Source organism: Pseudoalteromonas sp. APC 3250, from assembly GCF_030407915.1.
GTDB lineage: Bacteria > Pseudomonadota > Gammaproteobacteria > Enterobacterales > Alteromonadaceae > Pseudoalteromonas > Pseudoalteromonas tetraodonis.
Window position 1 is genome coordinate 288,358 of the sequence record NZ_JASDCM010000001.1, and the last position, 57,671, is coordinate 346,028.

Genomic DNA, 57,671 nt, shown 5'->3' on the forward strand with positions numbered 1-57,671 from the left:
TGAGAAGCATAATTCATATATTCATTCCATTGACTATATTATAAATACTTATTTGAGTGTTTATTCAATTTAAACTCATCTAAAGGTATTGCATAATCATTTGGTTGTAAAGGTTTGTTAATGAACAATAATAAATATATTCTTTGATATTCTATAAATAGTACTAACACCTTAAATAAACAACATTTACTCATCATTTATAACTTAAATGAGTGTTTATAATTTAATGGCCTGACACCTAGGACCTGTTGTTCTTTGCAAATTAAAATGTGTTCAAACAAAGGGGCTATAATAGCACCGCAAAATGTGTAATCTAATCGGCTAAGTAAAAATCGACTAACAAAGAGTAAATCATCCCTAACCAACATAAAAAAAAGCAACAAAATCTATTCAATAGCCCTTCCTCTCTTTAAGCACTTACAAAATACATGCTATAATCGCGGCCTTTCCAAGTTAACAGTAATCTGTATAAGCGAAATTATTCATGAGCGAAAATAGCCACATTAAAGTCATCGTTGGTATGTCCGGCGGTGTTGATTCTTCTGTATCTGCATATTTATTAAAACAACAAGGCTACCAAGTAGAAGGCTTGTTTATGAAGAACTGGGAAGAAGATGACAATGATGAATATTGCGCTGCCGCTGAAGATTTAAAAGATGCCCAAGCTGTCTGTGACAAATTAGGTATTGAACTTCATACCGTTAACTTTGCAGCGGAATACTGGGACAACGTATTCGAATACTTTTTAGCAGAGTACAAAGCTGGTCGCACACCTAACCCAGACATCATGTGTAACAAAGAAATTAAATTTAAAGCCTTTTTAGAATTTGCGGCTCAAGCACTTGGTGCTGACTTTATAGCAACGGGCCACTACGTGCGTCGTGAGCTCAGAGATGATAAATATGTTATGTGCCGTGGCCTAGATGATAATAAAGATCAAAGCTACTTTTTGTACACATTGAGTCATGAACATATCGCGCAAACGCTGTTCCCTGTCGGAGATATTGCCAAGCCAGAAGTGCGCCGTATTGCTGAAGAGCAAGATTTAATTACCCATGATAAAAAAGACAGTACTGGTATTTGTTTTATTGGTGAGCGTAAATTTAAAGATTTCTTACAAAAATTCTTACCTGCTCAACCTGGTGTTATTGAAGACACAGATGGTAACAACGTTGGTGAACATGAAGGTTTAATGTACCACACCTTAGGTCAGCGCAAAGGCTTGTTAATTGGTGGTATGAAAGAAGGCTCAGGCGAACCTTGGTATGTTGTAGACAAAGATGTTGAACGCAATGTATTGATTGTGGGCCAAGGTAAAAATCACCCTCGCCTTTACAGTAATGGCCTAAATGCCAACCAATTACACTGGGTAGATCGTGTCGGCCCTCAAGGTACTACTCGTTGCACCGTAAAAACACGCTACCGTCAAGAAGACCTAAGCTGTACCTTGTTAGTTGGTGAAGATGGTATGGCACGCGTATTATTTGATGAGCCACAAAAAGCGGTAACCCCAGGACAATCTGCTGTATTTTACGCTAATGAAGTGTGTTTAGGTGGTGGTATTATTGACTCGGTGATCAAATAATGAATCAACATCAAGTCATGGCGCTTGCTGCCATGTGCCAAGTGGCTAAGCAAGTTCAGAAGGTTGCCCAATATGGCCGCGCTGATGAACAAGATTTATCGATTTTATTATCAAGTATTGTACAAACCTCGCCAGCTTCCCCAGAAGATGTTTATCAAGGTGAGCATAACTTACGTGACGGCTATAAAACATTGATGGCACAACTGAGTGCCGGTGCTCAAAAAGATGTAGAAATAGTCAAATATGTAGGTGGTTTAATGCAGTTAGAGCGTGCCCTTAGTGCTAACAGTAAAAGCCTCAATGAATTAGGTAAACGTATTGATGATATTCATCGTCGTTTAGATCATTTTGCTATTACCGATGACAGTGTTGTTGCCGGTTTAGCAGATATATACTCGTCGGTGCTAAGCCCCCTTGGGCACCGAATTCAGGTTTATGGTAAACCCGAGTTATTAAAACAGCAGCTCACGCAAAATAAAATCCGCGCATTACTTTTAGCCGGAATTCGCAGTGCAGTATTATGGCGACAAATGGGCGGCAAACGTCGTCATTTCTTTTTTGCGAAAAGAAAAATTCTCGCCATAGCTAAAACAAAAATTTAATTATCGTTCAAACTAAAATTTAGGAGTTATTATGGAGCTTTCAGCGTTAACGGCTATCTCTCCGGTTGATGGTCGCTACGGCAGCAAAACCACTGAACTACGCAGTATTTTTAGCGAATTTGGATTAATCAAATACCGCGTAACCGTTGAAGTGCGTTGGTTGCAAGCGTTAGCTGCAGCAAGCGAGATTAAAGAAGTCCCCGCTTTTAGCGACGAAGCAAATGCGCTGTTGAATGCAATTGTAGATAACTTCTGTGAAGCTGATGCTCAGCGGGTTAAAGACATCGAACGCACGACAAACCATGATGTTAAAGCCGTAGAGTATTTACTAAAAGAAAAAGTAGCTGATAATGCTGAGCTACACGCAATTAACGAATTTATTCACTTTGCCTGTACTTCTGAAGATATTAATAACCTATCTCATGGTTTAATGTTAACTGAAGCGCGTAACCACGTCGTTTTACCTTATTGTGATGAGTTATTAAGCGCCATTAAAGAAAAAGCAATTGAGTACAAAGCCATTCCAATGATGACTCGTACACATGGACAGCCTGCAACGCCTTCGACTATGGGTAAAGAGTTTGCAAATGTTTACATGCGTTTAAAGCGTCAACGTGACCAAATTGCACAAGTAGAAATGCTAGGTAAAGTAAACGGTGCTGTGGGTAACTACAATGCACATCTAAGTGCGTACCCTGACTACGATTGGCATACCCACGCCGATAAGTTTGTAACTAGCCTAGGTTTAACACTCAACCCGTTTACCACGCAAATTGAACCGCATGATTACATAGCCGAGCTTTTTGATGCAATTGCACGCTTTAATACCATTTTGCTCGATTTTGATCGCGACATGTGGGGCTACATTGCACTTAATCACTTTAAGCAAAAAACCATTGCCGGTGAAATTGGCTCATCAACTATGCCACACAAAGTGAACCCGATTGATTTTGAAAACTCAGAAGGTAATTTAGGCTTAGCCAATGCTATCTTTGGTCATTTAGCACAAAAACTACCTGTGTCTCGCTGGCAACGTGATTTAACTGACTCAACCGTATTACGTAACTTAGGTGTAGGTATGGGTTATGCGGTAATTGCATACCAATCAACCCTTAAAGGTGTAAGCAAACTTGAAGTAAACGAGCAACGTTTGGCAGATGAGCTTGACCAAAACTGGGAGCTGCTTGCTGAACCAATTCAAACCGTTATGCGTAAATACGGTATTGAAAAACCATATGAAAAGCTAAAAGATTTAACCCGTGGTAAACGTGTAAATCAAGAAATTATGGCTGATTTCATCGATGGTTTAGACCTACCAGAAGCTGCAAAAATTGAAATGAAAAAACTAACGCCGGCTAACTACATTGGTCGCGCTGTTGAGTTTATTGATGATTTAGTTTAATCACTCAAATCTACTAATAAAAAGCGAAAGGTACCTGCCTTTCGCTTTTTTCATTTAGGTCTTAACGTTATAGGCATTCTATGTATCAATTAAAAATAAATGAATTATCAGAGCAAGCGTTTTTAAGTCAATATTGGCAAAAAAAACCACTGTTGATCAAAGCTGGTTTTAAAGATTTTCAAGATCCACTTGATGCGAATGAACTCGCAGGCCTTGCTATGGAAGACAGCATAGAATCGCGCATTATTACTAACCACAATCAACAATGGCAATCGCATCAGGGACCATTTGACGATTTTGAAATACTCACTGAACAGCACTCGACACTACTCGTGCAAGCAGTGGATCATTGGCACCCAGAAGCTGCTCAGTTACTTGAACCTTTTCGCTTTATACCTAATTGGCGAATAGATGATTTGATGATCAGCTACTCAACCCCAGGTGGCGGTGTTGGCCCACACCTAGACCAATACGATGTATTTATTATTCAAGGTGAAGGTAAGCGCCATTGGCGGGTAGGATTACCCGACCCAACACTAAAACAATTTGCTCAAAATAAAACATTACTGCAAGTTGAAGCTTTTAGTGCAGTAATTGATTGTATTTTGGAGCCCGGTGATATTTTATATATACCACCCGGTTGTCCTCATGAAGGCTATGCGGTTGAGAATGCACTTAACTATTCAGTCGGTTTTAGAGCACCTAATCAACAAGATTTACTTTCAAGTTTTGCTGATCATATTATCGACACAGAAAGCGGCCAAAAAAGGTATACCGACCATACCCTCGCCCTGCGTGATTCTAAAGGTGAGCTAACCCAAAGCGAAGTCGATAAAGTAAAAACGTTAATGCAAGCATTGCTAGAAGACGAGAGTTTATTTAAACACTGGTTAGGTAATACCCTTAGCCAACCTAAGCATGATATGGACTTAGCCCCTGAAGAAGATCCATTTAGTGTCGAACAAATACAACAACTGCTTGAAAACCAAGTAACATTTGAGCGTTTAGGGGGCACACGTGCTATTTATCAATGTATGGATACAGAGTTACTTCTAAGTATCAATGGCGAAAACTACGCTTTACCCTTATCTGATTTAGAAGCGGTAAAACAGCTTACTGATTTTATTGAATTTGATAGCAGCGTGCTTAATGCAACCACACCTAGCCTAGATTTTATCGAAACTTTTACTACACTGGTTAATGAGGGTATTTGGTTTAGCTAGGAGGAGGTCATGGTTTATACCGTTGACAAAGTTGATTGGCAAAGTGAAAAAAGTCAACTGCAACATATAAGGGAGCGAGTGTTTGTATATGAGTTACATATTCCTAAACGTATTGAGTTTGATAACTTAGATGCACTCGCTCAACATATTCTGGTCACCGATAATATGCACTCACCTGTTGCCACAGGTCGATTATGTAATGATGGTTTAATTGGTAGAATCGCCGTATTGCCGCAGCATCGCAACCGCAATGTTTATAAGTCACTGCTTAATTTCATTGTTAAATTAGCAGCGGAGCAAGGTATTGAAGCAATCAGTATTAATTGTATTTTAAACGAAGTAGAACGATTCAAAAATAATGGGTTTACTGTGCAAGGCCACGTCTTTATGGAAGCAGGTATCCCAAGGCAACGTATGCAGTGCCCTATTGCATGCTTTGAAACACGACCATTTACTTTAGTGCATTAACGAAAAAACGAGCCACTTGGCTCGTTTTTTTCTTTATTCTTGTCGGTAATCTTTGAAAAAGCGCTGCATTTTCATCATTGCACTCGATAAATCATCTTTATTAGGTAAGAACACCAATCTAAAATGATCAGGCTCTGGCCAGTTAAAGGCGCGCCCATGTACTAACAATATTTTTTCTGCTTTTAACAAATCAAACATCATTTGTTCATCGCTTTTAATATTGAATTTAGCGGTATCCACTTTAGGGAAAGCATAAAGCGCCCCTTTTGGCTTTTTACAACTAATTCCATCAATCGCATTTAAGCCGCGCCAAGCAATATCACGTTGCACATATAAACGCCCACCGGGGTCAATTAAGCTATCAATTGACTGAACGCCACCCAATGCTTGCTGAATTGCATATTGTGCGGGCACATTGGCACAAAGACGCATTGAGGCAAGAATATCTAAGCCTTTTATTAAATCTGTCATTAATGCGGTGCGACCACTTAACACCATCCAGCCCATTCTCAGTCCAGCAGCACGGTATGTTTTAGCTAAGCCATTAAAAGTGATGATAGGGAGATCATCGCATAATGAACCAATAGAAGTATGGGTAACGCCGTCGTATAGAATTTTCTCGTATATTTCATCGCTTAACAGCAAAAGCTTGTGCTCTCGAGCAATATTGATCAATTCTGCAAGTAAAGCATCACTGTACACAGCCCCAGTTGGGTTGTTGGGATTTATCAGCACCAATGCTTTGGTTTTAGAGGTGATTTTACTTTTAATATCATCAATGTCAGGAAACCAATCTTGCTCTTCATCACACAAGTAGTGAACCGGATTACCACCTGCTAATTTTACCGAGGCTGTCCAAAGCGGATAATCTGGAGCAGGAATTAACACTTCATCATCATTATTCAACAGTGCTTGAGTAACCATTTGGATAAGCTCACTCACACCGTTACCAATGTAAATATTATCAACGTCTAAATTGTGTAAGCCACGCTGTTGGTAGTGCTGATAAATAGCAACACGCGCAGAATAAAGACCTTTAGAGTCACAGTACCCTTGAGCTGAATATAAATTACGGATGATATCGCGATGCATATCTTCTGGCATATCAAAGCCAAATGCGGCGGGGTTGCCTATATTAAGCTTTAATACCTTTTGGCCCTCATCCTCCATTTTTTTAGCTTGCACTAAAACGGGACCTCGGATGTCATAACAGACGCCGTCTAATTTATGACTCTTTTTTATTTCTGACATTGTTACCTCTAAAGAGCAAGTTAGCCATTAGACTAACGCAGTAAAGCCGTGAATTACTAGGAAAATTAAGCGCTTAAAACTGAAAAAAATTCACGTTAACACTCTTTTTTATTACTATTGAAACGCGTTTAGCGCCCAGCTAACCATGCATTTAGTTTTGCTTGTGAACCAGTAACTTGCGCCATTAATCCATCGGCTGCATTAACAGCCTGCTCGTCATTCCCGTTATTTAAATTATATTCAATTAAACGAGCAACTTCGGCTAAACTTGCCGCACCAAATTGAGCGGCGTTTGATTTAAGGCTATGAAAGTGGCGAATAGCAGCCTCTTTATCTTGCCCAAGCGCAGCAATTGCTTCGTTACCCAATCGCTCAAATTCCGCACAACAAAACTCCAGCGTATCTGGAAATTGTTCACCTAATAGCGATTCCATACTTTCTAAAGCGGATTCGTCAATATTGATCTCTGTCATATTCATGCCCTTCAATACGGTCCATCGATTTTCTTCTTATCTCTTACTCTATATCTAAGCACAAAAAAAACCAACTTTATTAGTGCAAAAATGTATAATTACGGCAAATGTACCAACGAAATAGTGTATTCAATGGCACGTCCTCTTTGTAAACAGTGTAACTTTTCGCTAAGCACTTGTATTTGCAGCGCAATTACCCGTGTTACTAACCAAACTCAGGTTATTATTTTGCAGCACCCCAATGAAGCAAAAGTTAGCAAAAATACGGCGCAGCTATTAGCTTTAGGTTTAACCCACTGTAAAATTATTAAAGGCGAAAATAATCAAGACTTCGCCTGTTTACAGAACCTGCCTATTGAATCGAGCGTATTACTCTACCCAAGCGAGCACGCCGTAAAATTAGACCGACCGAATAGTAAAGAAAACCTTCCAGAGATTACGCATTTAATTGTGATTGATGGTACATGGAATAAAGCCTTTAAAATTTTGCAATTAACCCCGTTATTACAACAGTTTAAAACGGTAAGCTTTAGCCATATTCCCACCAACCGTTATGCTATTCGTAAAGCCCCTAGAGCAGATAGTTTATCGACACTAGAAGCAGTAGCACATAGTTTATGGCTCATAGAAGCACTAAACCCTGCGCCCTTGTATGGTTTATTAGAGGAATTAATAAAAAAACAAACCCAACACATGCCCGCTCACGTAAAAGCACGTTACTTGTAATGTATGAGCTGAAATAAAATAACCGATGCGTAATACCACATCTCGATTAAAACGCGGATTTTCTCGCCAAGGCCCCGACTATCGTTTTGACGATCAAGTCGATTTTAATGATATAAGAAACACTTTTGGTTTTCGTTCTATGGTGGTTGGTAAATGGGTTACTAAAGAAGAGCGCTTTATTAGTGCCAACTTAATTTATGATGCGCTGGCTGATTTAGCGCAGATTTTGCATTTACCACCCACTGCCATTGGCCTGCGTGGCAAACTTAATTTCGCTTTTGGTCACGGTGGACAAAAAGGCGTGCAAGCACATTATAATGCGTATGACCAAACCTTAGCACTGGCTAAAAATGCAGGCGGTGGCGCTTTAGCCCATGAATGGTTTCATGCTTTTGATCATCATATTAGTAAGCATTTGTTTAAATCAAAAACCCGCTTTGGTTTCGCTTCTAAGTTATGGTTATCAAACTCACCCGACTTAAGCCATCCACTTAATGATGCACTTAATCAATTTTATAAACAGGTGTTTTTAGAGCAAAGCGGTGAACATGCCAATGAATTTGTAAATAAATGCATTGCGTTTGATAAAGCGCATAATCAGCAGTATATGAGTATGCCAGAGGAGCTTGCTGCTCGGTGTTTTGAAGCCTGTATCAACGAGCATCAAACAATCAAAAACAGTTTCTTAGTCGGCGGTTTGAGTAATAATAACTTAATTTATCCTGAGCTAAAGCACACGTTACTCGCCAATGAAGCGCTTAACCATTATTTTCAACTATTAGGTTATGCGCTTCATCAACTAGAAAAATAAGCTATTGTTTAGCTTAGTTATTTATCGTCACTGATACGGCTTGCTACCGCACTATTCTGATCTTTATATTTTGCATCAATGCGGGTGTTATAAGGGCTTTCACACGGACCGGTAAGTGTTTCAAAACTCATTGCGCCAATTTTCATCATAGGTCTGAGCGCAAGCGGTAACTTACCAGAGTTATAAAACTCTAAAACAATATTACCACTCCAACCAGGATCGATTCTGTGTGCTGTAACATGCACCATTAAACCCAAACGTGCCAGCGATGAACGCCCGTCTAACCAACCAACAATGTCTGCAGGTAGGGTTACTTTTTCATAGGTTATTGCCAACGCAAGCTCGCCAGGATGTAGAAAAAACGCTTCGCCTTCAGCTAATACAATTTCGTCGCTCATGATTGATTCTAACGCTTTATTAAGCTGATCTTTTGGACCACTTAAATCAACATAAGCGGCATTATGGGCATGAAATGTTCTAAACTTATTACCTAAGCGAAGATCAGCGGTAACCCCTGAAATCATTTCACTCGTTGGCGCGGGCTCGATAACAATGCGCCCATCGTTTAAGTATTCTTTAATATGTGTATCTGAAAGTCTCATTTTTAATCTTCCGTAATCACAACGTCAATCGCGTTGTGATGTTGTTGATAGTAAAGCGTGCTGGCAATCAATCGTGCGGCCGCGCTGTAAGTTTTGCTAATAACCGCATCTGTATCATCGGCAATCAACTTACCTTGCTCAGAGGATTCTCTGATATCAATCGCAAGCGGAATATGCGAAAGCACAGGCACACCATGCTTAAGGGCTAATTTTTGTGCACCGTCTTTACCAAATACATGGTTGGCCTCGCCGCAATGCTCACAAATGTAATGGCTCATATTTTCAATCAAACCGAGCACTGGCACATTTACTTTATTAAACATAGCAATACCCTTTTGCGCATCAGCAAGCGCTAAGTCTTGTGGCGTCGTGACAATCACGGTGCCACTGGCTGGCACTTTTTGGCTCATGGTTAATTGAATATCACCGGTACCTGGCGGCATATCTACAATTAAATAATCAAGTTCACCCCAATCGGTTTCATTTAAAAGCTGACTAAGCGCGCCTGAGGCCATTGGGCCGCGCCATACGGTGGCATCATCGCTGGGGACTAAAAAACCAATAGATTGCGCTTTAATACCATTGGCATCAAACGGTTGTAATTGTTTATTGTCTTTTGTAACCGGCTCACTGCCAACTAATCCTAACAACATAGGAATTGACGGACCGTAAATGTCGGCATCTAGTATGCCTACTTTTGCGCCTTCATTTTTAAGCGAGCCTGCCAGATTAACAGCCGTAGTAGATTTACCCACCCCACCTTTGCCTGAGGCGACTAAAACAATATGTTTAATGGCTTTAAATTTCGCAGCCTCTTTAAGGTGAACACTAGCCGTTACGTTTACATCAATCTTTAAACGCTCAGTCAAAAATTGAGCCACATGCGGCATTTCAGATTGCGCCGCAAAAGGGAGATTGAGTTTAACCGTAATTGATTTATCGGTGTTTTGAGTGATATCAGCAATGAAATCTTGCTCAATACCCACAGCGAAAGCGGCACTGCGATAGGCCGCTAGAGCAGAAATAATCGGTTGTTTTTGCACCGATTTTGCAGAGAATAGTTTCGACAGTCCAAACATAGCAATAAAATAGCGTTTCTTTGATGAAAAGTGCCACGGAATTATGTAACATTCAGGGCATTAACACCAGTCAATTAGTAAATATCGATAAGCAGTGTGCTCTGTTATCACTTTGCTTATCGATAATGTAATAATTTTCATCTGTTCCTGACTAGGAACGCTTAATTCGGAATGATTATGGCACAGCGAAAGATCCTGATTACTAGCGCATTACCTTATGCCAATGGCCCTACCCATTTAGGGCATTTATTAGAGTATATTCAAACTGATATTTGGTCGCGTTTTCAAAAACTACAAGGCCACGAAGCGTACTATGTGTGCGCCGATGATGCTCATGGCACACCTATTATGCTTAATGCGCAAAAGCAAGGGATCACGCCTGAGGAAATGGTAAAAAACGTTAGCATCGAGCGCCAACGCGACTTTGCTGATTTTAATATCAAATTTGATAATTACCACAGTACCCATAGCCAAGAGAATAAAGAATTTAGTGAGCTTATTTATAATCGCCTTAACGATGCAGGTCATATTAAAAAGCACACTATTTCACAGTTATTCGATCCAGAAAAAGGCATTTTTCTGCCAGATCGCTTTGTTACTGGCACGTGTCCTACATGTAAATCGGAAGATCAGAACGGGGATAGCTGTGATGCCTGTGGCGCAACCTATAGCCCAACCGAGCTAATCAACCCACGCTCTGTTATGTCGGGTGCTGAGCCTATCTTAAAAGATTCTGAGCATTACTTTTTTGACTTACCCGCCTTTGAAGACATGCTTAAAGAGTGGCTACATTCAGGCACAATTCAACAAGAAATGGCCAACAAGTTAGATGAGTGGTTTGCAGATGGTCTCCAGCAATGGGACATCAGCCGTGATGCACCTTATTTTGGTTTTGAAATTCCAAACGCACCAGGTAAATACTTTTACGTATGGCTAGATGCGCCTATTGGTTATATGGCGAGCTTTAAAAACTTATGTGATAAACAGGGCATCGACTTTGATGCATTTTGGCAAGAAGGTTCAGACGCTGAGCTTTATCACTTTATTGGTAAAGACATCATCTATTTCCACAGCCTATTTTGGCCTGCTATGTTAGAAGGCGCTCAATTTAGAAAGCCAACTAACGTATTCGCCCATGGTTTTGTTACGGTCAATGGCGCAAAAATGTCTAAATCAAAAGGCACGTTTATTAAAGCGCGTACTTATTTGGATAACCTAGACCCAGAATTTTTACGTTACTACTACGCAGCTAAACTTAATAGTGGCATTACTGATTTAGATTTAAACCTTGAAGATTTTGCACAACGTGTAAACTCAGACTTAGTGGGTAAAGTAGTGAATATTGCCAGTCGTTGTGCTGGTTTTATTACTAAAAAGTTCGACGGTAAGCTGAGCAATACAGTTATGCAACCTCAATTGCTTGCAGAATTCCAGAACGCATCAGCGACAATCACCGAATATTACGAGAACCGTGAATACAGCCGTGCAATTCGTGAAATAATGGCACTTGCTGATAAAGCAAACCAGTTTATTGATAATGCCGCGCCTTGGGTGCTTATTAAAGATGAGTCAAAGCAAGAAGAAGCGCATCAGGTTTGTTCACTAGGACTTAACCTATTTCGCGTGTTGATCACTTACTTAAAACCAGTGCTACCAGGCATGGCAAGTAATGTTGAAGCCTTTTTAAATGATGAATTATCTTGGCTGGGTGCGCAAACAGCGTTAGTAAACCACCCTATCAATAAATTTAAGCCGTTAATGCAACGTGTAGAAATGGATAAAGTGAATAAAATGGTTGAAGAATCAAAAGAAAGTTTAGTTGCTGAAAAAGACAAAATCGATCCTAATAGCCCACTTGCGAAAGAGCCTATTAGCGAAGAGATTGAGTTTGATGACTTTGCAAAGGTAGACCTGCGTGTTGCTAAAATTGCCAAAGCAGAGCACGTAGAAGGCGCTGACAAGCTGCTTAAATTAACCCTTGATTTAGGCGGTGAAACTCGCCAAGTGTTTGCTGGAATTAAATCGGCTTACGCACCAGAAGACATTGAAGGTAAATTAACGGTAATGGTTGCGAACCTCAAACCACGTAAAATGCGTTTTGGAATGTCTGAAGGCATGGTACTTGCGGCAGGCCCTGGTGGTAAAGAAATTTACATTCTTAACCCAGACGACGGCTCTGAGCCGGGTATGCGCGTAATGTAATTATTATCGCTTAAAGCCGCTAATATTTAGCGGCTTTTTTTTCATCTGTTATTTAGCTATTCTAATAAGAATTTTTAACGCCGCTATTCTCTGGTTTGCTCCCTGAAAAATAATTAAGCATTATTGCGATTTGGTATTACTGCAACAACTTTTGCTAAGTGAATCACCAAGCTTTGCGAGCTAATATACACAAACCAGTTTATATAGCGCACTTGAGGGTAAAAGCCTTGCCCCTGATTACCATAAATCCAAAAAGCACCAATAATGGCATCAGCCAATGCAGCAAGGAAAAGCCCTAAGCTCACCCACACTATTGATTTGGGTGCGTTAATCCCACCATAGGCAACAACTAATACCAGACCCATAAGCCCAACAGCCGTTATCACTAAGCTATAAACCCCAGTCATAGCTAAAATAGTATCTCCTGCCCCCTCAAGATACATAGAAGAGAGCGACGCACTACTTAGCACCAACACAACAACAACAAAAAGTGCACTTTTTATAAGCGAGACCCGGCGTTTTATATTAAAAGCTAACACACAGGCTATAAATAAAAGGCTGTAACCAGGTGCAAAAAATAAGATTGAATCAACTAAGTAATCATGTTTTATCAAGGTACTATAGCGATAATAGTGTTGGGGTAAATTAAAATTAACCACATCACCCGCGATACACAACATAAAAGCGCCACTGCCTAAAAGAGCAATAAAGCGTAATTGTTGGTCTTTAAAACGTTTAAATACCCAAGCTGACATCGTTACACTATTAAACACAAGTAAGCAGAGGGAACTCAGTGACAACAGCATTAAAACACGTTTATTTTCAGGCGCAAGTAGCCCTATTAACATCACAGCTAAAGCGCACAGCCAAGCTATAAAAGTAATAATTTGATGCGGATGTTTTATAGATAACGGATTAATTGCACTATCCAACCTTTAAAATTAATAACGTTAACTTAGCAAGTTTTTATCGTCCAAGGCTATTTTTTGTTTTGCATGTGCTGTATTTCTTTTTGTGTTTTAAGCCGACATTGCGCTAACTGTTTGAGTCGAATTGCTTTAATAGCGGCTAATGGATCTTGTGCATTAAGTCCACCAGCATCATGGTTATTTTGTTGGTTTATTACTTTATTCTCACCGTGCTTATTGTGCATATCTTTTCTCTTGGAACTGTTTATCGATTTTAGGCGCGGTACCTTAAGTAAAAAAGTGCTTTAACGCTAAACGATTTACTTGAAAAACACCTGACACCCTATATATTAGAACCTTCTAATGTTTAGAGGTGTATTATGCGTATTATTTTGCTTTTTTCCAGTTTATTTCTTTCATCCGCTGCTTTTGCTAGCAATACCGACGAGGCACGACAAACAATCAAAGCATTTTCAAGTGATTTAAAACAGGTACTGGTTAGTACTATGAAACAAAGCGGCCCACTAGCGGCAATAAGTGTATGTAATACAGCTGCACCCGCTATCGCTTCACAACATAGCAATAGTCCTTGGCAAATTAGCCGCAGTGCTTTGAAAACTCGTAACTCAGATAATCAACCCGATGCATGGCTCAAAAATGTTTTATTAAACTTTGAACAACGTAAGCTCAATGGCGAGCCGGTAGCAAGCATAGAATATCAAGAGCAAAGACCGGATGGCTGGTATTTTGTAAAAGCGATTCCTACTCAAAAAGCGTGTTTAGCGTGTCATGGCAGTCAGATTGACCCCACAGTTTCTAAAAAAATAGCGACTTTATACCCTAATGATCAGGCAACTGATTTTAAACTGGGTGACATTCGTGGCGCGTTTGTTGTTAAATGGCCAGTGAAAATTACCAATGATAATTCATTGACGATCAGCTATTAAATTTTACCGCATCGGATGCAATACGCTTTTTACGCCTAACATATAAAGTATGTGGCAGCATAAGTAATTGATTTAATAAAATAGCTAATACCAATGCAAACAACACTGCACTCGCGGTTAAAGGGATACCTAACTTAAAGTTATCAAGTGTATTTTGTAATCTGTCAACGCGTTCAGGGGAGAACATATACAGCAGTTTTTGCACTAAATTACCTTGTTCAAAAATAGCCATCCCTTTTTTTAAATCGGCAAATTGCAGTAATGTTTGCTGTTTTTGATTTGCATCGGCTCTAACGCTAGGTTCAGGGTTAGCTAAGTGGCGGTTTATCATCGCTTGCGTGCTAGAAAAGTTATATTGCTTGGCCGTTTTTGCATAGCCATCAACTTGCCACTTGGTCGCATGATACAAGCCCGCTAAATGTTGTTGGTAATGATCACTCAGCTGCGGTAGTTGCAATGAAACAATAAAAGCGCAAGCAAATATTAACTTATCGAACAGGTTAACGATCATAATAATCCCTTGTGCTGCGTTTAATAAAAGTGACTACCGTTAACTATAACAGGTAGTCGCTTTAGTCTAAATACGATGCGCTGCTGCGCTGTTAATCTGCTTGGTGAAATTGACGATGTAGGGCGTGAACCTGCTCAACAAGTGCTGGTACGGGCCCATAAACAGCGACATTAGGAGCAACCGCTTCAATAGGTAACGGGTTAACCGGCGACTTAGTCATTTTGAGCTCGCTAAGCCAGCTAGTTAATTGCGCAGATGAACTGACATACATAATTCGCCCTAAACCTACCCATGCGTGTGCTGCGGCGCACATAGGGCAATGTTCCCCAGAGGTATACACAGTAGCCCCAGCGCGTTGCTCAGGGGTCATATTGTTGGCTGCCCAACGAGCAATTTCAAACTCAGGATGACGTGTATGATCGCCACCGGCAACACGGTTACGATCTTCCATACATACATTTCCTTCAGCATCAACAAGGACAGAGCCAAACGGTTCATCTCCTGTTTCTAACGCCTCTTTAGCTAGCGCTACGGTGCGTTTTAAGTGCGCTAAATCAGTCTCGTTCATAATCTGTAAACTCCTTTACTATCACTTTTGGGGATATTTAGTAACGTGATCTGTTTTTCTACTGCGCTAACCATAACGCTTTGATCCCTGCTTTTGCAACACGTACATCCTCACTGCCATGAGCACCGCCAACTCCCACTGCCCCCACCACAGTATCGTTAATATAAATAGGCACCCCGCCATCCAATATTAAAATGTTTTCATCTAAATAACGAAGGTCTGCTGGAATAGTGCCCTCATTTATGCCTTTTGCTATAACTGCGGTTTCTCGCTTTTGCGAATTGGCGGTATATGCTTTTTTATAACTGGCACGAATAGTATGAACACCGGCACGATGATTGCGAAGTACCGCCAGCGTTTGTCCAGATGCATCCACAACGGTTATTGATACAGCTAAATTGTCCTTGAGTGCCGCTACAGACGCTGCATTGACTATACGCTGTGCCATTTCACCCGTTAATTGTGCCACCATAGCCACATTTTCAAGCTGTTGATTATAAGTATTTATCTGCATTTCAGTTTGTCCAGCAACAGACGCTAATGAAGAAAGTGATGCAATGAGCGCTGTAAAAATAGCCCGTTTTTTCATGGTTTATTTCCTATTGTTAATTAATGACGTTATATCGCTGAACTGGATATAAAAAATTGAAAATAAACAGACCGTGTTTACTCATAAAAGCTTTCACTAGGAGGGTTAATAGCAGGCTTTGCTTTTTATAAAATACTTTTATTGGGATAAGGTAATGTAACCCCCCTTTTTTAAAATGATCGTAAGCTAGCAACCCGGCGTAATATTTAACCGACAACTAATCAATTTAAAGGAAAGTAACATGTTTAAGAAAATAGCGTCTGTTCTGACTTTTGTATTAGCAAGTTTAACCCTATCTTCAGCAGCTCATGCCGATCATCATGGTATGAAAAAAGATATCGTAGATGTAGCTGCTGCCAATGGTTCTTTTTCAACACTCGTTGCAGCTGTCAAAGCGGCAGGCCTCGTTGATACGTTAAAAGGAGATGGCCCTTTTACTGTATTTGCGCCAACTGATGAAGCATTTGCCAAGCTACCAGCAGGTACCGTTGAAAACCTTCTTAAGAGCGAAAATAAAGACAAGTTAACTGCAATTCTTACCTACCATGTGGTATCAGGTAAAGTAATGGCTGCAGACGTTGTAAAATTAGACAGTGCAACGACCGTGCAAGGCCAGTCTGTGAATGTAACCACCAATGATGGCTCTGTTATGATCAACAATGCAAACGTAGTTATGGCAGATGTAAAAGCCAGCAACGGCGTGATTCATGTCATTGATACTGTTTTGTTGCCAAAAGAGTAACAATATAATCTCCACAGCGGAGTAAAATACTAACTCCGCTCACTATTACAAGCACAAAGTATTATTTTCTTTTACTAAATGCCCTCTTTTATACTAGTGATTTTTACACTATATTAAAAGATAATTAAGCGTCTGTTAATATTGAGAAAGTGTTTGTGGAAACAAATAAAAATAATACTACTGTTGAAGATAAACCAACTGAAGATCAAAAGAAGTTTTTCCTCGATTTACTCCCGGGAAAGCTAATTGATATACAATTTAACAATCCCATTCAGGTTCGCTTTAAACTCACTTTAATCGGCTACGACACCGGTAAATATTTAATATTAAAATACCCTGCTCAAGCAGGTAAAAATGATTACAGCGACATTTTAGTTGAAGGTAATGGGGCTATTGTACGTTATATCATTGAAGACGAACGGGGCGAATGTGTTGCTTTTTCAACCAGCATATTAGCGATTTCATTTCGCCCTGAACGATTAATTTATTTAGCTTACCCTAAAAAAATTGAAAGCCGACAATTACGTGAAACTAGCAGGTTGCCTACACACATTCCGGCTAAAATTAGTTTACATAAAGGCGATATTGATGCTGATAATAAAAGCTTATTGCACGGTTTAATTATTGATATTTCTCCGAGTGGCTGTCGCTTTGCTATTCACGTAAGCTCTGGATTTGTTGCACTAAAAAAACGTCAAGTTTTTGTGCATATACTTTCTCCACTAGACAACGAGCCTGTAATTATTACGTCTTACATTAGGAATAACCAAATGAAAGGCAACCGCCTTAGCGTTGGTATAGAGTTTGATGCTTCAGAGCAAGTTAAGCTTAACAAGCTGTTAGAAGCTTACTCGATTGATATTGATTAATGCCTTAAATAATCCTACCTGCAAAAACAGCAATGGCTAACCAATTTTGCTTAGCCATTGTAATAGTTAGTTTTTTATTCTAAACGCTTCAAAAACCGGTCACTTCTTGGCAAGTAGTAATCATCATAATCAAGCGAGACAATCACTCGCTCTGCCCGACCCAGCAACTCATCACGTGGAATTAATCCAATAACCCGTGAGTCCGCACTGTTATCGCGGTTATCACCCATAACCAGATAATGATCTGCTGCTATTGGTGTTGCCGGAAACTCTACTAAGCTTGCTGCCGATTTGGTAAGCCGTATGGTATGAGTATGCCCCTTTAAGTGCTCAGTTTTATCTAGCCACCGAATACTCTCGTTTAAAGTGCTATAACTTACTTTCTCGCCATTAATGGTCAATTCGTTATTTTGCAACGAAACTATATCACCTGGTGTGCCAATAACGCGTTTTATTAAACGGTTATCCGCCACTTTAGAATCAAATACAATAATATCGCCGGTTTGTGGTTCTGCCAATCTTATCAGGGATACATGCGTAAATGGTATACGTAAATCATACGCCATTTTATCGGTAAGGATTCGGTCGCCTTCTTCAATAGTCGGTTTCATTGAACCTGTTGGTACTTCGTACCAATCGGCGACGGCACTACGAAACACACTCTTTAAAATAATAAAAACAATAGGGCCTGTTGACCTTTGCGGATTGGAATTTGTTCAAACAAGGGGCGATTTAATCGCGGCGCGAGGTTTGTAACCTAGTGGGCTAAGTAAAAACCGAGTAACAAAGAGTTAATCGCCCCTTGGAAGAACCCTTTGGGCAATACCTGTTTGGCATTGATGCTACGTTATCGCCTATTTATGGGGAATAACCACACCACATAGGCTCTGCCTTGCTTAAATACCAAACAGACTACTGCAAATTCAACCTTGAAAGGTTAACAGGCCCTTAAGAACGGTTATTTTTCCAAAATTTATAAAGTCGCTTCATGTTTTGTCCCTGCTATAGGTTAAGTATTTATTTGACTGTATAAATGCAGAGCCGTTCAAATGAGTGTGTTACAAAACATGTTTAGGGATAGAGACATGCATAAAACATGTCTCTAAAGATAGTTTACTGCTGGTTTAACTTGTCTTTCGCTTCTTGTACTTTTGCAAAATCTAAACCTAACTCATCCGTTGCTTCTTTAATTAAATGAGGTTGGGTCATTACTACCGCCATCAATTGCTGAAGTTTTTCAGGTGGTATGCCCAGCTCTTGTACTAATGCCATAGCCATCATTGGGTTTTGGGTAAATGCTTCAAATAATGCCGCTACTTTTTCATCGCTGACATTGTGCTCTTTTAATATTGCAATAATTGGATTCATTATTAACCTTAAAATCGAAATAGTTTTTTAAAGTATATGGCCTCATACAGGGATTAACAATATTAATCCCTGTGGCATTACTTGTTTCACTCTACCAACAATACAACTTTACCTGAGTTTTCATTACCCTCTAAAATGGCATGTGCCTCACTAGCTTGTTGCCATGGCATGGTTTTATAAATATTAAAATCATATTTCTGATTGGCAATATCATCATAAAAGCGCGCTACAAATGCATCTCTTAACGCACGCTTAAACGCGATACTGCGATTACGTAATGTGGAGGCATGAAACGAAATACGTTTTTGTAATAAGCGTGCAAAATCGACTTCGGCAAAGCGACTATCTAAAAATGCGAGCATCACAATCTGACAATCCATTGCGGCCACTTTGGCATTTTTATTCAAATAGCGGCCAGAAACCGGATCGACTATGGCGTTTGCACTTAAGTTATGTGCCTTCATATATTCAACAAAATCAGTGGTTTTATAATTAATCACATGGTCAGCACCCAAGCTTTTAGCGTGTTCACATTTTTCATCAGACCCTGCTGTTATTACCACCTGTGCACCGGCACTTTTTGCCATTTGAATAGCCGCTCCGCCTACGCCACTGGCACCGGCATGAATAAGCGCCGTTTGCCCTGATTGTAGTTTTCCTAACTCAAAGAGTGCACCAAAGGCAGTTAAATACACTTCACTAATAGCAGCACCTTGTGCCATAGAAATATTATCTGGCAATTCCATTAATTGCTGCGCATCTACCGCGACATATTCACTGTACGCACCTCCAGCACATAGAGCAAAAATACGCTTATCTTGCCATTTAGGGTCTACCTCACTGCCAAGCTCACACACGGTACCTGCACATTCGAGTCCTAGAATAGGGCTATCCCCTTCAGGAGCAGGATACTTACCTTGGCGCTGCATACAATCGGCACGGTTAACGCCAATCGCTGCTACTTTTACCAATACTTCATTACTGCTAATCTGCGGCTTATCGGTTTGTTCAAACGCTAATTGCTGATCTTGATGTGAAATGTACTGCATAAATCTCCTCGTATTTTATTCTATTTGATTTTCGCCATACTTCGGCTTCAACTAACTCGTTATTTTCTGTGTAATATATTTAAAGTGTGTAGTGGTTAGTAATTTTATTGATGTAACCTCGGGGTTTTAGCACTGGCAAACACAAAGCCTGACAAAAAAAGCGAAGCCAACTAATATAAACCTCATAATACTCCTTTTGGAGTTAACAGCGCCTTAAGCACAAAAATTCAGTGCTGATTTAATCAGTTTATTGGCCTTTGTGGACTAACCTTTGTTCAATTTAGGCCGAACTCGTTGGGCAGTACATGTTCTGCATTTATGCTGCGTTATCAGCAATTGCTGGGGAAGCCTTGCCTAAAAACACAACTTCGAATTTAACTATGAAAGATAAACAAAACTATAAATTATTAAAGCGCCAGCTTTGTTTATAAGGATATACATCAGGAAGCTGACCTTGCTCAATACCTTGCTGAGTCATTTGCCAGTACTTTGCCGTAAATAAGTCACTATGATAATGATTAAAATGGCTAAAGGCACTGCTGCTGGCACTAAAAAACACCTTAAATTCACTCGGGAATATATCATTTTGGTCTATGTCAAAATAAGAATGTGAGCTTATTTCCTCTAACGCGTTGTCAGTATTTGGCACTTCTCTAAAATTACAATCAGTAAGAGGGCAAATTTCATCGTAATCATAAAATACCACTCGCCCCCAACGTGTCACACCAAAGTTTTTCATTAGCATGTCACCGGCAAAAATATTAGCACTGGCAAGCTCTTTAATCGCTTTACCATAATCAACCATCACCTGCTGCAGTGATTTACTGGTACATTGACCGATATATAAATTAAGCGGTGTCATTTTTCGCTCAACATAGACATGTTTGAGTATTAACGCTTTACCCGAAATAATTAAGCTATCACCAATGTGTTTTTTCATTTGTGTAAGCAATTCATCACTAAAACGACTTAAATCAAAAGCTAGGTATCTAAATTCATGAGTATCAACTAATCGCCCTACTCTATCAGCCTGTTTTACAAAGTTATATTTATCTTTTACCTGCTGTTTTGTCGCCGTTTTTGGTGCACTAAATTTATCTTTTATTACTTTGTACACATAGTCTAGGCCATCAATTGTAAAAACAAGCATCACCATACCTGGTGTACCTGGCGCTAAATGATATTTATATTGCTCGGGGCTACTTTTAGTCGTGTCCACCTTATAGCGATAGAATTCTGTTTTCGCATGTTTAATAAAACCTATCGCATTAAACAATTCAAACCGTTGTTTGTGAGGCATTAACACACTTAAGTAATCTACATACCTTGCAGGTTGGTCGGTATCTACCATAAAGTACGTGCGCGCAAAGCCAAATAACAAGCTCAGCTGATCAGCGCCCATCATCACAGCATCAATTGTAAGCCCGTCAGGGGTATTTAAAATGGCTATTGCAAAGGGCATATTATCGCCATTTTTAGCAATACAACGTCCTATTACATAACACGCTTTATTTCGGTAAAAATGTGAATTGGCGTACTCAATATAGCCGTCATTTAAACTTATTAGCTCATACACTTGTCTACATTGTTGCTGCGCCCCTTGGGTTAAAGTTGCTTGTAGTTTAGCTAAGTCATCGTTTAAATTTTTAAATGGCACTCTAAACACTTGTTCATTGACTAAAGTTTTAACTGCGCTATCAAACCCTTCTTTTAAGGAAATACGACTCACTAATCCTTCATAAGAACGTGGTTGCCCACGGTACTTTGCTTTTAAGACAAATAAATGCACCGTACGAATTTTTTTATCATCCCAAATAGCGCCAAAAGTAGAATTAAAAAACGTATGTGCAATTGGCTGGTTTTCATGCTCTTTAACCATTTCGCCATAAATATTTTTTGCACGTTGCCATGTTTGTGGACAGTTTAGTTCATCATAGGCAATCACTTTAACGGCCTCACTCACCTGCTTTACTTGACGCTCATACACTTGCAAGCGCGCTCGCATTGCCGCTTGCACCTCATGATATTGGCGTTGTTCAAAGCGACTTTGTGCCCCTAAGGTAATATTTAAGAACTGTGCAAACATAGCTTCAAAGCCTGCAAATACAGCGCGTGCTAACTTAGTGGCTATGAGTTCTTGTATAGGATTGTGGGTAGACGTTAACGACGTGCTAGGCATAGTATAGGCGCTTCTATTTTTAGCAATTATGCTGATTATTTTTTATTAGAGGTTTACACCTTAGCAAGCACGCTTTAATTTAGATAATTAATACAGCAAATAAATAAAATTGATCATATGAATATAAGAAATGTCGATCTCAACCTACTCGTCTATTTAAATGTATTAATAGATGAAAAAAGTGTGTCTAAAGCGGCCAATAAACTCGCATTAACACAACCGGCTATGAGCAATGCGTTAAAACGCCTAAGAGATTTATTTGACGATCCTTTGCTGGTACGAGCTGCGGGCTCCATGACCCCAACAGCTAAAGCCCTTGCCCTTAAGCCCGAAATTGAAGAGCTGTTAAAAATGGCAGAAGAGATCACGCAGCCCAGTGAGCAGTTTAATCCGGCTACCGCCAACGTGACGTTTCGTATTATGGCAAACGATTATATAGAATCGACGCTAATTGCCCCCTTTATTTGCGAGCAGCTAGCTAAAAATCCGGGCATTGACTTCGATGTACTTAGCCCCAGCGACGTTAACCTACAGGATATGGAAAAAGGCACTATCGATTTGGCAATAAACCGTTTTAATGGTCTGCCGCGCTCTTTTCATCAAGCTACTGTATGGCGAGATAACTACTGTTGTTTAACCCATCCACATAATCCATTTTTAAACGATGCAAACTTAGACCAATTTTTAAAAAGTGAACATATTTGGGTTAATCGAGCCGGCTGGGGCCCCGAACCCGCTGTAACTAATAAATCAGGTAAACAAAAATTAGGCTGGGTCGATGAGGCATTATGGCAATTAGAACAAACACGTAAAATACGCGTGTTTACTCGTCATTACATGATTGCCAGTTTACTGTGTCAATCTGAGCAACTCATTGCAACCCTTCCGCGCCGTCAAGCAAAGCTTTTAACAAGCCATACTAATTTAGTGATTAGCCCTGTGCCATTTCAAGTCGTGCCCATAGAAGTAAAAATGATTTGGAGCCCGTTATTACACCATACACCGGCGCACCAATGGCTTAGACGCGAGTTGTTGGCGTTTGCAAATACAGTGATTGATAGGTAAAGAATTAAAATATTGATCAAATCAATATCAGTTATTGAAAACAACAATTTCATTAATATTACACTTAGCGCTACAGTGAAGTTAAGCCAACAAACAAAGAGTAATAATTATGCAAACATCAGCAAGCTTCACACAACAAGACGGATTATTCATTGATGCAAATTTACATCAATTCATTGAACAACAATTGTGTCGTAAAACAACACTTCAAACGCAACACGTTTACCAAGCGTTAGCCACGTTAGTTGATGAGTTTGGGTGTGCATGTCGTAAAACAAAACACCAAGAAAACGACATTCTAGACGTGAATACTTTATTAAATGCATATCAACGTAAAAGTCATCCACATTGTCATGTAGATGCACAAACAACCGCAGCCGTTCTAGATGAATACTGTTGCCAAGTGCCTGCAATTATTGTGGTTGCTTTAATGGATACGCTTAGTGGCACACTCTGTGATGAGCCAAGCGCCCATAAACTTTACCACAGAGCTGCAGAGCTGACAGAGCGTCCATGCGTTCATCGCGAGCAAACAGCTAACGCCTCTGCAGCGTAAAATGCTGCCCTTTAAAAGTGCTCGATAACCTTGTTGGCAAATTGTTTGCAACTTAAGGTTGTCGAGTTATGATTTGATTGAGCTAAATCAAATGTAATCTGTCCACTGGCAAATGTGCTTTCAAGCGCGTTTTCAATTAAACAAGCAGCCTCACTCCATCCCATAAACTTAAGCATTAACACCGCACTCAATAAGCTACTGCTCGGATTTGCCTTATCTTGTCCTGCTATGCGCTCAAATGTACCATGTGTGGGTTCAAAAAACGCAACTTCGGTATTTAAGTTTGCCGCCGGCATAATCCCTACTCCACCGACTTGTGCACTGAGCATATCGGCTAAAAAGTCTCCGTTTTGATTAGTGGTGGCCACCACATCAAATTGAGCAGGATCCATTAAACACTGCTGAAGCATATTATCGGCAATCACTTCTTTAATAACCAGCGGCGGTAAATCAGCACGTTGTATTTCAAGCCAGCGCCCGTTTTGATGTTCAACGGCAGCGTATTCACGTTTGGCCAGCGCAAACCCCCAGCGCTTAAATGCGCCATCGGTAAACTTAAGTACATTGCCTTTGTGAACTAAAGTGAGTGATTCACTATTATTTTTTAGGGCATAATTAATTGCATAGCGTATTAATCGCTCTGATCCCTCTTTAGAGATATTTTTAATACCTAAACCACATTCTTGGGTAAAACGAAGCCGAGTTACGCCCATTTCTTCACATAAAAAATCGAGCATTTTTTCATTTTCAACACTGCCCGCTTGCCACTCAATTCCTGAGTACACATCTTCACTGCTATCACGTAGCACAGTAATATGCGTGGTAAATGGGTTTTTTAATGGTGACGGTAATGCACTAAACCCTTTAATGGTTCGCATATTTACATACAAATCCATTTCATGGCGAAGCGCGACATTGAGCGAGCGAAATCCGCCTCCAAGCGGTGTTGTTAAAGGGCCTTTAATCGCGATTTTACAATCTCGTACTGCATTAATCGTTTCTTGAGGGAACCAATCACCGTCATAAAGCTTGGCAGCTTGCTCACCATTATAAACTTGCATCCAATGAATTTTGCGTCTTGCGCCATAACTATGCTCTATGGCGGCATCCACTACTTTTCGCATCACTGGCATCACATCGAGGCCGACGCCATCACCATCAATATAAGCAATAATAGGGTGTTCGGGTATATGCCACTGTCCTTGTTCATCAATAAGTATATGTTCACCATTTTCTGGCACAGTAATATGTTGATATTGCATTGTTAACACCTAGAAAAACATCCTATTTTCATTAAAGCATGTTCGTTAATAGGTGTCTGTAATTGCATTTTTATAATTGATATCACCGCAGCGAATAACAGCACGGTATTCACTATTAGTAAAAATAAGGGAACGATTTTTTAACCAAGGTGGCATCAGGCATTTTATTTAACACCCGACCAAATAGAACATTACTGAGTAGAGCATAACTGCAGATTAATTTTAACCACCGGATGATTATAAAATTAACCTGCTAAGTGAGATTATTTATAATAGGCAAATAAGTATTTATTAAAGCTATATTGACTTTGTATAACCGCAATAACAAATCCTGCTTTACCATCTAAAAAGCCACGTCTTAAAAAATAATGGCGGATAAAAGCAAAAAAAGCGGAACTACTTGCCTTTAAGAGTGATGGTTTTTTACCCTTATTTACCATTTGCTCTGCACCTATGTGCGCATAATGATTTCTTTTATTCATATAGCCAAAAATATCTTCATGCTGAAAATGTAATATATTTTCTTTCAACTCAATTGGTTTACAATCAAGCATTACAACAGACTCATGCACTAAGTTTTGGTTATAACCTGTTATTTTTTTATTGTAGATACGCGCAATACGATCAGGATACCAGCCGCTGTGTCGAATAAATTGGCCACAAAAATACGTTAAACGGTTAAGCTTTAAAATATTTTTCTCATTGCATTTTGCCAATGTCGTTATTATTTCTTCCTTTAAACGCTCACTGACAACTTCATCACAGTCAATTGCAAAAATCCAATCGTTAGTTGCTAATGCTTCTGCTCTACGTCTTTGCTCACCAAACCCTTGCCAGTCATCACGCACAAATACTTTATCTGTGTATTTATTTGCAATAGCACGTGTTTCATCAGTGCTGCCTGAATCAAGTACAATGATTTCATCTGCCCACTTTACTGACTCTAAACAACGCTCAATTTTATCCTTTTCATTTTTACATATAATACAAACAGATAGCTTCACAAAATTTCCTTTTTAATAACACTGTATTTTAAAAATTATCTTCCTATTATAAACAGATCATAACAACACAGGAAACAAGGCTTTAAAAAGTATGGTTTTAAGCTTCTAAAATAACGTCAATTGTATTGAGTAAAGCCTCTACTTGATGTCTATCAAGCACGGCGTTAGCGGATTTTAATCGTTTTTCAAACTCAACAGCTTGTTGATACAGTGCTTGGCATTCAAACATCCCTGCCGTTCCCTTAATCATATGTACGCTGCGTGCAAAACCGGTTATATCACCCTGCTTAAATTGCGATTGTAATGTGTGTTTTTGTTTTTTTAATCCTTTAATGTATTCTTGCTTGAGAAGTGCAAACTCATCATCAGGCAGCTTAATATTTTCGCATATATCAATATCAAGATAACTTGCGATTTTACTACTAAAACACCGTCTATCGATGGGTTTGGCAATATGATCGGTAAAACCTTGTTTTAAATAACGATCTACTTCATGCTTCATCGTGTTCGCAGTAAGCGCCACAATCGGTGTTGTTACTCCTGTTGCTTGCATAATATTAATTGCTTGTTCACCATCCATAATTGGCATTTGAATATCTAATAAAATTAAATCAAATTGTTCATCAAGTGTCGCTTGTGCAGCATCTCGGCCATTTTCTACTGTCACCACGGTTAAACCCATTCGTTCTAAAATCCGCTTAATCAGCTGTCGGTTTTCTGGGTGATCTTCAGCCACGAGTACCCTACCAATCAAATTTCGCTGGTTACTATTTATAGGGAGCTCTTTGTTTTGTGACTTACAAATATCGTCAAATGCGTTAACCCATTTTGTATGAGCCGTTGTATGCAGTGCCATAATAAAACAAAACTCACTGCCGCTTCCGAGCACAGAATAAACCGTAATATCGCCATCTAGTTTAGTTGCTAAGCTTTTTGATATGTTTAATCCAAGTCCAGTACCACCGTATTTACGAGAAATCGACGAGTCAGCTTGATGAAAGGGAGTAAATAGATCTTTTTGCTCACTGTCGGTCATACCTATTCCCGTATCTTTCACTTTAATAATTAGTTGTTTTTTATTACAGCTAACCGTTAGCTTTATATAACCTTGGCTGGTAAATTTAAGCGCATTGCTTGCTAAATTTAATAATATTTGTCTCAATCGAGTTGGATCTGAGACTATCCAATCAGGTAGCGGAAATTGATAATCAACTTTAAATTTTAAGCCTTTATCACGAATTTGTTTTCCTAATAACGATTCGATTTCAGCAATAGTGGCAAACAAGTCCGTTTCAACTAGCTCTATCTCTAGACGGTTAGCCTCAATTTTTGACATATCCAAAATGTCATTAATTAAGCCAAGAACATGACGACTATTTTGCAAAATCACCCGAATGCCATGGTTTCTCTCATGAGGCTGTATATCACCTAAAATAATACCATCAGCATAACCAATGATTGATGTCATTGGGGTGCGAATTTCGTGGCTCATATTGGCTAAAAATCGACTTTTAGCTTCACTTGCATCACGAAGTTCTTCAGCTAATTGTTGTAACTCTTGAGTACGCAACTGTACTTTGTGTTCTAAATTTTTAGTCAACTCAACATTCTCATGGTGTAAAATGCTAAATTTATTTGCCACGGCAAAAGCAAGTAGCACTGCATCGAGTGCGGTACCAATGAGCCCAAGTAAATAGAGATCCATCTTTATAGGTTCAATTAGCCCTAAATTAGTTAAATTGCCGACCATATTAGGAATGGCCATCGCCAAATACGCTAAAACAAAATAGCGAGCGGGCTTAAAGCCACTTAACCAACTTCGTATACCAACAATCATACCCAGGCACAAAGTAGCCCCCGTTACTAAAGTAGCCCATATAAAGCCAAAACCTGGCCAAATGATTGCAAATGGAGTACCTGCGGTAGCAATAATGCCCAAATAAATTGAAAACCGTGATAATTGAGGAGACGTTTCCTTTAATTTAAGTAAGCTGTTAAAAAATAAGATATTTGTGATGGGAATTAAGGTAAAACCTAGCCAATGAAAATGGGCGTTGTAAAAACCAAAAATTTGATCTGGTATATGAAAAAACTGACTCCAAGCTAATACCCAGCACGCGGTAAACAGAGCGTAATACAAATGGGTTTTATCTCTATCACCCAAGTAAATAAGAAAATTATATAAACCTAATGCAATACCAACCCCGAAGCACAGTAGCATAATCATGTTATCTGATGTTTTTTTCACAAAAAAATCATCATAAGGTGAAAGCACTAATTTAGGTGGGGTGTAAAAGTATTCACTTTGAAATTTTGCAATTAATATGTAGGGCCGATTAGGCGTCAGCTCGATTCTATTACCATAATGAAATGCAAACTCATTAGGGTAAATGCCACCCGTTGTATAACGATTTATTGGCTCATCAAAATCCGACATATCATAAATACGCGTCTCAATTTTTGAAAGCAGCGTGTTATAGGGATATAACACAAGTTCATTTAAATCAGTTTTGTTTTCCAGCTTAATCACAAACCAAAAACTACCACCAAAAAACGATGTTCTCGATTGTGGTTGCTTTTTTTCAAGCCACGTTTCTATATCGCTATGATCTCGGGGAAAAGCGCCATCAGTGACTTGAAATACACTGCCTTGATTAAGCAAATCAGTATCTTGTTGTTTCAAAGTATAAGCAAAAGGCTCAAGTGCATTTGCCACTGCTAAATTGCTAAAGCATATAAATACACAATATATAAATAGCTTTAGAGCTGCCTTTATTGGCATACTTTGCACCTTAAATTAAAACTGATAACTAATATCCAAGCCAAAACGCCGGCCTTCACCCTTAAAATCTTCAAGCATGCCAAGAAAAGAACTTAAATCAAATTTTAAGTGACTGTATTGAGTACCAAACAGGTTTTTACCCCAAATGGCAACCCCCCAGTTATCGTGTTGATAGTGTATATTGGCGTTAAAAATACTATAGCTGTCTTGCATCGCATAGGGGTTTTGATTCTGATCAAAATAGTAATCGGATTGATAATCAACTAATAATTGAGTAGTTAGCGGGTGATTAGCCACCTCAAAAGTGTATTCAATACCCGCACTGAGATTCCATTTTGAGGTAAACGGCAAACGATTATCAGTTAACGCATTCCCTAGTGGATCAACATATTCTTCAAACTCTGCATGAGGTATATAACCCATAGCAAACTTAACATTCAAATTATCGGTCAGCCAATACTCAAGATCAGCTTCTAAGCCGTAAATAATGGAGTCAGCCACATTTTCTAATAATTGAATTGGCGGGCTCTGCTCAGATGTTGAAGGCTGATTCATAAAGACTTGTTGATCATTATAATCATAATAAAATGCAGCCCAGTTAAATCGAATACCCTGCTGTGGCCACCAGGACTTTGATCCGATTTCATGTGAGTTTAACCGCTCTTTTTGATAGTCAGCGAGTTGGGCTTGTTCAACCGATGATAAAAAGCCACCGTTATAGCCTCCGCTTTTGGCGCCATTAGCAAAACGATAATAGGCGTAAGTTGAATCATCGACTTTAAAGTTCACTCCTAACTGCCCAGAAATGCCATCATCTGACTGCTCTCCTTGAACACGATAAAATGGAACCCTAACTCCTGTTAAATCGTTAGCATCTATAACAACGTTAAGCTGAGATACTGAGTCGTAGTCTAACGATTCATAAGAGTAACGAAGCCCTGCAGTGATCAACCAATCTTGGTTTAATTGATAATCGAATTGCGTAAACGCAGCCATACTCTTTGTGTTTATTTTATTATTATAAAAAAAAGTAGCGGTTAAATCTGTCGCTAAAATTCCCCGATAGTCCCGTAAAATATCATTTACATTATCTTGAACAATAGACTCATCAGCATAATATATTCCCGTCGTTAAAAAATGCTCACCCAACTGAGATTGCAATCGCAATTCTTGCGTCACCAAATCAGTATTTAACCCTAAGTTGCCCTCACATAACTGTGCGGGAGAGCCATCACAATTAAAAGCATGGTCCCGTTTTAATTTGTTATAACTGCTTAAAAAAACAAGCTCATTGTGTGTGTCTAATTGCCAATTAGCATGGGCGCTAATGCCCTTACCATCTGTTTTATGAGGCGAATTATTATTTACGCTGACTGTATAAAAATCATCACTGGCATCATTAAAGCCAAAATTATCAAAACAGCTGGTTGAACCCGCTTGTGCTGGCGAGCATCGCTCTCCTGTTAGTGGATTAGCAACAATTCCAATACTGCCAACCGGCTGTACTATGCCATCCCAATCGGCAATATGCCCTTTTATCAATAGCTGTACCGTGTCAAAATCAGCTAAAAAGGAAACTCGGCCATTCGTTTGTCGCATGCCAGCTTTCGGTGAGTCGGCAAAAATATTGTTAGTGGAATAATCATAATCTTGATGATTAAGCGCTATACGAACGGCAGTGTTTTCACTAATTGCTGAATTAAACATAGCATCAACACTGGTCGCATTGTTATTAGCAATGCCAGTGCTTAAATAACCACTTTGTTCAAACTCAGGGCGTTTAGAGCGGATTAAAATAGCGCCCCCTGTAGAGTTGCGACCAAATAAAGTGCCTTGAGGACCACGCAAAATATCAATTTGTTCAATATCAAATAAATTAACAATTTGGTTACTTGCAGAGCCAACAGCAATGTCATCAACATACATCGCCACAGGGGATGTATTCGCCGTATTGTAATCAACTAGCCCTACACCACGAATGTTAACCGCTGGCGGTGTGCCTTCCGCTGCGTTTTGACTAATTTTTAGATTAGGAGCAAATACAGACAACTCTGTCGAATCTTTAACGTGTTGTACTTGAAGATCATTACCTTTAATGGTGCTTACAGAAATGCCAACTTCTTCAATTTTTTGCGCTCTTTTTTGCGCATAAACTTCTATGATTTCCATATTACGCGCATTCGCACTTTCATCATCTACAAGTACTTTCGCCTGCAGTGGCAGTAAAAAGCCTGGTAAGCATATCAACCCTATTTTCTTATTGAGAAGCTTGCCTTTATTTTTCATTTCTTGTGACCTTTACGCTAGACAAATGTAAACAGCATGTTTAATTATATACTAATCAATCGATAATACGGTTATATGAATAATATTTTAATGTTTGAGGGCTGCAAATGCATCTTCGCCACTAATGTGTTGTGGGTAACCCACCATTGCTCTTGCTGTTTGCATACCAGCCATGACAGCCGCTTCAACACAACCGGCATTAACGCCTGTTTTTATCCAGTCACCGGTAATAAAAAGATTGGTAAATTGTGTTTCATCAGTTGCCAGACGATATTGACTTGAGCCCGCAACTGACAAAACATAGCGCTCACTGGGATCCACATTTACTCGCCAGTATTGAGCATTTAATCGTTCATCCCCTGATAACTGAGAGCCATGCAAAACAGACCAGTCAAATTGATTATTTTGATACGCTAATGGCCAAATAGCCTGTATGTTATTTTCTAGCATACCTTTAAGATTAGCTTTTACTTGCGATTTTGCTTGAAAAACAAATTGATGTTCACTTTGTGGCGGGTAATAGTCACAAGGAAAAACACTGCAAAAGTAAGCAATGTTTTTAGGAGGACAATCGATAGGCCATTGCTCTTTGTCGATTAAATTCATCATCGCCGCCCATGTATCAAATGGTTCGCTAAAGCTACTGAGAATGGGGCCTTCTTTGCTAGGTGGCCTATATTGCCAACCTAATTGCTCGTCAGTCTTACTAAGCCACAATTGGGCTGCCTGCGTTGCCACCGTTTTAACTTGCTTTGCTTGAGCTGCAAAATTTGTATCCAATGCAAGTAAAGAAGGACATACATGTTCAAGTGAAGCAACAGATACGCCAAGAATAATCCTGTCAAAGTCATCTTTGTAGCGTAATTTTTTTATTGGTAGGGGCTGCCCAAAATGATTTTCATATTGAGCTGGCCAGTTAGACCAAAAAGATTCTAAATTAATATTATGCTGTTTTAATAGTGCAGCTTGTTCACTATTAATTTGCGCATAAAGCGGCTCACTTGGCCAACAAGGTAGTTTTTTCACATCAACAAGTGGTTGATATTCAGCGCCTGATTTCAAAGTAACTTGTTGCTGTAACTTAATTATCTCAACAAAACGTTCACCCTGCTCATTTAGGCTGGGTTCCAGGTTTTTCAATTGATGGAAATATTCAAACTTAACCCCTCTTTTTTTTAGTAGCTCATACAGTGGAGCAAAAATGACATCGCCCATCCCCGCTTGCATTTTCCACATGACGCCACCGCGATAACACAGCGCAATACGTAACATAGCTAGTGATGCAACACCGGCTTCAACATTAGGCTTACTGATGTCTCCATCAGCGTAAGCAAATACTAAATCATAAAATCCCCGTATTGGCGCAGAGTTAGCACTGTACTGCTCATTTGCCCCATTTCTTATCAGCCACTGTCTAAAATCAAATTTGTTTATTACCCCAAACCCATCTCGATATACTTTGTCTTTGACCAGGCCAACCAACATTGCAATAGCAAGGTCTGCACAAATATATAATCGTCTAAGCTGCGCATTATTGTCTAATAACTCAATCATTTCGCTATTTAGCCAACGCTTTAGTTTTCTAACTATATACCAAATGACAAGGCCATCTTTTTTCTCTTGTACTTGGGGTTTTAATGTATTGTCAGCGTGAGCAAACTGATTTAATTTACTTATTAATAAGCTGGGAGTAGAGGCTATTTCACTTGAGTATTGTTTTATATCATCAGCAAAGTGTTGCCAAGTTTCCTCTGTATCATCAACCAAGTCCGCTATTTGTTGATGTAAATGGCGTAATAAAGACTGATCACGAGATTTTTTTGTGCTCAGTTTTATATTTTTATTGGCTTTTTTTGCGGCTAATTGTAAATCCAGTATCCACTTTTTTAGCCAAGCTAGGGTCATTTTAATAAAGTCCCATGGCGTAATATCCAAACTACCCTCCGCAGGATTTCCAGGTAATAAGGGGAAATCTATTGGCCATGTTGGCCATTGATCATTAATATATTCTTCTAGTGCTATAAAACTATGCGGCTTTAAAGCTTGCTGCCATGTAGATAAAGGTGAATCGACTGGGCGTTGTAACTTAGTGTAAACCGTTTCTATAGTTTTAAAGCTATTTACATAAGCACCAAACCATACATGCAAGCCATGCTCTTCAATACGCTGCCCACGAGCCGCATTACGGCCACTTGCGCCTTTACCACCCAAACGCCAACCTTGTTGGTATACAGTAATAGTTCGATGCTGTTGCCAATCACGCTGCTCGGTTAAATACAGTGCAGCAGTCATAGCCGATACACCGCCACCAATTATCACAATTTTTTCTTGGCCCATGATAAATCCTTCTAAGTAATTTAAATTTTAGTTGCGGCTAACTGGTCAAAATCCATTTGAACATAAAATGGTAAGTGCAGCGCTTGACTACCTAACTTCAGACCAAACATATCGGCAAGGGGGAAACTATCTAATTTATTAAGATGTAACGTAAACTCAGGTTTCAGAAATTTAAAGCGATGTATTTTTTTAATCATAGAGGGTGAGTGCATTACGCTTTGGTATACCGCTGAATCACTACTGCCATCGGGAAATTGCTTAAACAATATTTGATCCATTTGTGGATTAACAAACCCATTCAATAGCTGCTTTAATAATGACAAATCAATGCCTAAATGTTTACGAGAAAACAAATTTGCTACTTGCTCGCCAAAATCATCTAGGACAGAGAAAAAGTCATTTTCGTGCCCCTGAGAGTTTATTGTAATTGTAAATAACTCATGCATTTGCAGCTTTGATTCAGGCGAAAAATGATCAAAGCATTCTAAAGATAGTGAAAAATTCGAAAGCTCAGTTACACACTCGGGCATAATGTAATCACATAAATATTTATTATAGCCCCACGTTTCGCGACCATTTATGAGTGCATAAATGTTATTAACGCAGATAAATGCAGGATACCAATATAGGTAGGTTATATCCTCATCTTCAACTTTAGCGACAGGCAACCAGATGATAATATCTGTTTCTTGCATCCAACCATGCTGATCGAAAGGCGGTGTCATTGAGGCTATTTTTTCAATATCTGTAAATGTAATAAGTGCAAACTCGCCAAGTATTTTAAAACGAATATTCCCTTTAACGCCTACGTTTAGCGTTGAATCAATATATCTTTGTGATTTAGCTAATTCTATCTCAGCAAAAAAACCATACATATTCGCATTGTGCATACGACAAGGCGGCTTTGCTATTGGATTAGATAAAAAATGTTGATATGGCGTAGATAGTGAGCTCATTTGACCCCCTCAGTTAAAAACTGAGTATAGTCAGATATATTAGGGTCTGTTGACCTTTGCGAATTAATATTTATGGCTATATGTGAATTCCACTCGATTCAAAGTATTTTAATAAATTGCTTGCAAAGTAAAATGTTGTGAAGTAGTATCGCTGCTTGGCTATAAAAAGCCCTAGCGGTTAACCTCTTTACCCTGATCCAGTAAGCCCCGCAAAACGTATATTCAAAAGCTAAGTTATTGTACGGCGAGAACCCCTATTAATACCTTGATGATTTATTTTTAATATCATCGTAAAAGTGTCATAAAGATCGTCAACACTGTAATGAAGCTAAACACAATTAGATTATTTATCATCTGTAATGTGCTTTAAGAAAAAGCCCAGAATAAATAACAAAAATAAAGTGAGTTTTATTATGTCATACCAATATAACGGATCTATGATCCAAATAGCACATCCAGTGCAATCAATTTCGGTTAACAAACATCGTGTAATCTTTAGCGATACACAAGGTTTGAAAAATGCATTGTTTCAAAAAGCAAGTGATGCACGTCAATTTGTAAAGTGGCTCAAAGCCAGCTAATTATTATTGATAAGTTAAACACTTATAAATAAATCTAAATGCCAGCGTGAAGCTGGCATTTTACTTTTTGGTGTATTATTGACTACACTTAAATCCTTGTTTATTTATTCGTTGTAGTGCCAATGCGGTTTTCGTGGTTAATACTGTTAGTCTGTGTATTTTTAAGCACAAAGTGTAATGCCAGAACAATAAAATGGTTAACACATGATTTTGCGCCCTACTACATTATAAGCGGGCCGAACAAATCCCAAGGTCGTGACGAAAGTATTATTTCGCTTTTAGAACAGCAGCTGCCGCATATTACCTTTGAAAGAGTGATCATCCCCTCAGGTAAAGTGATTCAGGAACTCGCAAACCTGCAGTCTAATGCCTGTGCTTTGTCGCTCTATAGGAATAAATACCGCGAAGAGCGTGTTTATTTCACACATCAAAGCTCTACAGCAGGGCTTTCGCCATCAATTGCCATGCATACCAAGCTAAGTAGTGCGCTTGATATTGAAGACGCTAAACCGGTGTCATTAACCAATTTATTAGTTAATAAAAAGCTTACCTTAGGTGTATCTATGAATCGCTCCTATGGCAGTGAAATTGATAAAATAATCAACACCACACCCGGTATAAATCTGGTCATTCGACCAACCCGCGATACCCTCAGTACGTTAACATATATGCTTAACCTTAAAAGAATTGATATTTTATTAGGTTACCCAAGTGAACATTATTATTTAGCAAAAACAATGGGGTTTACTGATAATTTAACCCAGCGGATGCTCACTGAAGCACCAGAAATAAGTTACGGTTACATTGGCTGTACTAAAAACGAGCAAGGTGCAGAGGATATTGCTACGCTTAATCAACAACTCAAACTGATTAAGCAGACTGAAAACTATAAACAGATATTAACTCGGTGGTTACCAAGTCATTTAAAACCCAAATTAGAAGCACATTTACAATAATAAAAAGCTAAGCGTATTACTAATTAGCGCTTAGCTTTTTTAAAATAGTCTTACTGGCGAATACCTTCAATAAATAAACCAATATCAACATGGGTAGATGCTGGGCCTAAGTTATAGTCAATACCGTAGTCGGCCAGTTTTAAGCTAGTTTCTCCTTCAAAACCAACACGGTAATCACCCCATGGATCTTTACCTTCACCAATTTTATCTATTTCAAAGGTAATTGTCTTCGTAACACCGTGTAGAGTAAAGTCACCGGTTACTGTGGCTTCTTCACCGTCTTCGTCAAACTTAATCGCTGTACTCTTAAAGCTTGCCTGTGGGTATTTGCTTACGTTTAAAAAGTCACTACCACGTAAGTGTTTATCACGTTCTGCGTGATTTGAATCTAGGCTTGCCGTATCAATATTTACACTAATTTGAGACGCATTTGGATTTTTAGCATCGTAGTTAAATTTGCCATCAAAGGTATTAAAACGCCCATGCAGCCAGCTGTAGCCTAAATGTTTAATCTTAAAGTTTACAAAAGCATGCGCACCTTTTGTGTCAATAACATAATCTGCGGCATTCGCAGTGGTCGCTGTCATAAACATCGCTGCTGATAACGCTGAAGTTAAAAATAATTTTTTCATTTTAATCATCCTTTTGTAATGTGATCATTCTAATTAATGTTTTATCTTTATCGATAAAGTGATGTTTTAGCGCACCTAACACGTGCAATACTACAAATCCAATTAATAAGCATGCGCTATAGAAATGGATTTGCCCGGCTATATCAGCCTGAGAATCAAACGCAAAGTCGATAGCTTTTACATAAAAAAAGCCAAATACTTCTATGGGTCGTCCATCAGCCGTCGAAATTAAATACCCTGACACCATAATGATCAGTAAAAACAGATACATTAAAATATGTGCTGTTTGGGCTAATTGATTTAACTGCTTGTTACTGCCAATCGGACTGGGTTTAACACTAAAGTGTCGCCATAACAGCCTAAAAACAAAAACCGCTGCTAAGCTAAGGCCAATGCTTTTGTGTAGGTCTAATGATCCTTTATACCAACTATCATAATAAGTCAGCTCAACCATATATAAACCTAAACCAAACAGACCAAACACGGTCAGCGCCATTAGCCAGTGTAAAAATATAGCCACCACGCCATAGCTGGTTTTTGAGTTTTTAAACATTCCCTACTGCCAATCTCTTATTTAGTAATAACACTACGATATAATGATTAAGTGGTGATTAAAATAGCTTATGCAAACACTCATCGTGCGTATACGCACAGTAAAATGTATAAGGTTAATATAATTGTAAATGACGTTGAGAAGGGATTAGCTAGCAGCTGACTCGTTAAGAGACACGTATATTTGGCTATCAGGTTCAACCTGTAAGCAGGCAATCAGGCCCTCTTTTATTAGTTCTAACATAGCGATAAAACTAACAACAACCCCACTGCGTCCCTCTTCAAAGGTAAATAATTGAGTAAACGCAACAGGCGCTTTTGATTGGGATAAGGTATTTAAAATCAAGCTCATGCGCTCACGCGTTGAAAGGGTTTCAGCGCTAATTAAATGATGCTCGAATGTTTTTGCACGCGCCATGACATCGCTTAGCGCTAACAATAAATCTTTGATTGCCAGTTCAGGTAATGGCTGGTTTTTTTCTGCTAGTTCTGGCACGCTTGCCTGCGCTATAAAGATATCGCGGCCAACACGAGGTAGGCTGTCTATATTTTCGGACGCTTTTTTAAATTGTTCGTACTCTTGTAGACGTTTTATAAGCTCGGCGCGGGGATCATCTTCTTCTTCTAACTCTTCATGAACAGGCAGTAACAGCCTAGATTTAATTTGTGCCAGCAATGCCGCCATTACTAAATATTCACCCGCGAGTTCTAGCTGGAACTCGCTCATCATTTCTACATATTTTACATACTGCTCAGTAATGCTAAAAATAGACAACTCAAGAACATCTAGCTTATGTTTTTTGATTAAATAAAGCAGCAGATCCAAAGGCCCTTCAAAGGTTTCTAAAATAACTTCAAGGGCATCAGGCGGGATATATAAATCTTCGGGTTTATCAACAACGGCTTTACCATGTAAAAAAGCCAGAGGGAGCTTTTGCTGCACTGGCATATCAGGTGTTGGCGTTGATGATAGCGTCTCAGACTGTTTCATTGTTATTCAAATGGCGTTGTATCACCGCAACCAACACGAAGAATTTGAATATCATCTTCTGATAAATCAATCACTGTGGTCGCCTGCTCAGGTAAATACCCACCATGAATAATTAAATCCACATGTTTATCAAGGCGCTCTAAAATGTCATCGGGATCAGCTTGAGTAAACTCTTCGCCCGGTAAAATAAGTGAGCACGACATTAAGGGCTCACCCAGCTCAGCTAATAAAGCACACGCTATTGGGTGCTCTATAACACGTATGCCTATGGTTTTTTTCTTGTCGTTTAATAACCGCTTAGGCACTTCTTTTGTACCTTTAAAAATAAACGTGTAAGGCCCTGGGGTATTATTTTTAATAAGCCTAAACATTTGGTTATCAACACGCGCATAAGTAGACAGCTCAGATAAATCACGGCATACCAAAGTAAAATTGTGATGTTTTTCAATACCACGAATACGTTCAATGCGCTCTTTAGCTTGCTTATTACCTAAATTACAGCCTATCGCGTATCCTGAATCTGTAGGATACACAACTACGCCGCCTTGTTTAATAATATCAACAGCTTGAGAAATTAATCTAGGCTGTGGATTATCTGGATGTATATGAAATAATTGACTCATAATGCAACTCCTTCGTGCTTTTCCCATGTTTGCCAAACCCCTTGGCAATCTTTAGGTAAGTATAAATTTTTTCCAAGTTCTAAATAACTAGTCGGAAAATGAAAATCAGAGCCTTGAGAGCAAAGTAGCTCGTATTCTTGACTCAATAAGCCTAAAAACTGACGCTCACTCGGGGCCTGTTGCGGTTGGGCAACTTCCATTGCATCACCGCCCACTGATTTAAACTCTACGAGTAGTTTACGCAACCATTTATTCGACATTTTATAGCTAGTTGGGTGCGCCAAAACAGCCACCCCACCGGCGGCATGAATCGCTGAAATTGCCGTTTGCATATCACACCAGTTACTCGGTACGTAACCGGTTTTTCCTCGCCCTAAGTACTTTTTAAATACCCCAGGAAAGTTTTTAGCCACACCTCGCTCAATTAAAGCTCTGGCAAAGTGAGCGCGAGTAATTTGCGCATTTTCAGCCAGATCGCGGGCTTGTTGATAAATACCCTCAAAGCCATTTTTAGTTAATCGATGGCCTATTTCAATTGCACGGGTTTCGCGCTTTTGCTGTTGCTCGCTAAGTAATGTATGCAAAGTGCTATCATTGGTATCAATGTTAAGCCCAACAATATGTATTTCAAAACTCTCCCATTTGGTTGATATTTCAACCCCATTAATCAGTTTAAGCGGCAAGTTTTCACGTTTGATAAAAGCCTGCGCAGGCTCAATTGCGGCCACAGTATCGTGATCGGTAATGGCAAATACATCAATGTTTTTATCGACTGCTCGCGCTAATAGTTCCTCAACGGTTAAATGTCCGTCTGAGTGTGTTGTATGGCTATGTAAGTCGTATTTTATCAAATGAAAACTACTTTAATTAATGGTTTAATGCTGTTTCACACAGTATAACAAGTTTTTTAACGAAATTGTTTTAAATAAACACTTGACACAAAAGCAGTTGATACGTTTTACTGTAGCCACTTTTAGACATTAAAGAATAAATAACAATGAAAAATACAATTCAAAACATCATCTGGTGGTGGCACTCTTAAAACAAAGGGTGATGAATTGTCGTGTCTAAACAAAAAATTCTAACCCGCTACCATGCGGGTTTTTTTATCACTAAATTTTGCAATACAAGATTAACAGGAATTAAAAACATGAATAACGTAAACACTCTTACACATCATTGGTGGTGGCGCCTGGCATAGCGGGACGGTAATGGTCTATCTATAATTTAGACATCGTTATTCAAACCCCGCACTGCTTAGCATTGCGGGGTTTTATTTTTTTAGGGGATGAGGTTTGATTTTTAGTCATATAACAACAACACCAGGTGAAGTGACCAGCATAACGCAAGTACGAGACTACATAAGTAGCCCACTTGCCTTGTATGCGGCACTTGATAAACCTAACTCACTATTGCTTGAATCTGCAGAAATAGATTCAAAAGATAGCGTAAAAAGCTTAATACTAGTTGATTGTGCATTGCGTATTGTTTGCCAAGGCAACCAAGTGAGCATCAGTGCACAATCAAACAACGGCCAACAACTACTTAACTATTTGCAGGCTAATGTACAAAACTGCGCTTCACAGTTAACCGATACCACACTCACACTTGAGTATCACCCAGTCGATGACACCATTGACCAAGCTAGCAAACTGATTGCAGATAACGCTTTTAGTGCACTACGCACTTGTTTAAATAGTATTAGAAGCACCACTGACAATCCGTTCTCAGTGTTTTTAGGCGGCGTATTTGCCTACGACATGGTGGCTAACTTTGAACAACTATCCGATGTGCCTGACGGTGAAAACACCTGCCCTGACTACGTATTTTATTTAGCCGAAACACTGGTTGTTATTGATCACCAAAAACAAACAACCGAGTTAATTGGTAATGTGTTTAATGGCCCTGATGTTCACGCTAATTGTTTTGAAGTGGGCAAACAATTAGAGCGCCTTAATACATTGTGCGACCACGCCGCAGACTTTAGTGCCCTAAGCCAAACAGGTGACTGCCCTGTAAATGTTGATATTAGTGATGAGCAATATTGCCAACAAGTGATTAAACTTAAGCAACACATAGTTGATGGCGATATTTTTCAAGTGGTGCCCTCTCGTACTTTCTCATTGCCGTGCCCTGACTCATTACATGCTTATAGCCAGCTTAAAAAGCAAAACCCAAGCCCGTACATGTTTTACATGCGTGATGAAGATTTCTCATTATTTGGCGCTTCACCAGAGTCTGCGCTTAAGTATGAGGTGAAGTCTCAACAAGTTGAGGTTTATCCGATTGCAGGTACTCGTCCACGGGGTAAGTTTGCAAATGGACAAATTAATCCCGATTTAGATAGCCGTATTGAACTTGAGCTCAGAAACGATCAAAAAGAACGTGCCGAGCACTTAATGCTGGTTGATTTAGCACGTAACGACGTTGCTCGTATTAGCGTGCCTGGTACTCGCCATGCCAAAGAGCTATTAAAAGTAGACCGTTATTCACAAGTAATGCATTTAGTATCACGCGTGGTGGGGAAATTAAAACCCGAACTAGATGCCCTGCATGCTTATCAAGCCTGTATGAATATGGGTACCTTAGTGGGGGCACCCAAAGTGCGTGCGGCAGAATTAGTGCGCAAAACTGAAGGCAAACGTCGCGGTAGCTATGGTGGCGCGGTTGGTTATTTAACTGGTGACGGTGCCATGGACAGCTGTATTGTTATTCGTGCCGCCTTTGTTAAAAATAATATTGCTTATGTGCAGGCTGGTGCTGGGGTTGTATTCGATTCAGATCCAATGTCAGAGGCAAACGAAACGCGCGCTAAAGCCCAAGCGGTGATCACCGCGATTAAATCGACGTATAAGGCAGTATAAAATGAGTGAAGCACACCCTATTAAAATTTACTTTTTAGATAACTTTGACTCATTTAGCTACAACCTTGTTGATGAGCTAACAATGCTAGGTGCTGAGTTAGTAGTTTACCGAAACAACATTAGCGCAGAGATCATATTCGAAAAAATGCAGGCAGAGCGTGGACAAGTACTGCTGGTATTATCACCAGGCCCTGGTGCACCTAGCGATGCAGGCTGCCTTATGGAGTTAATTAACCTGTGTAAGGGGCAATTTCCAATGCTAGGTATTTGTTTAGGCCAACAAGCGCTAACACAAAGCTATGGCGGAGTAATCGGTCACGCTGGTGAAACCGTACATGGTAAGTCATCAATTATAAATTTAAATGATCACCCTGTATTTTACGGTATGGGAAGCACCATGCCAGTGGCACGTTATCATTCTTTAATGGCAACAAAAGTACCTGATAACTTAGCCGTTATTGCCAAATACCAAGATATACCAATGGCTATTTATCATCATCAAGACAATGTACTGGGCTATCAATTCCACCCAGAGTCAATTTTAACGCCCAATGGCGCAATGCTACTACAGCAAAGCGTTGCTTATTTAACACGTGCCAAATAAAAGGAACATTATGACTAATCAATTACACAGCCCGCTTAATGTTCAACACGCCATTGAGCACATCATCACAAAGCAGTCACTTAGTTACGTGCAAGCAAAATCGCTATTTGATCAAATTATGCAAGGTAATATGAGCGACATTGAACTCTCTGCGTTACTTATTGGCCTTAAAATGAAAGGTGAAGTAAGCGATGAGATTGCCGGTGCTGCCTCTTCAATGCGTGAAAATGCCGTTGCCTTTACCACTAATAAAACGCTACTTGCTGATAGCTGTGGCACCGGTGGCGATGGTTCAAACACTATAAATATTAGTACCACGGCCGCGATTGTGGCGGCCGCGGCAGGTATTAATATGGTAAAACATGGCAATCGCAGTGTATCGAGTAATTCTGGGTCTGCTGACTTGCTCAAAGCACTGGGGATCAATATCGATATGACCCCAGAGGTCGCTGCTCGTTGTTTAGAGAGCACAAATTTTACCTTTTTATTTGCACCGCACTACCACAGCGGGGTGCGCCATGCGATGAACGTGCGTACCAGTTTAAAAACCCGAACCATTTTTAATATTCTTGGGCCACTGGCTAATCCAGCCGCTCCTGAGGTGCAATTACTCGGCGTGTACGATGAGTCTTTATGTCTGCCAATGGCACAAACGCTTAATACTCTAGGCACTAAACGCGCTATGATAGTGCACGGCTCTGGTACTGACGAAATTGCCTTACATGGCCCAACACAGGTTGTAGAGCTTAATAATGGTAAAATTACTCAGTACACACTCAGTCCAAGTGATTTTGACCTTGCAAACTATTCACTTGAACAATTAGCCGGTGAAGGCCCAAAATACAATGCAAACGCCAGCCTTGCTATTTTACAAGGTAAAGGCACTGAGGCACACAACGCCGCAATTGTTGTTAATGTGGCCGCATTGCTGTACTTAACCGGCCAAGCAGAGTCGTTAAAACAAGGTGCGCAAATAACACACTCTTTATTACGTTCAGGCAAGGCCATGGACACATTAAATGCAATTATTGAGGTAAGTCATGGCTAATGTATTAGACAAAATTATTGCCGATAAAAAAATAGAACTAATCGAGCGTAAGGCTGCACGCCCACTAGAGAGCTTTAAACACCAAGCCAAACCGACTGAGCGTAGTTTTTACAAAGCACTGGCAGCACCTGGTACTCAGTTTATTTTAGAATGCAAAAAAGCGTCGCCCTCTAAGGGGTTGATTCGTCAGCCTTTTGATTTAACAGAAATCACCCAAGCGTATAAGCAGTATGCCACTTGTATGAGTGTGTTAACTGACGAAAAGTACTTTCAAGGCAGTTTTGATTACCTTGAATTTGTGCGCAGCCAAGTAGAACAGCCGCTTATTTGTAAAGACTTTTTTATTGATGAGTACCAAATTTATATGGCACGTATATATGGCGGCGACGCTATTTTACTTATGCTATCTGTGCTTGACAATCAGCAATACAAAACACTGCATGAAGTGGCCGACTCATTAAATATGTCAGTATTAACTGAGGTAAGTAACGAAGAAGAAGTTCACCGTGCGCTGGCACTAAATGCACAAATAATTGGAATTAATAATCGAGATTTGCGTGATTTAAGCACCGACTTAGCCACCACAGAACGACTACGTAAACTTATTCCTAACGATAAAGTGGTTATTTCAGAGTCAGGTATTTATACCCATCAAGATGTAAAGCGTTTAGCGCCTTTATGTAATGGTTTCTTAATTGGCAGCTCATTAATGGCTGAGGCTGATTTATTACAAGCGTGTCGCCGCGTAATCCTAGGCGAAAACAAAGTCTGTGGATTAACCCGTAATCAAGATGCCATTGCGGCTTACGACAACGGTGCCCTTTATGGCGGATTAATTTTTTATCCAAAATCACCGCGCTTTGTCGATTTAGATTGCGCCAAAGAAATCAGCCAAAGTGCCCCTTTAAAATTTGTTGGGGTGTTTGTTAATGCCGCCATAGCAGAGGTTGCTGAGCACGCTAAACAACTAAAACTGTCTGCTGTTCAATTACATGGCCAAGAAGATGAACATTACATTGCATCGTTACGTAATGAACTACCACGTCATTGTGAAATATGGAAAGCACAGGCCATCAAAGATGCTTTGCCTCAACCGATTATAGGAGCCGATCGCCATTTATACGACACTCACAGTGATTCACAGGCTGGCGGCACAGGCAAAACATTTGATTGGTCGGTACTTCGCGATGCAACGACCCCATTTATGCTTGCTGGCGGCTTAAACCCAGACAATATTAGCGATGCACTTTTTCAAGGTGCTCTTGGGCTTGATTTAAATTCAGGTGTTGAAGAGTCTCCAGGTAAAAAGTGTGCAAACAAACTACATCATGCTTTTACAAGTATCAGAAATTATTGAGGTTAAAATGCAAAATCCAGCTTATTTTGGCGAGTTTGGCGGTATGTTTGTACCCGAACTGCTTGTCCCTGCGCTTAAGCAGTTAGAAAACGAATTTAATAAAGCACAGAAAGATCCTGAATTTCAGGCAGAACTAAGTAAATTACTTAACGAGTATGCAGGCCGTCCTACCCCGCTTACTTTAACGCGTAACTTAGTTAAAAACCCAAAAGTAAAACTGTACTTAAAGCGTGAAGATTTACTCCACGGTGGTGCGCACAAAACAAACCAAGTTTTAGGCCAAGCTCTGCTTACCAAACGTATGGGTAAAAAAGAAGTGATTGCTGAAACAGGCGCCGGCCAGCACGGCGTTGCAACGGCACTTGCCTGTGCGTTACTTGGACTAAAATGCCGCATTTATATGGGTGCAAAAGATGTTGAACGCCAACAACCAAATGTATTTAGAATGAAGCTAATGGGCGCTGAAGTTATTCCGGTAACCGCAGGCTCGGGTACATTAAAAGATGCGGTTAACGAGGCACTGCGTGATTGGTCTGCCAATTATCAAGAAGCTCATTACCTTTTAGGTACTGCCGCGGGTCCTCACCCATTCCCGACTATTGTACGTGAATATCAAAAAATAATTGGTGAAGAAGCAAAACAACAAGTACTTAAAGCCGAAGGGCGTTTGCCTGATGCGGTTATTGCGTGTGTAGGCGGTGGGTCTAACGCAATTGGTATGTTTACCGATTTTATTGATGAGCCAAGCGTTAAACTCATTGGCGTTGAACCTGCAGGTAAAGGGTTAGACACGCACGAACATGGCGCAACTATCTGTAAAGGAACAAAAGGTATTTTGCACGGTACTTACACTTATATTATGCAAAATACAGATGGCCAAATTGAAGAGTCTTACTCTGTATCGGCGGGACTAGATTACCCCGCAGTTGGCCCTCAACATGCCTTTTTGCACGAAACTGGCCGTGCTCAATATGTCGGTATTACCGACACCAAAGCACTTGATGCCTTTCAAGCATTAGCTAAACACGAAGGGATTATTCCTGCGCTTGAATCAAGTCATGCGCTAGCCTATGCCCTCGAATATGCAGAAGAGCAAACGCAAGACAGTATCATTGTTATTAATTTAAGTGGTCGTGGCGATAAAGACTTAGCCCACGTACACAAGGTATTATCAGAGGAAGGTCAACTATGAGCCACGTAAAAACTGACCGTTATGGACAAATGTTTGCCGCGCTTAAAGAGCAAAACCAGGGTGCTTTTGTTCCGTTTGTAACCATTGGCGATCCAGGTAAAGCGCAAAGCATCGAAATTATTAAAAGCTTAATTGATGGCGGCGCTGACGGGCTTGAATTAGGTATTCCGTTTTCCGACCCGATTGCCGATGGCCCTGTCATTCAAAAAGCCAATATTCGTGCCTTAAACGTGCATATTAATACGCAAGACTGCTTTGATATTATTAAAGAGATCCGTGAATATAACGCCGACATTCCAATTGGTTTGTTATTGTATTCAAACTTAATATTTAAACGTGGCTTAGAAAAGTTTTACACCGATGCAAAAGCTGTGGGTGTTGACTCTATTTTAGTGGCTGATGTGCCATTGCATGAGTCTAAAATGTTTAGAAAAGCCGCCATGGCCAATGGTATAGACCCGATTTTTATCGCTACACCGAACGCCAGTGACGATACCCTGCGTGAATGTGCATCATACGGCCGTGGCTACACCTACTTGCTTTCTCGTGCTGGGGTAACAGGTACAGACACAAAAGCACAAATGCCAGCAACCCATGTGGTTACGCGCTTAGAAGAGTACCACAGTGCACCTGCATTATTAGGCTTTGGTATTTCAACGCCTGAAGATGTAAAAGCGGCACTTAAAGCCGGTGCTGCGGGGGCTATTTCGGGCTCTGCTGTGGTAAAAATTATTGAAGCAAACTTAGATGATTTAGATGCAATGACCACGCAGCTAAAAACATTTGTAAGCGATATGAAAGCCGCTACTGCGCTTTAATAGCGAGCTGTGTTTTATCATTATCAATAAAAAAGGGCATGTAATATGCCCTTTTCTATTTAAAAGCCCACAGCTAATGCGCTTGGTGCTTACCTTCGAGTATTTCTTCAATAAATTTTGCATTAAATGCATCTAAATCTGCAGGGCTGCGGCTAGTGACTAAGCCGTTATCAACACACACTTCTTGATCTACCCAATGAGCTCCGGCGTTAATTAAATCGCTTTTAATACTAGGGAAAGAAGTCACTTTTTTATCTCTGAGCTTATTAATTTCAGCTAATAACCAAGGTGCATGACATATAGCGGCCACGGGTTTGTTTTTCTTAGCTCCAAAAAAGCCATCAACAAACGCTTTGGCATCTGTATTTTGACGTAAGCTATCGGGATTAAACAAACCACCCGGCAATAAAAGTGCATCGTAGTCAGCGGCATTTGCATCTGATGCTAATTTATCAACGGTTACTTTTTCACCCCAATTATCTTTATTCCAACCTGTGATCTGCCCTTCTTTAATAGACACCACCTCTATATCGGCGCCCGCCTCTAGTAATGCGCTTTGCGGCGAAAGTAGCTCGCTTTGTTCAAATCCATCGGTGGCTAAAATGGCAATTTTTTTACCTTGTAAACGGGTGCTGCTATGTAAATTACTCATTAAATACTCCTTATCTTATTTTTTGATACACAGAGAGGCTTGCATATCACATACCAAGAATAACATATTGATAATATTGGCGTTTTATATAAAGAGATGAGAGTGCTATGTAAATTATTTACAGTGGTTGCAGATACTACACAGCCATTTTTCAAAAATGGAAATAGCCTGCAAGGTACATGCTTTGTTTGAATAACAAAACTCCCTTACAGGCATTGACAATTAAAGGCTGTCTTTTAACGCTTTGGCTGGCTTAAATACGGCTTTATTAGCCCCTTCTATTTCTATTGCTTCGCCGGTTTGTGGATTACGACCTGTACGGGCTGGGTAATAACTTAATGTAAAAGTGCCAAAACCAGATATTTGTACCTGATCGCCTTCAGACAATGATTTGGTAATCACCTTTTGTAAGCTGGTTAACGCTGCTTGTGCGTCTTTTTTTGTTAACTCGCTCGTGTGTGCCATGGCTGTAACAAGTTCTGCCTTATTCATTTTTTGCTCCTAAATACACGCGCTGGCTTTAGCCAACTAGCGTGGCAATACAATGATGTAAAAATAAAAGCAGGCAGGCTAAGGGTTGCAAGGGGGTAAGTCAACCTTAACCAAGGGCTAAGGGCCTTAGTGAGAGTCATTGGGTTTAAATATAATCAGCTTGGCTGTTTTATAGTCATAAAGATGACTTAATCGCTTGCTAAGGTAAAATAAAAATCACCGTGAGCAAACGTGAACGCTAATCAATACCGCTGGTTTGAATTTACCTTTATTTTTATCATCCTGCCTTTAATTGGCTTTAATATTCGCCAGTATTTATCTAACTGGCTTATTCCAGCACTGATCATTTTAATGAGTGTGTGCTGTATGCTGCTACTAAACGACATTCACTTTAAGCGCTTTAGATTAACCAGTATGGGGCAGTTTTCTGCTGTGAAGCGCCGTATGTTTAGCTTTTTCTTTATTGGCGCATTATTTTCAGGGGTGTTTTATAACCTACTCTACCAAGGACACTGGTTTACTTTACCGCGTGAAAACCTCACCGATTGGCTGATGCTATTGCTGCTCTACCCTTTGTTGTCGGTGATCCCGCAAGAGTTAATATTTAGAACGTATTTTTTTCATCGCTATAAGCGCATTATGCCCAGTAAATGGTTGCGCATTATTATTAGCGCCAGTGTATTTGCATTGGCACATATTATTTACGCCAATTGGATAGCTGTTAGTTTAGCGTTTGTCGGTGGCTTACTGTTTGCCTATACCTACGCGCAAAGCCGCTCAACTTTTGCCTGTGTTATTGAGCACAGCTTATGGGGCATTTGGATGTTTACCCTAGGGATTGGTGACTACTTAGATTCGGGTGCACTGAATTAACTAACCGCAACAAAAAAGCCGCGACATGCGCGGCTTTATTAAATTAGTTTTAATTAAAAACCAAAAATACTGATATTAAAAAACTTGGTCGCAACGGTATTTACAAAAATAAGCAGTAAAATCGCTGGGATAAATGTTTGTAGTGAAAAGTTAACGTACTTTTCCATAAAGCTATTCGCATAATTAGGCGAACCTTGTCTTAGCTCTTCACTTAAACGAACTTTCTTCCATTTATACATTACAAACAAACACACCATTAAACCATTGAGTGGTAAAATAGTGTCGTAGAACACGTCATATACAATATCAAAAAAGCTCTTGTTACCACTGCCGTAGCTAGTAAAGGTAGTGAGGCTGTCAATCATACCAAACGACATAATACACATAATGGTTAACACACCGGTTGATAAGGTAAGTATTCCTAGCGCTTTTTTACGGCTAATGCCTTTACGGTCGCTGAGTGTGGCAGTCGGCACTTCGACAATTGATACCAACGATGTAATTGCAGCAAAAAATACCAGCAAAAAGAAAATAAACGCCACGGCTGATGCGCCAAAGTAGCCAATATCGTGTTGTAACGCTAATAAGATTTTTGGTAAGTACACAAAAATCATTGAAACTGACGAGTCAGATAACTTTGTTGGATCGGTATTTGGGTCAAAGCTAAAAATAGCCGGTAACACCATTAAGCCTGCTACAAAGGCAACTAATGAGTCGGTAATGGCAACCATTTTCGCACTGCCCACAATGTCATCTTTTTTAGAAATGTAAGAGGCATACGTAATTAAAATACCCATACCTAACGACAATGAGAAAAACGCTTGGCTCAATGCGCCATTAAGAACACTGGCATTCATTTTACTAAAATCAGGAATAATATAGTACTTCACACCCGCCATAGCGTTATCAAGGGTGAGTACGTAACCCACTAATATAATAAGCATGACAAATAACGCCGGCATCAAAAATTTAGCCGCTTTTTCTATGCCATCTTTTACGCCACCGACCAATATTAAGTTAACAATCACCACAACCAGTGCCATGTAGCCAAACACCGTGTAGCTATTAATAAACTCATCAAAGTGCCCAGGGTTTGCCAACTTATCCAAATTACCAAATGCGGTTTGGCTTAAGTAACCAAAAATCCACACCGTGATCACCATGTAAAAAACGGCAATCATAAATGGCGTTAACACGGCTAAAAAGCCAGCAAACTTCCATTTTTTGTCGTTATTGGCTAACGCCTTGTATGCACCAAGAGGATCTTTTTGTGCGTGGCGACCCATAGCCATTTCGGCCATCATGACGGGTAAACAAATGAATGCGACGAACAAAGCATAGACGAGCAAAAATGCACCACCGCCATTCTTAGTCGCAGAAACTGGAAAGCCTACTAAGTTACCAATGCCCACAGCAGAACCCGCCGCTGCTAATATAAATCCTAAGCGGGAGCTAAAGTGCTCTCTATTTTCACTCATGTAATAACCTTGTTATTATTTATCTTATCCAAGGGACTCTACCAGTGTTACACAACGCTTTTCAAGCAATTACCGCGTAAAAAAACATTCTTGCTGTAAACATCGCCATAAACACTTTTAATTCACCATTTATCAACGCTATGCTAGTATGCGGTTAATTAAATTTAACAAGTTTTGAGAGTATTTTTATGTTGTATATGATTTATTCAACGGACGTCCAGAACAGCTTAGAGCACAGAAAAGCCGCTCGCCCTGCTCATTTAGCACGTTTACAAACGCTAGAAAACGAAGGTCGACTATTAACAGCCGGCCCCCTTCCAGCGGTTGATAGTGAAGACCCTCAAGATGCGGGCTTTACTGGCTCTTTAGTGATTGCTGAATTTAACTCTTTAGAAGATGCCAGAGAATGGGCCGCAGATGATCCTTATGTTGCGGGTGGCGTATATGAAAACTCAATCGTTAAACCATTCAAAAAAGTGTTCCCTGCTTAACATTAACGTGAGTTCCCCTGTTTAACTGCAACCAGTAATTCAGGGTTTGTTCACTCATTTTTAATTAGACTTTGTCTTATAAAAATTTAAATACCCAATAGAGTAATTAAATTTTAGTGGCTTAGTTTTTTAGGCTAAGCAGGTATGTTCTAGGAGTTTCGTAATGCGTGTATTATTAACACTCAATTTAATTGCTATTTTTTGTTTGGCTAATGTTGCCCATGCAAATAATACTAACAGCACACCCGATAAAATTGAGATAAGCAAAAAGAAAGCAGTAATACTTGCAAAACAAACCACAGACGGTACAACATTAAAAATTTCAGAAGAAACACAATTTTATACAGTACGAATTTTAAAAGCTGACGGCCACGTCGTCGATTTGAAGATAAACAAAAAAACTGGCGAAGTGAAAAAGGATTAACCAATGCGAATTTTAGTAATAGAAGATGATTTACATTTGGCAGACAATCTGCGCAATGCATTAGAAAAAGAGCGTTATAGTGTTGATTTATGTCACGATGGCGAAGCGGGCCTTTTTCATATAACAGAATACCCTTTAGACATGGCAGTGGTTGATTTAGGCCTGCCTAAAATAGATGGCATAGAGCTTATAAACAAAGCCCGCGCCCAAGGGATCACTATCCCTATTTTAATTTTAACAGCACGCGATCGCTGGCAAGACAAAGTTGAAGGCCTCGATGCGGGCGCTGACGACTACCTAACTAAGCCATTTCATGTTGAAGAACTCATTGCTCGCTGTAATGCGCTTATTCGTCGTAGTGCAGGTAAAGCAAACCCAGAAATGACGGCCGGCCCTATTAAAATTCATACGCGTTCACAACAAGTATGGGTAAACGACAAAGAGCTAAGCTTAACCGCATACGAATATAAAGTGCTTGAATACTTAATGGTTAACCCGCAAAAAGTAATTTCAAAGTCTGAGTTAACAGAACATATTTATGACCAAGATTTCGATCTTGATTCAAACGTCATTGAAGTATTTGTATTGCGTTTACGTAAAAAGCTCGACCCAGACGGTGTGCTTAACCCAGTAGAAACACTACGAGGGCGTGGTTACAGGCTTAAAAGCCAGTGGTAGCACCGCAAATTTCGTTAAAAATAAGGCAAGGATTTATCCTTGTCTTTGTTTTATTAGTCGCCTTACCTATTTTGTTTTACTCCATAGGTAAGGCGTATTACGCGTCACTTGTTGATGCCACCGAAAAAAACCTCGAAGCGCACCTGTATTCACTCATCTCCGAGGTTGATTTTACCGAGCGCGGTATTATCATGCCCAGCTCTATCTTAACGCCCGAACTCAATAACCTAAACTCAGACACCTACGCCATGATTTACCGTGACGATGTGCCTATTTGGCATTCTGAGTCGGCGGTTAACGTTAACTTTGTTCCCCAATATATAGAGCCCAAAGCCGGTGCTGCAGACTTTAGACGCGTGGTTTATAACAACACCGCCTATTGGCAGTTAAGCTTAACGGTCATTCTTAATAATATTGACCAATCAGAGCAAGCTCGCTTTATTTTATTAAAACGTAACGACGCCCTACTCCGTTTAATGGACGGGTTTAAACAAACCTTAGTCGATTGGATGTTTATAATGGGGATTGCCATTGCAGGGTTAATGGCCATTGGTTTTATTTGGAGTGCAAGGCCGCTGCAGCGCCTAGATAAAGAAATAAAAGCCATTGAATCGGGCGATATTCAAGAAATTAAAGGCTTATACCCCGTTGAGCTACAAACAATAAAAGCCGACCTCAACCTATTGTTAGAGTCGCAGCAGCGCCAAAAAGAGCGCTACAGAGCCTCACTCAGTGATTTAGCACATGCACTTAAAACGCCGTTAGCTGTATTAAAATCAAGCCCACTGGCCAACGATGCCGACGCACAAGAACAACTCGACCGAATTAATGTGATGATCGAGCACCAATTAAAACGTGCTGCTACTGGGGCTTCCGATACATGGAAAAAGCAAACCCCCATCAAACCGGTTATCGACTCTATCTTAAGTGCAATGGGTAAGGTTTATCGCGATAAAGACATCATATTTAATTGCAAAGTGAGTGATAAAGATTACTTTTTAGGCGATAAAACCGATTTAATGGAGTTATTAGGTAACTTAATAGATAATGCCTGCAAAGCCTGTCGCTCCCAAGTAAGTATTGACGTTTCACAAGCTAAAACACTTAGCATTAGTATTTGTGATGACGGCCCGGGTATTCAACCAGACAAACGCGAGTCATTGCTTCAACGCGGTACTCGCCTTGATACTTACGAAAGTGGCCATGGTGTTGGCATGGCGATTGTATCTGACTTGGTGAAGTCGTATCACGGGTTGTTAACTATTTCTCAGTCGCAACGTTTGGGCGGCGCAAAATTTATTCTCGAGTTTAATTACCATGAAAAAAAATAACTATATCCTTTTTTTTACTCTAGCTCTGTTATTTGCTTGGGCTGTTCCAAGCGTTGCAGCGCCGCTTGAATGCACACTTGAAAAAAACGCCCTACCCGAACAAATCAAAGCATATACACAATGTTTAGATGCCAAACTAAATAGAGTACAGCAAGAACAAGATAGCTGGATCCAAAAGCGTACCTTTGAACTATCTGCATTAGAAAGCGAAACCGGCAACACCCAAATTTTGTCATTATTTAAGCTAAGCATTAACGCTAAAGACAACTACATTCAAAGAAGCTGCCAATGGCGCTACATGCTAAAACAACCTAATGCACAACAAGCTGTAGTAACTTATAAAGAGTGTGAAATAGCCATGACCGAGCAATTTATTCAGCAGCTTAAAACGTCTCTTTAATTAGCTCATAGGGAAGCGATTTATGTTGTGGCTTGGTAATTAAGTGAATAGTTTATTGGTGTTTTGGGAAGTGCAGCCTTAAAGACTGCATTTTTGTAGTTATATAGTTTGAAATGTGATTACTCTGACCATACCGCAAATTCATTTCCATTAGGATCGCTAAAGTGAAATCGTCTACCACCGGGAAATGAAAATGTAGGCTTAATTATTTTGCCTCCAGCTTTTTCAATTTTATTTTGAGTCGCTTCAAGGTCATTACTGTATAACACAATTAACGGGCTTCCGTTTTTAGTAGAAACAACTAAATCAGATTTAAAGAAACCACCATCAACCCCTTGCGCGGTAAAACTACAATATTCTGGGCCATAATCTACAAATGACCAGCCAAACACCGTACTGAAGAAAGCCTTTGTAGCTGCAATATTTTGTGCAGGAATTTCAATATAGTTAATTTTATTATTTTGAGTCATTGTAGTTTTTACCCTTATTATCACTTATCTTATTTGTGGCTTGTGCTAGCAATAAATAAAGATAGCAGTAATGCTCGACTGTACTTAAACCAGAACAAATCTCAGTGTTATTAGGTATCATATTTTTGATAGGGTTTTAAATATATTTTGGGTAAATGCAGTCCTAAGACTTCATTTTATTTTTTCATTCCAGCTATATTATTATAATAATCGCGTCATTATTTAAATTACGACAACAAAACAGAGATTCATATCAAATTTGAAATATTTACCACTGCCCATTGTGGCAGCCTTTTTGATTACAATACACAAAGTTGCCTGTTGTTTTTTCATCAACTAATGTCCAATTTGCTGTAATTTTAACGTCGTTTTTGACATATGTTACCTCTGCAGAGCAATTTGGGTACTCAGTAAATGTTGTACTTGATATATCGGTGCCGCCTAGGCTTCGCCCTTGATAATATTCAGTTCCATCATCACTTCTAGACCAAGATACCTCGGCTTTAGAACCATCCTCGTTAAACAATGTCATATTACCATTCCAGTAATTTGGAAGTTCAGATGAGAGAAGCAGCTTTATTCTTTTAGCACCAGTTTCAGCATTGGTTACGTATTGTGTCATTGTATATTGGGTATCACTTTTCCATTCAGTTTCCATACTAATAAGCCGCCCTCCATGAATATTCCTTTCATAATTACACTTATTATTAATTGCATATTCCTCATTGCACAACGCTAATTGTAAAACAGGAAAAACCGTTTGCATTGAAGCAGCAATAATGCCCATGGACGCAAACGAATATGACATAATTTCTTTAACAGGAACGCTCTTCATCTTTTGTCTAAACCCTTCATCATAAGCAGTAAATGAATTCAGACCGACAAAAATGTCTACTCTTTCTTCTCCTCTTTGTAGTCGGCTTTTTTTATCTTTTTCACTCTCAACACTAACACAAGATTTGCTAATATTCTGATTCTGTAGTGATGTTGCATAGCTATTAAATGTAACTAAGATCAGGCTAAAGCCTAGCGCTGTTTTAAACTGTTTCATTGTCATTTAATTAATTCCTTTTAAATATTTAATTCACAGGCAAGGGCAAGCTATAATAATGTACAAAAAATTATAGGTTAAAATGGAACGAAAACAGTCAACTATATTTTTGCTTTTTTAACAGCTTGATATACGCTTTTACGCACTACTCAACCTGTGCTTTTTCCCACCATGGTTTGGAAAAATCGACTTTATCCTCTGGAATAACCATTGGGTGTTTTCTCAAATAATACGCCCAGAAAGCTTTTTCATATTTTGGGTTATAAATTTTAAAATTCCCTTGGGCTTGATACTCTTCTAAAAGTTTACGGTAGGCTCCTACAGGTTCATGAGGGTTTCCCTGTTGGAAAATAACTGTGCCTCCATACGTTTCATAAAGATACTTACTAATTTTGTAAGTTTTAACGACGTCTCTATTTGCCTTAAATGAAGCTTCTTTCATCTCAGAAGTTAATGTCTCAGCTGATGGCTTTGAGCTTAAACGATGCATGGCTTCAGTAAAACTTCCTACTTCTTCGGCTGTTGGTTCTAAATTATGTTCATCAGATAACTTTTGGATAATTCGTTTCCAAATTATTGACGTTAATTTATTTGCTCGCATTTTATCAAGCACATCATCTTCTGATAAATCAGGATAAGATCGCTTATATCCTTTTAAAAACCTCAAATCTATTTCTAGATCAGTCCCGTGTATTGTATCCCCTAATATCTGGGCTACTTTTGCTGAGCTATCCTCTTGAGCAAACGCATTCAAAGAAAGCGTTAATAAAAAAGAACACACAATAACCATAAACTTATTTTTCATAATCTACTTCTATGTTTGGTAATACATGATTAAGCTAAAAAGTGCTTTTCATTTTTATCCGCTTAAAGCTTTTGTTAGCCATCAATTGAAAAGTACTAATGTTAATAGGGAGGTAATCGAATACGCCTCATTTAAGTTAATATCTCGAAGTTTAAATAAATCGGTAAACAATCGATTCCATATATTTCGAAAAATTTATGCAAAAACTAGCATCATTGTTATAAGCATTACAAATAAGAACAGTGATTTAAACAACGAAGATTCAAAGAACAAATCAATAAAAACGGTGTTCGATTCAGAGTGTGGTTCATAATATATTAATTCGTTGACAGTTATCGCTAGCAGTGCCACGAATGTTGCTACTGCGTTAAATGTTGTTGTGATTTCCTTTTTCATAGACCTTCCTTTGTTTAAGTATGGCAGACAATTTTATAGTCGGTGACTCTCGTATATTTATACCAGCGCTGCGCTTATTTTTTCTACTACATATAGTTTTAACAAATTACCTAACACATTGCTATAATTAAGTTTTATTCTTTTAAGCAGTGCTAATTAGCATACTATACGCGCGTCGCTCATTTTCCTGAGTATGAGTGCACACTAAAGCTTACTCACTTAGCCCATAAAACGTTTTGACAAATCTGCATAAAAACCACAAACTACCTACTAGTAGATTGACTTAGCTAAAGTGATTTTAAAATGCATAAACCTGTGGTTATTATTGGTGGTGGCTTAGCGGGCTTATATGCCGCTTACAGCCTAAAAAAACGAAATATTCCGTTTTTATTATTAGAGGCCAAAGCCAATTTGGGTGGCAGGATTGCCTCTCACTTTTTAGCGACTAACAACAGCATTGGCCACGATTTGGGCCCTACCTGGATATTTCCGCACCAGCCTAATATTCAACAGTTAGTTGCTGCTTTAAACATCCCTGTGTTTGAGCAATACACCCAAGGTGATGTGTTGTATCAAGCATCGCATACTGCCCCTGCTCAGCAAATTGCAGGGGCGGGTGAAATGCAGCTATTTAGAATTCAAAACGGTATGAACGAGCTTATTAATGCGCTTTATCAGCAGCTTGACCCAAACACCGTTAAATTAGAGCACGCTGTTAGCGAAGTAAAAAAGCTCTCCGATGGCTGGCATATAAGCGCTAATTACCAAGGGAGTACGCAGCACTTTACTTGCGATCAGTTACTGTTTGCGTTACCCCCTAGAATGATCGGCCAGCATTTAACCCCGCATTTATGGGCTGATAATGTTTTAACTCAGCGTTTAACGTCGGTGCCGACGTGGATGGCTGGCCAAGCAAAATTTGTTGCCACCTTTGAGCACGCTTTTTGGCGAGATAAAAACTTATCTGGGCAATGTTTTAGCCGTGTTGGCCCGTTAGTAGAAATTCATGATGCGTCAGCAAGTGATCATGCTCACCCTGCTCTATTTGGCTTTATTGGCGTGCCTTACTTACAGCGAAGTCAAGTAACTCGCGAGCAATTAACCCAAGCCTGCCTTGATCAGCTTGGCTATTTTTATGGTGAGCAGGCTTATACTGCCACTCATTGCACGATAAAAGATTGGGCTGAGGATGAATTTGTGGCCAACAAGGATGACCAACTAGGTGTATCGCAGCATCCTGAATTTAATTTTTCAGGGCTTAGCGAGCAGCTCAAACAGTTAAAAGTGCATTTTGTGGGCAGTGAGTTTGCAAAGCAGGAGGCTGGCTATTTAGAGGGGGCTATAAACGCTGTAGATAGCGCCTTAGCTAATTTAATAAATACTTAATAATGTTAAAGGCGTGCTTAGCCACGCCTTTGTAAGGTATTAGTCTTCTGATTTAATGACGGTTTCTTCACCTGTGCCAAGCATGGTAGCTAACCAACGCCCTTCGTCACTGGCTTCTAGCGCT

60 protein-coding genes (2 of these 60 only partly in view) are annotated in these 57,671 nt (G+C 39.6%); 28 read left to right on the forward strand and 32 right to left on the reverse strand.

Annotated elements, in window-relative coordinates; all coding sequences use genetic code 11:
- Window positions 1-17: the 5' portion of a diguanylate cyclase gene (locus QL986_RS01310; protein ID WP_024603062.1), read on the reverse strand. Its footprint begins 1,258 nt before the window's first position; only the first 17 of its 1,275 coding nucleotides appear in the window; it begins with the start codon at window positions 15-17; its stop codon lies off the left edge, out of view.
- 467 nt (window positions 18-484) lie between these two features.
- Between QL986_RS01310 and mnmA the strand changes: the two genes are divergently transcribed.
- The 5 genes from mnmA (at window position 485) to QL986_RS01335 (ending at window position 5,280) form a co-directional block, all read left to right on the forward strand.
- Window positions 485-1,585 carry a tRNA 2-thiouridine(34) synthase MnmA gene (gene mnmA / locus QL986_RS01315; RefSeq protein WP_008113585.1) on the forward strand — a complete coding sequence of 367 codons (1,101 nt, stop codon included), beginning with the start codon at window positions 485-487 and terminating at the stop codon, window positions 1,583-1,585.
- Window positions 1,585-2,187: a high frequency lysogenization protein HflD gene (gene hflD / locus QL986_RS01320; protein WP_008113587.1), complete on the forward strand. Its 603-nt coding sequence runs from the start codon at window positions 1,585-1,587 to the stop codon at window positions 2,185-2,187. The genes mnmA and hflD overlap by 1 nt, the downstream gene beginning before the upstream one ends.
- A gap of 31 nt (window positions 2,188-2,218) precedes the next feature.
- Window positions 2,219-3,589: an adenylosuccinate lyase gene (purB, locus tag QL986_RS01325; protein ID WP_013465045.1), complete on the forward strand. Its 1,371-nt coding sequence runs from the start codon at window positions 2,219-2,221 to the stop codon at window positions 3,587-3,589.
- 80 nt (window positions 3,590-3,669) lie between these two features.
- A complete protein-coding gene (locus QL986_RS01330) occupies window positions 3,670-4,812 on the forward strand; it encodes a cupin domain-containing protein (RefSeq protein ID WP_290191018.1) in 1,143 nt (380 codons plus the stop codon).
- A 9-nt stretch (window positions 4,813-4,821) separates the two neighbouring features.
- Entirely contained in the window at window positions 4,822-5,280 is a 459-nt protein-coding gene (locus QL986_RS01335) for a GNAT family N-acetyltransferase (RefSeq protein WP_013465047.1), read from the forward strand.
- 33 nt (window positions 5,281-5,313) lie between these two features.
- Here the strand turns inward: QL986_RS01335 and QL986_RS01340 are convergent, their stop codons facing one another.
- Entirely contained in the window at window positions 5,314-6,531 is a 1,218-nt protein-coding gene (locus QL986_RS01340; protein WP_290191019.1) for a pyridoxal phosphate-dependent aminotransferase, read from the reverse strand.
- A 128-nt stretch (window positions 6,532-6,659) separates the two neighbouring features.
- Window positions 6,660-7,004, reverse strand: coding sequence for an Hpt domain-containing protein (locus QL986_RS01345; protein ID WP_290191020.1), 345 nt, complete (start codon window positions 7,002-7,004; stop codon window positions 6,660-6,662).
- Window positions 7,005-7,136: 132 nt separating this feature from the next.
- On the opposite strand from QL986_RS01345, the gene QL986_RS01350 reads away from it, so the two are divergent.
- The gene (locus tag QL986_RS01350) at window positions 7,137-7,730 is read left to right on the forward strand and encodes a tRNA-uridine aminocarboxypropyltransferase (protein ID WP_290191021.1); all 594 of its coding nucleotides are present in this window, start codon (window positions 7,137-7,139) and stop codon (window positions 7,728-7,730) included.
- A gap of 25 nt (window positions 7,731-7,755) precedes the next feature.
- Window positions 7,756-8,541, forward strand: coding sequence for a CLCA_X family protein (locus QL986_RS01355; protein WP_290191022.1), 786 nt, complete (start codon window positions 7,756-7,758; stop codon window positions 8,539-8,541).
- Between the two features lie 17 nt (window positions 8,542-8,558).
- Here QL986_RS01355 and dcd read toward each other — a convergent pair whose 3' ends face one another.
- Complete coding sequence (gene dcd, locus QL986_RS01360) at window positions 8,559-9,143, reverse strand: dCTP deaminase (protein WP_013465052.1); 585 nt, start codon at window positions 9,141-9,143, stop codon at window positions 8,559-8,561.
- 2 nt (window positions 9,144-9,145) lie between these two features.
- Window positions 9,146-10,222 carry an iron-sulfur cluster carrier protein ApbC gene (gene apbC, locus QL986_RS01365; RefSeq protein WP_290191023.1) on the reverse strand — a complete coding sequence of 359 codons (1,077 nt, stop codon included), beginning with the start codon at window positions 10,220-10,222 and terminating at the stop codon, window positions 9,146-9,148.
- A gap of 177 nt (window positions 10,223-10,399) precedes the next feature.
- Here apbC and metG point away from each other — a divergent pair, with 177 nt between their 5' ends.
- Complete coding sequence (metG, locus tag QL986_RS01370) at window positions 10,400-12,424, forward strand: methionine--tRNA ligase (RefSeq protein ID WP_290191024.1); 2,025 nt, start codon at window positions 10,400-10,402, stop codon at window positions 12,422-12,424.
- Window positions 12,425-12,537: 113 nt separating this feature from the next.
- On the opposite strand, the gene QL986_RS01375 is transcribed toward metG, so the two are convergent.
- Both QL986_RS01375 and QL986_RS01380 read right to left on the reverse strand, forming a co-directional pair.
- Entirely contained in the window at window positions 12,538-13,179 is a 642-nt protein-coding gene (locus tag QL986_RS01375) for a hypothetical protein (RefSeq protein ID WP_290191025.1), read from the reverse strand.
- A 224-nt stretch (window positions 13,180-13,403) separates the two neighbouring features.
- Window positions 13,404-13,577, reverse strand: a complete 174-nt coding sequence (locus QL986_RS01380) for a hypothetical protein (protein WP_290191026.1) — start codon at window positions 13,575-13,577, stop codon at window positions 13,404-13,406.
- 135 nt (window positions 13,578-13,712) lie between these two features.
- Between QL986_RS01380 and QL986_RS01385 the strand changes: the two genes are divergently transcribed.
- A complete protein-coding gene (locus QL986_RS01385; RefSeq protein WP_290191027.1) occupies window positions 13,713-14,279 on the forward strand; it encodes a DUF3365 domain-containing protein in 567 nt (188 codons plus the stop codon).
- On the opposite strand, the gene QL986_RS01390 is transcribed toward QL986_RS01385, so the two are convergent.
- The 3 genes from QL986_RS01390 to QL986_RS01400 form a co-directional block, all read right to left on the reverse strand.
- On the reverse strand, window positions 14,269-14,790 hold the full coding sequence (locus tag QL986_RS01390) for a DUF2937 family protein (protein ID WP_290191028.1): 522 nt from the start codon (window positions 14,788-14,790) through the stop codon (window positions 14,269-14,271). The two genes, QL986_RS01385 and QL986_RS01390, sit on opposite strands and share 11 nt — an antisense overlap.
- 91 nt (window positions 14,791-14,881) lie before the next feature.
- Window positions 14,882-15,358 carry a nucleoside deaminase gene (locus QL986_RS01395; protein WP_290191029.1) on the reverse strand — a complete coding sequence of 159 codons (477 nt, stop codon included), beginning with the start codon at window positions 15,356-15,358 and terminating at the stop codon, window positions 14,882-14,884.
- Window positions 15,359-15,416: 58 nt separating this feature from the next.
- Complete coding sequence (locus QL986_RS01400) at window positions 15,417-15,947, reverse strand: heme-binding protein (protein ID WP_290191030.1); 531 nt, start codon at window positions 15,945-15,947, stop codon at window positions 15,417-15,419.
- A gap of 241 nt (window positions 15,948-16,188) precedes the next feature.
- Between QL986_RS01400 and QL986_RS01405 the strand changes: the two genes are divergently transcribed.
- Together QL986_RS01405 and QL986_RS01410 are read left to right on the forward strand one after the other, a co-directional pair.
- A complete protein-coding gene (locus tag QL986_RS01405) occupies window positions 16,189-16,689 on the forward strand; it encodes a fasciclin domain-containing protein (protein WP_064662513.1) in 501 nt (166 codons plus the stop codon).
- A gap of 155 nt (window positions 16,690-16,844) precedes the next feature.
- Window positions 16,845-17,558, forward strand: coding sequence for a flagellar brake protein (locus QL986_RS01410; RefSeq protein WP_013465062.1), 714 nt, complete (start codon window positions 16,845-16,847; stop codon window positions 17,556-17,558).
- Window positions 17,559-17,632: 74 nt separating this feature from the next.
- Here the strand turns inward: QL986_RS01410 and lepB are convergent, their stop codons facing one another.
- The 4 genes from lepB to aceK all read right to left on the reverse strand — a co-directional run bounded on the left by lepB (window position 17,633) and on the right by aceK (window position 22,154).
- Window positions 17,633-18,241 carry a signal peptidase I gene (lepB, locus tag QL986_RS01415; protein WP_290191087.1) on the reverse strand — a complete coding sequence of 203 codons (609 nt, stop codon included), beginning with the start codon at window positions 18,239-18,241 and terminating at the stop codon, window positions 17,633-17,635.
- Window positions 18,242-18,671: 430 nt separating this feature from the next.
- Entirely contained in the window at window positions 18,672-18,926 is a 255-nt protein-coding gene (locus tag QL986_RS01420) for a DUF2999 family protein (protein WP_008113615.1), read from the reverse strand.
- A gap of 86 nt (window positions 18,927-19,012) precedes the next feature.
- Window positions 19,013-19,975: a zinc-binding dehydrogenase gene (locus QL986_RS01425; protein WP_033103362.1), complete on the reverse strand. Its 963-nt coding sequence runs from the start codon at window positions 19,973-19,975 to the stop codon at window positions 19,013-19,015.
- A 397-nt stretch (window positions 19,976-20,372) separates the two neighbouring features.
- Window positions 20,373-22,154 carry a bifunctional isocitrate dehydrogenase kinase/phosphatase gene (gene aceK, locus QL986_RS01430; RefSeq protein ID WP_290191031.1) on the reverse strand — a complete coding sequence of 594 codons (1,782 nt, stop codon included), beginning with the start codon at window positions 22,152-22,154 and terminating at the stop codon, window positions 20,373-20,375.
- Between the two features lie 117 nt (window positions 22,155-22,271).
- Here aceK and QL986_RS01435 point away from each other — a divergent pair, with 117 nt between their 5' ends.
- Both QL986_RS01435 and QL986_RS01440 read left to right on the forward strand, forming a co-directional pair.
- Window positions 22,272-23,219 (forward strand): LysR family transcriptional regulator, encoded by a 948-nt coding sequence (locus QL986_RS01435; RefSeq protein ID WP_290191032.1) that lies wholly within the window; start codon window positions 22,272-22,274, stop codon window positions 23,217-23,219.
- A gap of 109 nt (window positions 23,220-23,328) precedes the next feature.
- The gene (locus QL986_RS01440) at window positions 23,329-23,775 is read left to right on the forward strand and encodes a hypothetical protein (protein ID WP_013465068.1); all 447 of its coding nucleotides are present in this window, start codon (window positions 23,329-23,331) and stop codon (window positions 23,773-23,775) included.
- Window positions 23,776-23,786: 11 nt separating this feature from the next.
- Here QL986_RS01440 and icd read toward each other — a convergent pair whose 3' ends face one another.
- From icd to QL986_RS01470, 6 genes are all read right to left on the reverse strand, one after another.
- The gene (icd, locus tag QL986_RS01445; RefSeq protein ID WP_290191033.1) at window positions 23,787-25,037 is read right to left on the reverse strand and encodes an NADP-dependent isocitrate dehydrogenase; all 1,251 of its coding nucleotides are present in this window, start codon (window positions 25,035-25,037) and stop codon (window positions 23,787-23,789) included.
- A 263-nt stretch (window positions 25,038-25,300) separates the two neighbouring features.
- Entirely contained in the window at window positions 25,301-26,041 is a 741-nt protein-coding gene (locus QL986_RS01450) for a glycosyltransferase family 2 protein (RefSeq protein WP_058154721.1), read from the reverse strand.
- A gap of 97 nt (window positions 26,042-26,138) precedes the next feature.
- The gene (locus QL986_RS01455; RefSeq protein WP_290191034.1) at window positions 26,139-28,823 is read right to left on the reverse strand and encodes a 7TM diverse intracellular signaling domain-containing protein; all 2,685 of its coding nucleotides are present in this window, start codon (window positions 28,821-28,823) and stop codon (window positions 26,139-26,141) included.
- 15 nt (window positions 28,824-28,838) lie between these two features.
- Entirely contained in the window at window positions 28,839-31,109 is a 2,271-nt protein-coding gene (locus tag QL986_RS01460) for a TonB-dependent receptor (RefSeq protein WP_290191035.1), read from the reverse strand.
- 87 nt (window positions 31,110-31,196) lie between these two features.
- Complete coding sequence (locus QL986_RS01465; protein WP_290191036.1) at window positions 31,197-33,446, reverse strand: NAD(P)-binding protein; 2,250 nt, start codon at window positions 33,444-33,446, stop codon at window positions 31,197-31,199.
- Window positions 33,447-33,466: 20 nt separating this feature from the next.
- Window positions 33,467-34,402: an acetoacetate decarboxylase gene (locus QL986_RS01470; protein WP_290191037.1), complete on the reverse strand. Its 936-nt coding sequence runs from the start codon at window positions 34,400-34,402 to the stop codon at window positions 33,467-33,469.
- 413 nt (window positions 34,403-34,815) lie between these two features.
- Between QL986_RS01470 and QL986_RS01475 the strand changes: the two genes are divergently transcribed.
- The gene (locus QL986_RS01475; protein ID WP_175610048.1) at window positions 34,816-34,983 is read left to right on the forward strand and encodes a hypothetical protein; all 168 of its coding nucleotides are present in this window, start codon (window positions 34,816-34,818) and stop codon (window positions 34,981-34,983) included.
- A 122-nt stretch (window positions 34,984-35,105) separates the two neighbouring features.
- Window positions 35,106-35,939, forward strand: a complete 834-nt coding sequence (locus QL986_RS01480) for a transporter substrate-binding domain-containing protein (protein ID WP_290171853.1) — start codon at window positions 35,106-35,108, stop codon at window positions 35,937-35,939.
- Between the two features lie 50 nt (window positions 35,940-35,989).
- Here the strand turns inward: QL986_RS01480 and QL986_RS01485 are convergent, their stop codons facing one another.
- The 5 genes from QL986_RS01485 to QL986_RS01505 all read right to left on the reverse strand — a co-directional run bounded on the left by QL986_RS01485 (window position 35,990) and on the right by QL986_RS01505 (window position 39,588).
- The gene (locus QL986_RS01485) at window positions 35,990-36,571 is read right to left on the reverse strand and encodes a YceI family protein (protein ID WP_290191038.1); all 582 of its coding nucleotides are present in this window, start codon (window positions 36,569-36,571) and stop codon (window positions 35,990-35,992) included.
- A gap of 1 nt (window position 36,572) precedes the next feature.
- Window positions 36,573-37,124 (reverse strand): cytochrome b, encoded by a 552-nt coding sequence (locus QL986_RS01490; RefSeq protein ID WP_024603087.1) that lies wholly within the window; start codon window positions 37,122-37,124, stop codon window positions 36,573-36,575.
- 147 nt (window positions 37,125-37,271) lie between these two features.
- The gene (locus QL986_RS01495) at window positions 37,272-38,114 is read right to left on the reverse strand and encodes a ScpA family protein (protein WP_290191039.1); all 843 of its coding nucleotides are present in this window, start codon (window positions 38,112-38,114) and stop codon (window positions 37,272-37,274) included.
- 2 nt (window positions 38,115-38,116) lie between these two features.
- Window positions 38,117-38,737, reverse strand: a complete 621-nt coding sequence (locus tag QL986_RS01500; protein WP_013465078.1) for an L-threonylcarbamoyladenylate synthase — start codon at window positions 38,735-38,737, stop codon at window positions 38,117-38,119.
- Window positions 38,734-39,588: a PHP domain-containing protein gene (locus tag QL986_RS01505; protein WP_290191040.1), complete on the reverse strand. Its 855-nt coding sequence runs from the start codon at window positions 39,586-39,588 to the stop codon at window positions 38,734-38,736. Before QL986_RS01505 ends, QL986_RS01500 begins: the two co-directional genes overlap by 4 nt.
- A gap of 444 nt (window positions 39,589-40,032) precedes the next feature.
- On the opposite strand from QL986_RS01505, the gene QL986_RS01510 reads away from it, so the two are divergent.
- From QL986_RS01510 to trpA, 6 genes are read left to right on the forward strand one after another with little or no spacing between them, the layout of a single operon-like run.
- The gene (locus QL986_RS01510) at window positions 40,033-41,601 is read left to right on the forward strand and encodes an anthranilate synthase component 1 (protein ID WP_290191041.1); all 1,569 of its coding nucleotides are present in this window, start codon (window positions 40,033-40,035) and stop codon (window positions 41,599-41,601) included.
- Window position 41,602: 1 nt separating this feature from the next.
- Window positions 41,603-42,205, forward strand: a complete 603-nt coding sequence (locus tag QL986_RS01515; RefSeq protein WP_055012578.1) for an aminodeoxychorismate/anthranilate synthase component II — start codon at window positions 41,603-41,605, stop codon at window positions 42,203-42,205.
- A gap of 10 nt (window positions 42,206-42,215) precedes the next feature.
- Window positions 42,216-43,253: an anthranilate phosphoribosyltransferase gene (gene trpD / locus QL986_RS01520; protein WP_290191042.1), complete on the forward strand. Its 1,038-nt coding sequence runs from the start codon at window positions 42,216-42,218 to the stop codon at window positions 43,251-43,253.
- On the forward strand, window positions 43,246-44,610 hold the full coding sequence (gene trpCF, locus QL986_RS01525; protein WP_290191043.1) for a bifunctional indole-3-glycerol-phosphate synthase TrpC/phosphoribosylanthranilate isomerase TrpF: 1,365 nt from the start codon (window positions 43,246-43,248) through the stop codon (window positions 44,608-44,610). Before trpD ends, trpCF begins: the two co-directional genes overlap by 8 nt.
- Before the next feature lie 7 nt (window positions 44,611-44,617).
- Window positions 44,618-45,802 (forward strand): tryptophan synthase subunit beta, encoded by a 1,185-nt coding sequence (trpB, locus tag QL986_RS01530; protein WP_010390233.1) that lies wholly within the window; start codon window positions 44,618-44,620, stop codon window positions 45,800-45,802.
- On the forward strand, window positions 45,799-46,620 hold the full coding sequence (gene trpA / locus QL986_RS01535; protein WP_290191044.1) for a tryptophan synthase subunit alpha: 822 nt from the start codon (window positions 45,799-45,801) through the stop codon (window positions 46,618-46,620). The genes trpB and trpA overlap by 4 nt, the downstream gene beginning before the upstream one ends.
- Before the next feature lie 73 nt (window positions 46,621-46,693).
- Here the strand turns inward: trpA and QL986_RS01540 are convergent, their stop codons facing one another.
- Together QL986_RS01540 and QL986_RS01545 are read right to left on the reverse strand one after the other, a co-directional pair.
- A complete protein-coding gene (locus QL986_RS01540) occupies window positions 46,694-47,272 on the reverse strand; it encodes a type 1 glutamine amidotransferase domain-containing protein (RefSeq protein WP_290191045.1) in 579 nt (192 codons plus the stop codon).
- Between the two features lie 222 nt (window positions 47,273-47,494).
- On the reverse strand, window positions 47,495-47,764 hold the full coding sequence (locus QL986_RS01545; protein ID WP_290191046.1) for an HU family DNA-binding protein: 270 nt from the start codon (window positions 47,762-47,764) through the stop codon (window positions 47,495-47,497).
- 231 nt (window positions 47,765-47,995) lie between these two features.
- Between QL986_RS01545 and QL986_RS01550 the strand changes: the two genes are divergently transcribed.
- Window positions 47,996-48,637 (forward strand): CPBP family intramembrane glutamic endopeptidase, encoded by a 642-nt coding sequence (locus QL986_RS01550; RefSeq protein ID WP_024603097.1) that lies wholly within the window; start codon window positions 47,996-47,998, stop codon window positions 48,635-48,637.
- Window positions 48,638-48,690: 53 nt separating this feature from the next.
- Here the strand turns inward: QL986_RS01550 and QL986_RS01555 are convergent, their stop codons facing one another.
- Window positions 48,691-50,115, reverse strand: coding sequence for a sodium-dependent transporter (locus tag QL986_RS01555; RefSeq protein WP_013465088.1), 1,425 nt, complete (start codon window positions 50,113-50,115; stop codon window positions 48,691-48,693).
- 188 nt (window positions 50,116-50,303) lie between these two features.
- On the opposite strand from QL986_RS01555, the gene QL986_RS01560 reads away from it, so the two are divergent.
- The 5 genes from QL986_RS01560 (at window position 50,304) to QL986_RS01580 (ending at window position 53,439) form a co-directional block, all read left to right on the forward strand.
- On the forward strand, window positions 50,304-50,606 hold the full coding sequence (locus tag QL986_RS01560) for a YciI family protein (RefSeq protein ID WP_016900387.1): 303 nt from the start codon (window positions 50,304-50,306) through the stop codon (window positions 50,604-50,606).
- 163 nt (window positions 50,607-50,769) lie between these two features.
- A complete protein-coding gene (locus QL986_RS01565; RefSeq protein ID WP_290191047.1) occupies window positions 50,770-51,030 on the forward strand; it encodes a hypothetical protein in 261 nt (86 codons plus the stop codon).
- Window positions 51,031-51,033: 3 nt separating this feature from the next.
- Window positions 51,034-51,708: a response regulator transcription factor gene (locus QL986_RS01570; protein ID WP_008109187.1), complete on the forward strand. Its 675-nt coding sequence runs from the start codon at window positions 51,034-51,036 to the stop codon at window positions 51,706-51,708.
- Window positions 51,702-53,039 carry an ATP-binding protein gene (locus QL986_RS01575; protein WP_028835133.1) on the forward strand — a complete coding sequence of 446 codons (1,338 nt, stop codon included), beginning with the start codon at window positions 51,702-51,704 and terminating at the stop codon, window positions 53,037-53,039. Before QL986_RS01570 ends, QL986_RS01575 begins: the two co-directional genes overlap by 7 nt.
- The gene (locus QL986_RS01580) at window positions 53,026-53,439 is read left to right on the forward strand and encodes a hypothetical protein (RefSeq protein WP_090492414.1); all 414 of its coding nucleotides are present in this window, start codon (window positions 53,026-53,028) and stop codon (window positions 53,437-53,439) included. Before QL986_RS01575 ends, QL986_RS01580 begins: the two co-directional genes overlap by 14 nt.
- 119 nt (window positions 53,440-53,558) lie before the next feature.
- On the opposite strand, the gene QL986_RS01585 is transcribed toward QL986_RS01580, so the two are convergent.
- From QL986_RS01585 to QL986_RS01595, 3 genes are all read right to left on the reverse strand, one after another.
- The gene (locus QL986_RS01585; protein WP_013465093.1) at window positions 53,559-53,909 is read right to left on the reverse strand and encodes a VOC family protein; all 351 of its coding nucleotides are present in this window, start codon (window positions 53,907-53,909) and stop codon (window positions 53,559-53,561) included.
- A 268-nt stretch (window positions 53,910-54,177) separates the two neighbouring features.
- The gene (locus QL986_RS01590; protein WP_290191048.1) at window positions 54,178-54,966 is read right to left on the reverse strand and encodes a hypothetical protein; all 789 of its coding nucleotides are present in this window, start codon (window positions 54,964-54,966) and stop codon (window positions 54,178-54,180) included.
- Between the two features lie 139 nt (window positions 54,967-55,105).
- Window positions 55,106-55,765: a hypothetical protein gene (locus tag QL986_RS01595; RefSeq protein WP_290191049.1), complete on the reverse strand. Its 660-nt coding sequence runs from the start codon at window positions 55,763-55,765 to the stop codon at window positions 55,106-55,108.
- 699 nt (window positions 55,766-56,464) lie between these two features.
- On the opposite strand from QL986_RS01595, the gene QL986_RS01600 reads away from it, so the two are divergent.
- Entirely contained in the window at window positions 56,465-57,547 is a 1,083-nt protein-coding gene (locus QL986_RS01600) for an FAD-dependent oxidoreductase (protein ID WP_290191050.1), read from the forward strand.
- A 39-nt stretch (window positions 57,548-57,586) separates the two neighbouring features.
- Here QL986_RS01600 and QL986_RS01605 read toward each other — a convergent pair whose 3' ends face one another.
- Window positions 57,587-57,671: the end of an AI-2E family transporter gene (locus QL986_RS01605; RefSeq protein WP_013465095.1), read on the reverse strand. The gene runs 959 nt beyond the window's last position; only the last 85 of its 1,044 coding nucleotides appear in the window; its start codon lies off the right edge, out of view — the gene reads right to left on this strand; its stop codon occupies window positions 57,587-57,589.

Excerpts from the sequence above, each read along its gene's own strand:
- mnmA (WP_008113585.1), top strand. The coding sequence starts at position 485 with ATGAGCGAAAATAGCCACATTAAAGTCATCGTTGGTATGTCCGGCGGT.
- hflD (WP_008113587.1), top strand. The coding sequence starts at position 1,585 with ATGAATCAACATCAAGTCATGGCGCTTGCTGCCATGTGCCAAGTGGCT.
- purB (WP_013465045.1), top strand. The coding sequence starts at position 2,219 with ATGGAGCTTTCAGCGTTAACGGCTATCTCTCCGGTTGATGGTCGCTAC.
- QL986_RS01330 (WP_290191018.1), top strand. The coding sequence starts at position 3,670 with ATGTATCAATTAAAAATAAATGAATTATCAGAGCAAGCGTTTTTAAGT.
- QL986_RS01335 (WP_013465047.1), top strand. The coding sequence starts at position 4,822 with ATGGTTTATACCGTTGACAAAGTTGATTGGCAAAGTGAAAAAAGTCAA.
- QL986_RS01340 (WP_290191019.1), bottom strand. The coding sequence starts at position 6,531 with ATGTCAGAAATAAAAAAGAGTCATAAATTAGACGGCGTCTGTTATGAC.
- QL986_RS01345 (WP_290191020.1), bottom strand. The coding sequence starts at position 7,004 with ATGACAGAGATCAATATTGACGAATCCGCTTTAGAAAGTATGGAATCG.
- QL986_RS01350 (WP_290191021.1), top strand. The coding sequence starts at position 7,137 with ATGGCACGTCCTCTTTGTAAACAGTGTAACTTTTCGCTAAGCACTTGT.
- QL986_RS01355 (WP_290191022.1), top strand. The coding sequence starts at position 7,756 with ATGCGTAATACCACATCTCGATTAAAACGCGGATTTTCTCGCCAAGGC.
- dcd (WP_013465052.1), bottom strand. The coding sequence starts at position 9,143 with ATGAGACTTTCAGATACACATATTAAAGAATACTTAAACGATGGGCGC.
- apbC (WP_290191023.1), bottom strand. The coding sequence starts at position 10,222 with ATGTTTGGACTGTCGAAACTATTCTCTGCAAAATCGGTGCAAAAACAA.
- metG (WP_290191024.1), top strand. The coding sequence starts at position 10,400 with ATGGCACAGCGAAAGATCCTGATTACTAGCGCATTACCTTATGCCAAT.
- QL986_RS01375 (WP_290191025.1), bottom strand. The coding sequence starts at position 13,179 with ATGTCAGCTTGGGTATTTAAACGTTTTAAAGACCAACAATTACGCTTT.
- QL986_RS01380 (WP_290191026.1), bottom strand. The coding sequence starts at position 13,577 with ATGCACAATAAGCACGGTGAGAATAAAGTAATAAACCAACAAAATAAC.
- QL986_RS01385 (WP_290191027.1), top strand. The coding sequence starts at position 13,713 with ATGCGTATTATTTTGCTTTTTTCCAGTTTATTTCTTTCATCCGCTGCT.
- QL986_RS01390 (WP_290191028.1), bottom strand. The coding sequence starts at position 14,790 with ATGATCGTTAACCTGTTCGATAAGTTAATATTTGCTTGCGCTTTTATT.
- QL986_RS01395 (WP_290191029.1), bottom strand. The coding sequence starts at position 15,358 with ATGAACGAGACTGATTTAGCGCACTTAAAACGCACCGTAGCGCTAGCT.
- QL986_RS01400 (WP_290191030.1), bottom strand. The coding sequence starts at position 15,947 with ATGAAAAAACGGGCTATTTTTACAGCGCTCATTGCATCACTTTCTTCA.
- QL986_RS01405 (WP_064662513.1), top strand. The coding sequence starts at position 16,189 with ATGTTTAAGAAAATAGCGTCTGTTCTGACTTTTGTATTAGCAAGTTTA.
- QL986_RS01420 (WP_008113615.1), bottom strand. The coding sequence starts at position 18,926 with ATGAATCCAATTATTGCAATATTAAAAGAGCACAATGTCAGCGATGAA.
- QL986_RS01425 (WP_033103362.1), bottom strand. The coding sequence starts at position 19,975 with ATGCAGTACATTTCACATCAAGATCAGCAATTAGCGTTTGAACAAACC.
- aceK (WP_290191031.1), bottom strand. The coding sequence starts at position 22,154 with ATGCCTAGCACGTCGTTAACGTCTACCCACAATCCTATACAAGAACTC.
- QL986_RS01435 (WP_290191032.1), top strand. The coding sequence starts at position 22,272 with ATGAATATAAGAAATGTCGATCTCAACCTACTCGTCTATTTAAATGTA.
- QL986_RS01440 (WP_013465068.1), top strand. The coding sequence starts at position 23,329 with ATGCAAACATCAGCAAGCTTCACACAACAAGACGGATTATTCATTGAT.
- icd (WP_290191033.1), bottom strand. The coding sequence starts at position 25,037 with ATGCAATATCAACATATTACTGTGCCAGAAAATGGTGAACATATACTT.
- QL986_RS01455 (WP_290191034.1), bottom strand. The coding sequence starts at position 28,823 with ATGCCAATAAAGGCAGCTCTAAAGCTATTTATATATTGTGTATTTATA.
- QL986_RS01460 (WP_290191035.1), bottom strand. The coding sequence starts at position 31,109 with ATGAAAAATAAAGGCAAGCTTCTCAATAAGAAAATAGGGTTGATATGC.
- QL986_RS01465 (WP_290191036.1), bottom strand. The coding sequence starts at position 33,446 with ATGGGCCAAGAAAAAATTGTGATAATTGGTGGCGGTGTATCGGCTATG.
- QL986_RS01470 (WP_290191037.1), bottom strand. The coding sequence starts at position 34,402 with ATGAGCTCACTATCTACGCCATATCAACATTTTTTATCTAATCCAATA.
- QL986_RS01475 (WP_175610048.1), top strand. The coding sequence starts at position 34,816 with ATGTCATACCAATATAACGGATCTATGATCCAAATAGCACATCCAGTG.
- QL986_RS01480 (WP_290171853.1), top strand. The coding sequence starts at position 35,106 with ATGCGGTTTTCGTGGTTAATACTGTTAGTCTGTGTATTTTTAAGCACA.
- QL986_RS01485 (WP_290191038.1), bottom strand. The coding sequence starts at position 36,571 with ATGAAAAAATTATTTTTAACTTCAGCGTTATCAGCAGCGATGTTTATG.
- QL986_RS01490 (WP_024603087.1), bottom strand. The coding sequence starts at position 37,124 with ATGTTTAAAAACTCAAAAACCAGCTATGGCGTGGTGGCTATATTTTTA.
- QL986_RS01495 (WP_290191039.1), bottom strand. The coding sequence starts at position 38,114 with ATGAAACAGTCTGAGACGCTATCATCAACGCCAACACCTGATATGCCA.
- QL986_RS01500 (WP_013465078.1), bottom strand. The coding sequence starts at position 38,737 with ATGAGTCAATTATTTCATATACATCCAGATAATCCACAGCCTAGATTA.
- QL986_RS01515 (WP_055012578.1), top strand. The coding sequence starts at position 41,603 with ATGAGTGAAGCACACCCTATTAAAATTTACTTTTTAGATAACTTTGAC.
- trpD (WP_290191042.1), top strand. The coding sequence starts at position 42,216 with ATGACTAATCAATTACACAGCCCGCTTAATGTTCAACACGCCATTGAG.
- trpCF (WP_290191043.1), top strand. The coding sequence starts at position 43,246 with ATGGCTAATGTATTAGACAAAATTATTGCCGATAAAAAAATAGAACTA.
- trpB (WP_010390233.1), top strand. The coding sequence starts at position 44,618 with ATGCAAAATCCAGCTTATTTTGGCGAGTTTGGCGGTATGTTTGTACCC.
- trpA (WP_290191044.1), top strand. The coding sequence starts at position 45,799 with ATGAGCCACGTAAAAACTGACCGTTATGGACAAATGTTTGCCGCGCTT.
- QL986_RS01540 (WP_290191045.1), bottom strand. The coding sequence starts at position 47,272 with ATGAGTAATTTACATAGCAGCACCCGTTTACAAGGTAAAAAAATTGCC.
- QL986_RS01545 (WP_290191046.1), bottom strand. The coding sequence starts at position 47,764 with ATGAATAAGGCAGAACTTGTTACAGCCATGGCACACACGAGCGAGTTA.
- QL986_RS01555 (WP_013465088.1), bottom strand. The coding sequence starts at position 50,115 with ATGAGTGAAAATAGAGAGCACTTTAGCTCCCGCTTAGGATTTATATTA.
- QL986_RS01560 (WP_016900387.1), top strand. The coding sequence starts at position 50,304 with ATGTTGTATATGATTTATTCAACGGACGTCCAGAACAGCTTAGAGCAC.
- QL986_RS01565 (WP_290191047.1), top strand. The coding sequence starts at position 50,770 with ATGCGTGTATTATTAACACTCAATTTAATTGCTATTTTTTGTTTGGCT.
- QL986_RS01570 (WP_008109187.1), top strand. The coding sequence starts at position 51,034 with ATGCGAATTTTAGTAATAGAAGATGATTTACATTTGGCAGACAATCTG.
- QL986_RS01580 (WP_090492414.1), top strand. The coding sequence starts at position 53,026 with ATGAAAAAAAATAACTATATCCTTTTTTTTACTCTAGCTCTGTTATTT.
- QL986_RS01585 (WP_013465093.1), bottom strand. The coding sequence starts at position 53,909 with ATGACTCAAAATAATAAAATTAACTATATTGAAATTCCTGCACAAAAT.
- QL986_RS01590 (WP_290191048.1), bottom strand. The coding sequence starts at position 54,966 with ATGACAATGAAACAGTTTAAAACAGCGCTAGGCTTTAGCCTGATCTTA.
- QL986_RS01595 (WP_290191049.1), bottom strand. The coding sequence starts at position 55,765 with ATGAAAAATAAGTTTATGGTTATTGTGTGTTCTTTTTTATTAACGCTT.
- QL986_RS01600 (WP_290191050.1), top strand. The coding sequence starts at position 56,465 with ATGCATAAACCTGTGGTTATTATTGGTGGTGGCTTAGCGGGCTTATAT.